Origin of the sequence: Glaciibacter superstes DSM 21135, assembly GCF_000421145.1 — a bacterium.
In the GTDB taxonomy this organism is placed as follows: Bacteria; Actinomycetota; Actinomycetes; order Actinomycetales; family Microbacteriaceae; genus Cryobacterium; species Cryobacterium superstes.
The window spans coordinates 288,004-345,674 of record NZ_ATWH01000004.1 but is presented as its reverse complement, the minus strand read 5'-3'; the positions used below and the strand labels follow the sequence as shown (position 1 = coordinate 345,674).

Below are 57,671 nucleotides of genomic sequence, written 5' to 3'. Positions count from 1 at the left end.
GAAGCGGCACTGTTGCCGTTCGCGCTGGTGGTCGTCGGACTCTGCATGGTGCTGCTGACCATCGCCTTCCGCTCGATCGCGGTTCCGGTCACGGCGACGCTCGGCTTCCTGTTGTCGGTGGCAGCCGCATTCGGACTCACCACCGCCGTCTTCGAGTGGGGGTGGCTGGCCGGCCCGCTCGGGGTCGCCAAAGTCGGGCCCGTGATCAGCTTCATGCCCATCCTGGTCATGGCCGTGCTGTTCGGCCTCGCGATGGACTACCAGGTCTTCCTGGTCTCGCGAATGCGCGAGAGGTTCACAGCCACGAGGGATGCCGCAGCGGCCGTTCGCGACGGATTCACCGGTGGTGCGCGGGTCGTCACTGCTGCCGCGCTGATCATGTTCAGCGTGTTCGCGTCGTTCGTACCCGGTGGCGCAGCCACGATCCAACCGCTCGCCTTTGCGCTGGCCGTCGGGGTGGCGGTCGACGCCTTCCTGGTGCGGATGACGCTCATCCCGGCTCTGATGGCCATGCTCGGCGACCGCGCCTGGGCGCTGCCGCGCTGGCTGGAACGCCGGCTGCCCAACGTCGATATCGAGGGCGAAGCCGTGCACGAACGATTGGCCGTGTTGTCGTGGTACGCGGCGGCGCACGCACCTGCAGGGCAGCAGGAGGTGGTGCAACCGGAGCCACCCAAGCACCAGCCGGCGCAGCAGGATGCGGGAGAATCGCTCACCGAACCGCTCTGGGCAGGTGACGCGGGTGGAGCGATCGAGCCCACCCAACTGAGCCCTACCGAACTGAGCCCTACCGAACTGAGCCCGGCCGACCTGAATCCGACCGCACCGCTGCCCCCGAGCATCGCGGCCGACGACCTGCGCGTCGCCGGAATCGCGCCAGTCGACCTATGGGTCGCCCCCGGTGACATCGCCGTGTTGCTGGCACCGCCTGCCATACCGGCTGAACGGATGCTGCAGGCCGTCACCGGGCGGGGCGCCCTGGAGGGGGCGCTGGTGGTGGCGGGGCATCCGTTGCCATACGACGCCAGCCGGGTTCGCAGGCTGAGCGCCCTGGTCGGGCTCGGCAGCGCGGACGCAGACGAGCGCGGAACCGTCGATGCGCTGATCCGCAGGCAGCTTCGGCTCGATGGCGTGCGCCACCTGCGCGCGGCCAGGCGACTCGTGCAGGATGCCGTGCAGTACCTGGCTCCGCTGTTCGGAACGACCGCTGACGCGTTCGACGGGCGCCGGGGGAGCGCCGACCTGGGCAGTGACGAAGCCTGGCTGCTCGACCTGGCGCTGGGCCTGGCCGGGGCCCCGGCGGTGCTGGCCGTCGACGCGCGTGGACTCGAGCCTGCCGTGCTTCGGCCGGTCGTCGTCGGGCTGGCCGGCCTCGCCGCAGACACCACGACGATCGTCGTTGCCGCACAGGCATCCGCCACAGACCGAATGTCCGACCTGGAGACCTGGCGAGGCGTGCACCTGATTATGTTGAACGGTCCGGCCACGGCAGTGCCCGCGCCGGAGCCGAACGGTCCTGAAGAAGATGTCGCGCCGGATGCCAGTGAGCGGGTGTTCGCATGACGCGCAGCTCCGTCACGCGCAGCCGCGGGATGCTGGCGTTCGCTCTCCTGATTCCCCTGGTGCTCTCCATCGTCGCGATCACGGCCATCGAACGGCCCCAGGCAGAAGCCGGCACGACAGCGGCAGGCACGTCGGTAGTCGGCACATCCGAATCCACGCAGTCCGCGACGGCCGGGCAGCCATCCCTCCGCGCGGCGATCGTGAACCAGGACAAACTGGTGATGCAGAACGTCGACGGCAAAGACGTACCCGTGCCGGCCGGCCGCCTGCTGGTCGGCCAGCTCGTCGACAGCGCCGAGAGCGGGTTCGACTGGACAGTCACCGACGCCGCAACCGCCCAGGACGGCCTCGACTCCGGCGACTTCGCCGTCGTCATCACGATCCCACCGAGCTTCTCTGCCGACTACATCTCCAGCGCAGGGCCCGACCCAGTGCAGGCCGAACTGCAGGTGGCGACCAACGGCTCTCACAGCTACCTGGCCGCTGTGCTCGCCAGGGCGTTGTCCCTCACCGTCGACGATGCGCTGGCCACCCAGCTGACCCAGGGCTACCTGACCGGCATGATCGACGGCTTCACCGATGTGGGGGTTGCACTCGGGCAGGCGGGAGAGGGTGCAGGGTCGCTGGCGAGCGGCATTGCCCAGATTCATGAGGGAGCTGCCGTTCTTCCCGGTGCGACGGCCGACCTGGCCGAGGGCATGCGGATGCTGGACAGCGGCGTGGCGTCGCTCTCCAGTGGTCTCGGTGAGCTCGAGCAGCTTTCGACCGCGACGTCGGACACCTCGGTCGCGCTGGCCCTGGAGCTCGCGGCGCTCGCCGTCATCGTGGCCGGCGACGAGACCGTGCCGCAGTATGTCAAGGACAGCATCGTGGCGTTGCAGCTGCACTCAGACATTGCGGCGCTGGCGGCAGCGGGAACGAACTACGGCGTCGGCATCGCCGGTGAAGCGGCCGGCATGATCGAGAGCGGGGCGTCGGCGCTCGCCGATGGGTCAGACCAGCTGGCGGCGGGCCTGCCCCTCCTGGTCGACGGGCTGGCCGTGGCGACCGACGGTTCCCAGACGCTGGCCGAGGGACTCGACCAGGCCGCAGCGGCAATCCCGCAGCACACACCTGACCAGTCGGCGGCTCTTGCCCGGGTCGTCGCGACTCCGATCGTCACGACCTCCTCGATGTCGCCGGCGCTGCCCAATCCTGTCGGAGCACTGGCAGCGGTGATCGTGCCGCTCGCCCTGTGGCTCGGCGCGCTGGCGCTCAGCCTGGTTCGCGGCGCATTCGATCCGCGCGCGGTACGGTCGAGGGCGGGGAACGGCAAGATCGTGCGCAACGCGGTTCTGCCCTGGTTCGGGTGGTCGCTGGTGCAGGCCGCACTGGTGCTGGTGGGCGCCTGGATCGCCGGCATCGCTCCGGTGCACCATTTGGGGCTCGTCGGACTGGTGTGTGCGGCATCCGTCGCCTTTGCACTATTGCACCAGGGACTGCATGCCGTTGTCGGCCGCTACGCCTGGCTGGTTTCGCTCGCGCTCCTGTCGGTGCAGCTGGTCGCAGCCGGAGTTGTCTTCCCGGCGGTACTCGCTCCTCCTGCTGTGCAGCAGCTCGGTGACGTGCTGCCGTTGTCGCAGGCGATCTCGGGCGCGCAGGCGCTCATCGCCGGTGGATCTGTCGATGTGGCGGTCTCCGCTGTCGTGGCACTCGGGTTCACGGCGCTGCTCGGCCTGGTGCTGACCATGGTGGCAGTGTCGAGGGCGCGGATGGCGCGGCCCGTCACCGTATTCCCCGTCACCGCCTGAGCTGGCGAACGCGCTGCGGGTGCCGCCGCGAGAGGACGGTCGCTCAGCCGGCCAGCAGCGCGTGGGTTCGGGCCAGGCGGGCAAGCCACCAGTCGCGCCGGTCGACGGATGCTGCGTGCGCGCCCCCGAGCACGGCATCCGGAACCACGCGGCGCACCGTGATGCTCCCGTCAGAAGGCACCAGCGGGTCGGTCGTGACGTCAGCCGCGAGGAGGGATGCGGTGCCGAGGCCGCAGTCGAATTCCAGCTCGGGAACGGCCGCGGCCAGGTACGCACCCATCGACAGGCCGACCGAGGTGTCCAGTGCGCTGGAGACGACGACGGGCAACCCCGCCTCTGCGATGATTCCGAGCGCCGCACGGATGCCGCCGAGCGGTTGGGCCTTGATCACCAGGATGTCGGCAGCTCCGGCTCTCGCAACGGCCAGTGGGTCTTCGGCCTTTCGCACGCTCTCGTCTGCGGCGATCGGCAGGTCGAGGTAGTGCGTGCGCTCACGAATCTGCGCGAGTTCATCGATCGAGCCGCAGGGCTGCTCGACGTACTCCAGGTCGAACTCCACAAGGGCGTGAATGGCGTGTTCGGCCTCGTCGACATTCCACAGCCCGTTTGCATCGATACGGATGCGACCCTCAGCCCCGATTGCGTCACGGACGGCGCGCACCCTGGCCACGTCATCCGTCAGCGTCTGACCGGGCTCTGCGACCTTCACCTTCGCCGTTCGGCAGCCAGGAAAGCGTGCGAGCACACCGGCCACTTCGTGCGGGTCGACAGCAGGAACCGTCGCGTTGACGTCGATGCGCGTGCGCAGGATGCCGGGGGCAGGCTCCCAGCCGAAATCGATCGCGGCGCGGAGCCACGCTGCGGCCTCTGCGTCGTCGTATTCGGTGAACGGACTGAACTCGCTCCAGCCCTGTGGCCCCTCGAACAGTAATGCCTCTCGAGTGTCGACCCCGCGGAACCGCGTGACCATCGGTAGCGTGACCACATGCACGGTGGCCAGGAGGTCGTCCAGCGTGGGAAGCATGCGTTCAGTCTGTCAGGTGGATGCGTCGTGGGTTGGGGTTTCAGGCGTTGTTGGCCTGGTCGATGGTGGCGGCGGCGAGGCGGCGTGCCGCCTCACCTGGCTTGTCCGGCGAGCCGCGCAGGATGCTCGCCAGTGCGCCGTTATAGAGGAGCTGGATGTCATCCGCGAGTCGTTGTGGTGTGTCTGCCAGAGGTGAAGCGAGTTCGGTGAGTCGGCGCTTCAGCAGCTCGGTCTCTTCTCGAAGCAGGATTGCCACTGTCTCGTCCAGTTGCGGCCCGGTGGAACTGGTGGACAGGAAAGCGCACCATCGGGAACGCCGCCCGTCAGAGCGGAATTCGTCGAGCGCGTCGAAGATCGCCAACAGACGTCCCTGATCGGTGGTGGCGGCATCCACCCGTTCGGTCCAGATCCGGCTCCAGTTGTCGAGGCGCCGTTCGAGTGCTGCGGCGAGCAGCCCGTTCTTGCTGCCGAAATGCGCGTAAAGCGTGGGTGGCGACGCCGCGGCTCGTTGCAGGACGGCGTCGACGGAGGCATTCGGGATCCCGTCGCAGAAGAACAGTGACTCGGCTGCGTCGAGCAGTCGGTCTCGGGCGGTCGCTTGCAGTCTCACGCCATCGACTATAGCGTTCGTTATCATGAAACGCTCGTTGTACCTCTGGTGGATCGGTGCCACAGCGATTGCGGCCACGTCATCGTTGATCGCCTCCACCTACGGGCTCGCCCGGTTCGGTTTCGGGTTGTTCCTTCCCGAGTTCGACGAGGAGTTCGACATCCCCGACGCGGCCAGCGGAGCGATATTCGGCGGCGCCTTCGTGAGCTATTGCCTCGCGGCGGCCGTCGCTATCCGCTACCCGAGCAGAGCCGCGATGCTCGTCGTCCTGGCCGGTGCGTCGGCCGCGATCGGAAGTCTCGGGGTGGCGACGGCCTCCTCGGCTGCGGCCCTCGCTGTCGGAGTCGTGCTCGCGGGCGCCGGGGCGGGATTCGCATCGCCCGGTGTCGTTGCCATCCTCGACCGCACGCTGACGCCACGCAGAGCCTCACTTGGGCAATCGATCGCCAACGCGGGCATGGGCCCAGGGCTCGTCATCGCCGGCGTGCTGGCGCTCGTTTTCGCTGAGTCCTGGAGGGCAGCGTGGTACGTCATTGCTGCCGTCGTCGTTCTGACGACTGCAGCAACCCTCCTGGTGCAATACAGACGACATCCGGTCCGGTCTGATTCACAGGGAACGACAGGCGGCCGAAGTGCAGGAGCGTCGTGGCGTTCAGCGCAGGTGCCCATCGTTGCGGCCGTCGTACTGGGATGCGGGAGTGCGGCTGTCTGGACGTTCGGCAGGGCGACTATTGAACGTCTCCCGGAGGTGGGGGCGGCTGAGTCTGTGCTCTCATGGATTGCTTTGGGGGTCGGAGCGATTGCCGGCTCAGTAGCCGGCCCGGCCGTGGGTCGGTTTGGAATTCGAGCGAGCTGGTCGACCGCGGCCATCGGCATGGCACTCGCAACGGCCAGCATCCCACTGGCAGGCAACGCCGTGATCGCTATCGTCTGCTGCGTCATCTTCGGTGCCGCATACACTGCGCTCAGCGGCGTCTTGATCGAGTGGGCGAGGGTGACCGGGCTGGCGTCGGCCGGCACGGCCGCACTCTTCATCGCGCTCGCCGCAGGGCAGGCGCTCGGCGCACCACTGCTCGGCATACTCCTCGAAACGATGTCCGCGGGAATCGTATTTGCGCTTGCCGGCGCATTGTCAATCGCCAGCATCGCCGTCGTCGCCCGATTTCAGAACTGACGTCACGAATCTTCGGGCGGCGGGTAAGCGGGAACGGGGGATCGCGGGAGGACCGAGGTGTCAGTCGAGCAGATAGCGTTCCAGGCAGGGCACCCGCAACAGCGCCAGCGCCCGCTTCTCGAGTTGACGAACCCGTTCCCTGGTCACGCCCTCGAGCGAAGCGATGGTCTCGAGCGATTGCGGGTCACCGCCGTCGAGCCCGAAGCGCACGCGGAGGATCATCCGTTCGCGTGGTGGCAGCTGGTCGAGGTAGCGGGAGATGTCTGCGCTGCGCATGGCCTGGATGGCGTATTCGTCTGGTTGGGGCAGGTCTCCGTCGACGATCATCTCGGCGATATCCCCGTCGCCGTCGCCGACGGGTGTCTGGAGCGAGATCGGCTCATTGTCATAGCGGAGGAGGCGAGAGACGTCGCGGAGCGGCAGCTGGCACTCATCGGCCACTTCCTGGTCGGTTGGTTCGTGGTCGAGTGTGCCGACGAGATCCTGCCGCATCCGCTTGATCTTGTTGAGCTTCTCGACCGTGTGCACCGGGATGCGGATCATGCGCGACTTGTCGGCCATGCCGCGGTGAATTGATTGCCTGATCCACCAGGTGGCGTAAGTCGAGAACTTGTAGCCGGTGCAGAAGTCGTACTTCTCGACGGCGCGGATCAGGCCGAGGTTGCCGTCTTGCACCAAGTCCATGATCGGAACGCCGCGGCCCGAATAGCGCTTGGCGATGCTGACAACCAGCCGCAGGTTCGCCTCCACGAAGCGGCATTTGGCGCGCGAACCGTCGTGGGCGAGCCAAGCCAGCTCGCGTTTCAGCTCGAGGTTCGGGACGCCCGCATCCAGCTTCTCCTGGGCGAAGACGCCGACCTCGATGCGGCGGGCGAGATCCACCTCGTCTTCTGCGGAGAGGAGTGCAACGTGGCCGATCTGCCTGAGGTAGTCCCCAAAAGCATCGGTGGACGCCCTTGCGAATGTGTCCCGCGATTCTCGAACGATCCCTGGCTTCTGCGCGAGTCTGATCGCGGTCTTGCGGATGGGAGCGGCTGAAGTACTGACTGCATTGTTCATGTCATCCTCCACGTCGTTGCAGTGGTTGCGTTGCCTGATTTCAGTACACAGCGGGGCCTACGCCCCGGCAAGGGGGTTGACTTCGGCACCCGTTCGGGGGTAACAACGAAGGAGCAGGCTGCGGATGCCGACCCCGAAAAGCAGCCCTCGGAATGAGAGACGAACGGGGTTGCCATGGCAAAACAGTCAGTTCTATGAGAAAGGCAGGTAACCACTATGGGTGGCGACGACAAGATCAGGAATGCAGCTGAAAAGGCAATGGGGAAGGGCAAGGAGGCCGTCGGAGACGCAACCGATGACAAGGATCTCCAGGCCGAGGGCAAGGGCGAACAGGCCAATGCCAGCCTGAAGCAGGCCGGGGAGAACATCAAGGACGTCTTCAAGGGCTGAGCCCGCTTCGCACGATCTGGCCCCGTCCGCCTCCGCGCGGCGGGGCTTCGTCGTTGGCGGGCGGGCCGGGCCGTTGGCAGGCCGGGTGGTTGGCAGAGCATAGTCGCGGCGGGTTCCGGTCGTGCAGTCGTAGGCTGGGTGCATGACTGACCAGGCGCCGGATGCCCCCGTTTCTGAGAACTTCGTGTCTGAAATCTTCGTGTCTGAAATCTTCGACGCGAGCCAGTGGCGTTCTGTCGACGGCTTCACGGCCCTCACCGACGTGACCTATCACCACGACGTCAGCGGCCGCATCGCGCGGGTGGCCTTCAATCGACCAGAGGTGCGGAACGCATTCAGGCCGCACACTGTCGACGAACTGTATGCGGTGCTCGAAGACGCCCGCCTGAACTTGCACATCGGCGTGGTGCTGTTGACCGGGAACGGACCCAGCCCCAAAGACGGCGGCTGGGCCTTCTGCTCCGGGGGCGACCAGCGCATCCGTGGCCGTGACGGCTATAAGTACGCAGAAGGCGAGACGGCGGCAGGTATTGACCCGGCACGGGGCGGGCGCCTGCACATTCTCGAAGTGCAGCGGCTGATCAGGTTCATGCCCAAGGTCGTGATTGCCGTGATTCCCGGCTGGGCGGCCGGCGGCGGGCACTCGCTGCATGTGGTGTGCGACCTGAGCATCGCCAGCGCAGAGCACGGCAAATTCAAGCAGACGGATGCCGACGTCGGGTCGTTCGACGCCGGTTACGGGAGCGCGTACTTCGCCAGGCAGATCGGGCAGAAGAACGCCAGGGAGGTGTTCTTCCTCGCCCGCGAATACTCCGCCCAGCGCGCCTATGAAATGGGTGCAGTGAACGCCGTGGTGCCGCATGCCGAGCTGGAGACGACGGCGCTGGATTGGGCTCGCGAGGTGCTCACCAAGTCGCCCACCGCCATCCGGATGCTGAAGTTCGCCTTCAACGCGGTCGACGACGGTCTGGTCGGGCAGCAAGTTTTTGCGGGGGAGGCGACGCGTCTCGCGTACGGCACCGATGAAGCGGTAGAGGGCCGTGATGCGTTCCTCGAGAAGCGCGAGCCGGACTGGGGTCCGTACCCCTGGCAATACTGAGATGCGGCTGTACTGAGATGCGGTGTCATGCCGGGCGTGTGGGCAGGTACTGAGGTGCGTTGCGGTACCGACCTGCGCCGCGAATCGCCCCTTGCGCCGAGCGTCGCCGTTGTAGCGGCGATTGTGGGCGCCTACGGCGATTGTGGGCGTCGGGTGGAAGCGGGCGCAGCGGTGAACCTGGGCCCGGCGGGGATCGGCGTGGTGTCGCCGTGTGCGCTGTCGCCGTGCATCGAGGATCGCCATTTGCGCCGGACATCGCCGGTGCTGCGGCGATTGTGGGCGCATATGGCGATTGTGGGCGAGGGCGGCAGCGGTGAGTAGACAGCTGCGGACGATCAGCGCCGACAACCCGGCCGAGGTGCTCGCCGCGCTCAGGAGCGCGCTTGTCGGCGACGGGCCGGCCATCCTTCCGTTGCCCGAGGTGCTGGCCGCGACTGATCCGTTCGCCGCGACAGATCCGTTCGCCGCGACAGACGCACCGGATGCGCCGAACACAACGGATGCGCGCACGCGCGTGCTCGGCGGCGTACCGCTGCCGGTGGCGGTGGTGATCGAGACGTCGGGGTCGACGGATGCGCCCAAGCGCGTGATGCTCTCCACCGATGCCCTTCTCTCGGGTGCTGCCGCGACCACTGTTGCCCTGGGCGGGCCCGGCCAGTGGCTGCTCGCGCTGCCTACGCACTACGTCGCTGGAGTACAGGTTCTGGTGCGTTCCATAGCGGCAGACACGTCGCCGGTGATTCTGCCGCCCGGTCGCTTCGATCCGCTGGTCTTCGCCGAATGTGCTGAGCAGCTCACCGAGCCGCTGCGGTACACGTCGCTGGTTCCGGTGCAGCTTGCGCGGCTTGTTGACGCTGCCGACGATCCGCGGGTGCTCGACGTTTTGCGCCGGTTCACGGCGATTCTGGTGGGAGGTCAGGCGATGCCGCCCGAGCTGATCCTGCGCGCCCGCGAGCTCGGGGTGAGGGTGGTTCGCACCTACGGATCCTCGGAGACCTCGGGAGGATGCGTCTATGACGGACTGCCGATCGGCAACACCGCGGTGCGTGTGGCCAGCATGGGTGAATCGAGCGGGGAACTCGAGATCTCGGGTTCGGTGCTGGCCGAGGGATATCTCAATGACCCCGTGCGCACCGCCGACCGGTTCATCGATGATCATGGGGTTCGCTGGTATCGCACCGGGGACCTTGGCGAGGTGGATGCGGAATCAGGCGCCGTGCGGGTGCTCGGCCGCGCCGACAACGTCATCATCTCTGGTGGTGTGAAGGTGTCGCTCGACGCGGTGGAGCGGGTCGTGCGAACGGTCGCCGGATTCGTCGATGCGGTCGTCGTGCCTGCGGCCGACGCCGAATGGGGCCAGGTGCCCGTTGTTGTTGTTGCCGACCACGATGCCAGCGGTATCGACGGCCGGTCGGCGTCAGATCGCGTGGCAGTGCCGGCGGAACTCGCCGGCGCCGTCGCATCCGTTCTCGGCAAGGCGGCCAGGCCGGCGCGCGTCGTGACGGTGGCTTCGATTCCGATGCTGGCGTCTGGCAAGCCGGACCGGCAGGCGCTGCGGTCTCTGGTCTCGCGGGGCAACCCCGCCAAACCGTGAGAGATCGACCTTCAATCGCGAACGAAGGTCGATTTGCCACGGCTCACCGCGTGTGAACGCGTGGTGGTCGATGGGTAACATGTAGGCGTGCCCCAAGGATCACGGCCGACACGGCCGAAACAGCAACGATTGAACCCCGCCGAGCAGCTCGGCAAAGCCCGTGCGAACGGGGTGTCCGGGCATCCGGCGAAGAAGAACGGGCCGACTCGGCGCGGCCCGGGCAAGGTGAAGCCGGCCACGGCGCGCGACTGGGTCGCCGGTGCAAGACTTCGCACCCTGCCACTGGCGATCGCGCCGGTTGCGCTCGGAACCGGTGCGGCCGTCGTCGCAGAGGGTGCCGGTGTCTATCACCCCGTGCGGGCGCTGTTGGCGCTCGCGGTCGCGTTGCTGCTGCAGATCGGCGTGAACTTCGCCAATGACTACTCAGACGGTGTGCGGGGGACGGATGCGCACCGGGTCGGTCCCGCGCGGCTGACCGCCTCGGGGAAGGCTCAGTCTCGAACGGTTCTTACGGTGGCCCTGGTCTTCTTTGGGCTGGCTGCGGTTGTCGGCCTGGTGCTGGTCATCCTCACGCAGCAGTGGTGGTTGCTCATCGTCGGGGCTGTGGCGATCGTTGCCGCCTGGTTCTATACCGGGGGCAAGAAACCGTATGGCTACCTCGGGCTCGGCGAGCTGTTCGTGTTTGTGTTCTTCGGGCTAGTTGCCACGCTCGGCACGACGTATGTGCAGGCTGACACGGTGAACATCGAGAGTTGGTTCGGCGCTGTCGGCGTCGGGCTCCTCGCCTGTGCGGTGCTGATGGTGAACAACCTGAGAGATCTCGTGCCAGACAAGGCCGCCGGCAAGAAGACGCTGGCGGTGCTGATCGGGAGCACGGCATCCCGCGTCGTCTTCTGCGTGCTTGTCTTGGTGCCGTTTGCCGCGGTGTGGTTCTTCACGCTGTTCTATCCGCTCGCGTTCCTCGGCTGGTTCGTGCTGCTGCTGGCGTTGCCGGCCTGCGCAATCGTGGTGACCGCGCGCACGTCGCGGGAGCTGGTGCTCGCCCTCCAGCTCACTATTTTCACGGCGCTCGCTTACGGAGTGCTGCTCGGCGTTGCCTTCGCCTTCTGAGCCGCCGGAGGGTCGGCGTCATGTCGCTGAGCCGCCGGATTCGGCTCTTAAACGGCGCAGTGAAGAGCCGGTTCGGGCCGTTCGGTGCAGAAGAGGGTTACGGCAGTGCGTCGGTCGCTCTGACGGGAACGATCTCGATCTGTGTTCGATCCCAACAAGGTCGGCCGCGTTACGCGTGTACAGGCCGTCAGCTATTCGTGAGCGGCGTCTCTCAATGCATCAGTGCTGCAACCGCCTCGATTTCCACGAGTTGGTCGTCGTACCCCAGCACGGTCACACCTGTTAGCGTGCTCGGAGCATCATGGTCGCCAAAGGCAGCGCGAATGACCTCCCACGCCTCGACGAGGTCCTCCCGGCGAGTCGTTGCGACGAGCACACGCGTGCTGATCAGATCAGTCAGCGACGCTCCAGCTTCGGCGAGTGCAGTCTCCATATTCTCGAAAGACTTCGCAGCTTGGGCCGAGTAGTCTCCGATGCCGACGGTGGATCCATCACCGTCCAGGGGACAGGCTCCTGCGAGAAAGACGAACCGGGCACCTGCGGGCGCGGTCGCCGAATAGGCGTACTCAGCAACGTTGGAGAGCGTTGACGAACGGATGAGCGTGATGGCGGATGGCATCTGTACTCCTTCGGGCGGACGAGTTGATACCGCCCCAGTCTCTCGTGCTCTGCACGGAAGCGACCGACGTGGGTGCTTCCCAGCTTGCGTACCGGGATAATTGCCGGGTGAGCACCGAGAATAGCGGCACCGACAGTAACGGTAGCGACGACAACACCATCAGTGAGAACAGCCGACTGTCCACGACAGCGCCACGCAGGAACGGCCAGCGACTGGCGTGGTTCACGCTCGCTATCGCCGTCGTCGTCGTTCTAGCCGACCAGGGCAGCAAATGGTGGGCGGAGTCCGCACTCGGCGACGGCCAAACGATCCCGGTCATCGGCGACCTCATCCGTTTTGTGCTGGTCTACAACCCGGGCGCCGCGTTTTCGATCGGAACCGAGTTCACCTGGGTGTTCACCATCCTTGCCGCCGTTGCCGTCAGTGTGCTCGTCTGGTTCGCCTGGCGCGTGACTTCCCGCGCGTGGATGATCGCCATCGGCCTCCTGCTCGGCGGCGCCGTGACCCACCTCGGCGATCGACTCTTCCGGGAGCCCGGGTTCGGCATCGGCCACGTCGTCGATTTCATCGGCTACGCGGACTTCTTCATCGGCAATGTCGCCGACATCGCGATCTTTGCGGGCGTCGTCATGATTCTCGTGCTGAGCCTGGTTGGCGATCGCACGGAACGGAAGGCCACGGAGGCTCCCTGACCCCGAGTGCCGCACCGACTAGGAATGCCGCCCTGACCCGGAGTGCCGCACTGACCCGGAATCAGCGCCCACGCACGAGCTCGCGAAGAATGTGGAGCGATTTCGCCTGCTCGTGCCGACATCACTCACGAGCACATTGCCCGGCAGCATGTCGCAATGCGCCCACATCGGCGGACCGCCCCACGCCCGCGCCGCCAGGGCTTCGTCCCAGATCGAGACCAACTATGCCACGTCCACCAGATCGTGCACCTGCTCCGCGCATTCCCGAACGGATGCGTCGAGCTCGACGAGTGGTCCCGTGCGATAGCCGGGCTGGGCATCCGTCGTATCGACGTCCCTCAGCGACAACAGGAAGCCGGCCAGGTCACGGGCGAGCGCATCCGGATTCTGGGTCGATCCAGGAACCGCGGGGTCCCCCGGCAGCCAGCTCACGACGAGCCAGGAGCTTGGATACGCCTCGTCGGGTTCACCCACGCCGAGCAACTCGGGAATCGGAGCGTTCAGCCGGCCGGCAAGTCGCGGCAACCAGGCGGCCTCGAGGTCAATTCCCTCCCCGCCCCCAGCAATGAACGGCAGCCGAACGAGCATGTTGTCACCGAGCCGGAACATGGCATTGACGGTGCCGCGCGCGACGAACTCCAGCGGCAGTTGCGCCCATTTGGGGAACTGGCGCGACAACAGACCACGCACCAGCTCAGCGTCGAGCGGAATTTCTTCTCGACCCATTCGCCGGGTTTCAGCCCTGGGGGGAGTCGCGACGGTCGACCGCGGCGTCTTCAGTCTCGGCGTCCGTTACAGGAATTGCAGGCATTGCACGCGTTGCATCCGTCGCCGCTGATGCACCCGATGCGGGCTCTGCCGCGCCGCGGTGCCTGGTCTCATACAGGTCGCGGGCAACACCGTTGCGCGAGTTGCGCAAAAAGATCACCGACAGGCTCAGACCGATCACCGCGGCGAGAACCGCTGCCAGCCACCACTCGACTCCCAGCGCCAGCAGGATCACCAGCGGCACCGCGAACATCACAACCCGCAGCACCGAGTAGTACACCAAAACCGGAACAGCCTTCATGCACTCAGCTTAGACAAACTGACTGAACAACTACTCACCGCACTCTCGGCTGGTCGGCCTACAATCAGAGCATGGCTCGTGTTTGGGTGGTCCTCGCTGTAGTGGTCGTCGTGCTGACGGTCTACTCGGCGCTCGACGCCGCCTTCTTCGATCGAAACCGCATTCGCGGTCTCCCCAAGTGGGTCTGGATCTTCGTGGTCATTCTGGTTCCGGTGATCGGCCCGCTGCTCTGGCTGATCGTCGGACGCGGCCGCCGACCGGCCGCTGGCACGCGGTCCCCTCGCACGATGGCCCCGGATGACGACCCGGAGTTCTTGAAGGGCCTCGGCAAACAGCAGAACCAGCAGGAACGCATCCGTCGTCTTGAGCAGGAACTCGCCGACCTCGACGAACCTGACACCAAGGGTTCGACCGGTTCGACCGGTGCCACCGGTTCCGCAGACACAGCCGGCACCCCGCCGAAGAAGTCCGACCCCGGCGAGAGCGACGCGCCTGGCCGACGGGATGCCTGAGACCGGCGAAAGCCCGGCCACGGATTTCACCGTCGCACTGCTCCAGGAGTTCGTGCGCCTCGGCATCCGTCACGTGGTGCTCGCCCCGGGTTCGCGATCGCAGGCCCTCGCCCTGGCCTGCGCCGAACTCGAGCGCGCCGGCGCGATCGACCTGCACGTGCGTCTCGATGAGCGCGGCGCGGCCTTCCTCGCGCTCGGCATCGCCGTCGAGACCGGCACACCCGCACTCGTCGTCACCACCTCTGGCACGGCCGTCGCCAACCTGCACCCCGCCGTACTCGAGGCCCATCACTCCGGCGTTCCCCTGATTCTTCTCACGGCCGACCGGCCTGCCGAGCTGCGTGGCATCCGTTCGAACCAGACCACCGACCAGCCCGGCATCTTCGGCACGGCGGCGCGACTGGCTGCAGACGTGTCGGCACCGGTGGGCGACCCAGGCGAATACGCGCAGGCCAGGGCGCTGGCAAAGCAGGCGACGGATGCCGCGACCGGCACAGTCACGCAGAACCCGGGCCCCGTGCACCTGAACCTGGCGTTCCGTGAACCGTTGTCTGCGGCGACCAGCGGCGCGTGGGAGGCCGCAGGGGCGCCCGCCGACGAAGCTATTGGCGCGGAAGTCTCGGAGGCCACGATTCCGGAATCACCCGATTCCCGCGAACCGTACCTGGTCACGCCGGGCCTGCGCACCATCGTCATCGCCGGACACGGCGCTGGCCCTGCCGCAGAAGAATTCGCCCGAACCGGCGGCTGGCCGTTGCTCGCCGAGGTGTCGAGCGGGTCGCACTTCGGCCCGAATCTTGTCGTCGCCTACCGCGAGCTGCTGCGCGAAGACGACTGGGGCGGCCAAGTGGAACGCGTAATCGTCTTCGGGCATCCGACGCTCAGTCGCGAGGTGTCCGCGCTGATCCAGCGAGACGGCCAGGGCGACACCAGTGTCGAGACCATTGTCATCGCCCCCACGGGCGCCGAATTGTACAACCCTGGCCACCGCGTGCAGACGTTCGCCAGGCACGCTGCGCCCGACGCGGCATCCGTCGCCCTCGCGGCAGACCGAGAGACCCGGGCCTGGACTGGTCGCTGGGTGATGGCCAGCAGGAAACTGCGCGACGCGCTGGATGCCGAAGAGTCCGGCCCGGATGTCGCGGCCTCCGTTTCGGCTGACTACCGGGTGCGCGGCGGGTTCGCCAAGGCCGAGCTGGCAGCGCTGCGTGCGCCGGTGACCAGAGAACTGCTCGTTGACGCGGTCTGGCGGGCCAGCTGGCCGCACGACCGGCTCGTCTTCGGTGCATCGAGGCTGATTCGAGAGGCCGACCGGCGGGTGCCTGGAAAGAAGATCAGTGTGCATTCCAACCGCGGCCTGGCCGGCATCGACGGTACCATCGCCACGGCCGCGGGGATCGCGCTGGCGAGCCAGGGCGGCCCCGAACCGCGATCGACCGGTGTCACCCGTGTGCTGCTCGGCGACCTCACCCTGCTGCACGATGTCGGGTCGTTGCTCCAGACGCCCGGCGAGGTGCGCCCGCGACTGCAGGTCATCGTCGGAAACGACGGCGGGGGCACCATCTTCGACAGCCTCGAAGTTGCGACATCCGCACCCGCAGCAGCGATGGACCGCGTGCTGTACACCCCGCAGCAGGTCGATCTGGCCGCCCTGGCCACCGCGTATGGCTGGGAATACACTCTCGCCGCAAAACGCAGCGAGCTTGAGAAGGCACTGACCGCTCCCGTGCAGGGACCGGCCATCGTGGAGGTGCCGCTTCGCCGATAGACCGGCCGGAAGCAGCGGCCCCCAGATTGGAGCCGCACGCGACCGGGGTTAGTATGGCGTTCCGAGGGCTGTTCGAAAGAAGTGAATGTTCTGATCCGGATTATCAGCTATAACCTGCGTAAGAACCACGCCAGTGGTGAACTCATCGACCTTGCCGAGAGCTTCGACCTCGACGTACTGTGCCTGCAGGAGTGCGACACGACGGAGCTTCCGGCCGAAGTGGGTGATCTCCATTTGGCTGACGCGACGACGCGCAATCGCCTTGGCCTCGCGGTGTACTACCGCAAGGAACGGTTCGCCTCCCTGGAGACCCAGGCATACATGCTGAAGAAGTCGCTGCATGACATCGTCCTCGCTCCGGCGCACGAGCGGCTCGTCGGCGTTCGGCTTGTCGATCATGAAACGGACCGGCAGGTTGTGGTCGCGTCCTTCCACGCTGCACCGCTGACCGCACTCAACTCGCTGCGCCGTCACCAGATACACGCCGCGCACGCGGAGCTCGCCACGCTCGGCGAGGGGTTGCCCACCCTCATGACCGGCGACTACAACTACCCATTCTTCACGAAGAACCTCACCGAGAAGGTGAACGACCGCGGGTATGACCTCTCGCTGAGTGACCGCCGAACTTATACAAGGTACAAAGTCTTCCGCGGTCATTTCGACTTTGTGACCTCGGCCGGGCTCGACATCGACGGCGTCGCCACGTTGCCAAGAGGCAAGTCAGACCACATGCCGATCCTCATCACGGCTGACTATTCCGCCGAGGAGGCCGAGCAGGGCCCGACCCGGCTGACTGCCTGACCGATGTCCGGCAGGAGGAACGCCCCGGCAGTTCGACTGCGTTGCCGCTCCGCGCTCCTCGGAGCGGCCGTCGGCGGACGCGCCTCCCTTTCAGTTGCCGGCCCTGTGCTCACCCGGCTGCTGGCCAGTCGGTCCGCCGCCGGGATCGAGCCGCCAAGCCGGGTGGCTGTCGTCACCTCTGCCCTGGCCTTGGGCGGCGAACTCATCGGCGACAAGCTGCCATTGACCGCAGGCCGCCTCGCCGGCCCTGGCCTCGCGGTGCGGGTCGGTGCCACCTTTCTGGGCACACTCATACTCGCGCGTCGGGAACGCACCGGCATCGGAACGTTCGCGGTAGTGGGTGCGCTCGCCGCAGCCGGAATCAGTGCCGCACTGTCCGCGATGGCGGGTGTGCGCTGGCGCGCAGCCACCGCCGATCGGGGCCTGGGTCTGCCAGGGGCCATGGCCGAAGACGCCATCGACATCGGCGTGGCCGTCGCCGGATCCTGGCCGCGTCGCATTCGGGCAGAATAGCCATCAAAGGAAGGTGCATCGTGGGCAAGAAGACGAAGAAGTCGGGAAAGCCAAAGAAGTCGGGCAAGCCGGAAAGGAAGCTCAACGCGCAGACGAAGGCCGCCATCCAGGAAGGCGTCGAGAGCTTCTGGGTCGACGACCCGATCGACGCGCTTCGGGTGCATCAGGGGTTCAGCCTCGCCAGCATCGATACCTCCGCAACGCCCGGCTTCGAAGGCGGCAAGTCCGAGGCCGTCGACGCGCTCGCCGAAGGAGCTGCGATCCTCTCCGAACTCCAGGAGAGGTTCTTCGCAAACAGTCGAAGCGGTGACGCCCGCAAGGTTCTGCTGGTGCTGCAGGCCATGGACACCGCCGGCAAGGGCGGAATCGTGCGACACGTGGTCGGCGCCGTCGACCCACAGGGCATCGACCACGTCGCCTTCAAGGCTCCGACGAAGGAAGAGTTGAGTCACAACTTTCTCTGGCGCATCCGTCGTCGTGTTCCGAAGGCCGGCTACATCGGCGTCTTCGACCGCTCGCACTATGAAGACGTACTCATCGCCCGGGTGCGTTCGCTCGCCCCGGCCGAGGAGATCGAGAAGCGCTATGGCGCCATCACGAAGTTCGAACAGGGGCTCGCCGACGACGACACCACGATCATCAAGGTGATGTTGCAGATCAGCCCGGACGAACAGAAAGAACGCCTGGCCGAACGCCTGGATCGCCCCGACAAGTACTGGAAGTACAACCCAAGTGACGTCGACGAACGGATGCTGTGGCCCGATTACCAGGCGGCGTATCAGATCGCCATCGACCGCACTGCGACGGACGACGCACCGTGGTACGTCGTACCTGCTGACCACAAGTGGTACGCCCGTCTTGCGGTACAGCACCTGTTGATCGATGCGCTGCGGCGCATGGACCTGCAGTGGCCGCCCGCCGACTTCGACGTCGAGGTGGAGAAGGCGCGGTTGGCTGCCTCCTGAACCGTCCATGCGAATCTGACCGTCGAATTGCCCGCGAGGCACCTCGTCGTGAATTTGTGGGCAGACCGACGCGCATAGCGGTCAACGGATGCCCGGGCTCGGCTCCAGCATGCGCCTGACGGTTGCGAGTTGCGCACCAACGAGGTGGGGAATGTTGTCAGCGGAACGCGCCCGGTCGATGGTCAGGGTCCACTCATCCATGGCGCGCAGCACGGCGAAGACCAGGCGGCTCTGCAGCGAGACCGGAAGGTCGTCTCGCACCGCACCCGACTCTCTGCCGACCACCAGCACATCGCGTACCCAGTCCTGTACAGAGCTCAGCGCTTTGCCCACCGCGCGATTGGCCTCAGCTGGCGTACCGGAGAGATAGAACATGCGGCCGAGGGCCACGAACGACTCGCCGCTCTCTGTCGCACGCATCATCTCGTCGAACAGTCGCTCCGTCGCCGGCCAGAACCGCCCATCAGAGAACTCACCGGGATCGGGAATCACCAGCGTTTCGACCAGGTCGCCGATGAGGTCGCGCAGCACCAGATCGAACAACTCCTGCTTCGACGCGATCACGTGGTAGAACGAGCTCTTGCTGAGCAGCCGAAGATGACCTGCGCGTACTCATCGTCGGCGCAGGCATCGCCGGGGTGACGGCCGCCCAACTGCTTCGTCGTGACGGCCGTCACCCGGTGCTCATCGAGCGGGCCGCAGACGACAGCCACCCCGGCTACATGCTCGCGCTCATGCCGATGGTCGACCAGGCGCTTGAGGAACTCGGCGTTCGAGAGCAGTACCGCGAGAACAGCGTTCCGCTCAGCCGGTATGCGGCGCACTCGCACACCGGGCACATGCGCCGCGAAGACTCCATGTCGAGCATCTTCGACCAATACGGCGACTACCGGGGCATCGGCCGCGGCGAACTCATCGAGGTGTTGACGACGGATGACTGCGCCGTCACGTTCGATTCGGCGGTGACCACGCTCATGGACACCGCCAGCGGTGTCGTCGCCACCCTCGCTGTGGGTGACCAGACCCATGAGCTCGAGTTCGACCTGGTCGTCGTGGCCGACGGCATCCATTCGGCCACCCGCGCAGTGGTCCTCGGGGCTCGACCAGTGGAAATCGTCGACACCGAGTGGGGCGGCTGGGTCGTCTGGGCGCCCGAAGACGCGGAGTCCGATCTCGGCGAAGAACTCTGGGGTGCGGGATTCTTCCTCGGCACCTACCCCGTCAAGGGCAGTATCGGGGTCTTCCTCGGCGGCCCGAGCGCCGATACACGAGGCGGTGCCGCACCGTTCATCGACCGCGTGCGCCGTTCGTTGAAGGAGTCCTCACCGCGAATCGAGAGCGCACTTCGCGCTGTGGCCGACGACCCCGACCCGTACTACTGGCCCCTGACCGACTGCCGCTCTCCCCGGTGGGCCTTTTTGCGCACCGCGCTGCTCGGAGATGCCGCGGCCGGCTTCCTGCCGACGGCCGGAATCGGCGCCGGCATGGCAATGGAGTCGGCCTGGGTGCTCACACGGATGCTGCGGGGCGCCGCTCCCGCTGCCATCCCCGCGGTTCTCGCCGCTTACGAGCAGGCGCAACGACCCCGCGTCGAATCAGCGCAGAGTAACTCGCGTGCACTGGCCGGTGCCATATTCCGCCGCAGTCGCATTCTCGCCGTGCTCCGCGACCTCGCCATAAGGATGGTGAGCGTCACGTTCGCGTTGAAGCCCATCCAGAATCTGCTCGCGAACAGCCCGAATCCCGAACCTGCCGTTGCCGAGGCAGAGCGCGGTCGCTGACCGGTTCCCCTGCCGAGTCGCCCGTTTCGGTCCTTCCCGAGCTCGATCCTTCCCAAGCTCAGCGAAAGTGCTCTTCGGGCCACTCGACGCGTGGGATCCGTCAGCCGAAGGCCTCCACGACCGGGCGGAACTTCATCTTTGTCTCCGCCAGCTCCCGCTCCGGCTCTGAGTCGAGCACGATACCGCAGCCTGCGTATGCCGTGATGCCGCCGTCGGCATCCACCTGCGCGCATCGCAGCGCGATCGCCCACTCACCGTCACCGTCGGCGCCGATCCAACCGACCGGACCCGCATAGCGGCCCCTGTCGAACGGCTCGAGCTCGCGAATCAGCGCGAGAGCGTCATCGGTCGGTGTACCGGCGACCGCGGCTGTCGGGTGCAACGCCGCGATCAGGTCGAGGGAGTTCGACCCGTCGCTGAGGGTGCCCTCGAGGTCGGTCGCGAGGTGCCAGAGGTTCGGCAGCTTCACGGTGAAGGGAACTTCACTCACGGTGATGTGCGAGGTGTGCGGCCGAAGAGAGTTAAGCACGCTCTGCACGGCGAACTCGTGCTCGTCGCCGTCTTTGGCCGAGGTCGCCAGCGTGAGCGCTGCCTCGTGGTCTGCCGCGGCATCCGCACCCCGTGAAATCGTGCCGGCGAGTACTCGGGCGTTCACCTCGCCGTGGTCGGCGCGGATCAGCGTCTCCGGGCTCGAGCCGACCAGGCCGTCGACGGCGTAGGTCCAGCAGTCTGGGTAGCCGAGAGCGAGCTCGGTGATCGCGCGGCGCAGGTCGGATTCGGCCGGCAGGTGCCCGACCAGGTCGCGAGCCAACACCACCTTGCTGAGATCACGATTCGCGATGTGCTCGACGGCGTCGCCGACCGCTCGCCGGAAGCCGTCTGGCGGCAGCGCACCAGGCAGCAGCGAGATGCGATACTCGTCGCCGAGCGGCCGGAGGGCGAGGGGGATGTCGGGTGCCGGGGTGCCGGTGCCAGTGCCGGTCGGACCGGCTTCTGTCAGGTGCGTGCGGGTGACCCAACACTCGCCGTTCTCCCGCCCGACCACCACCTCCGGCACGATCAGCACGCTGGTCTCTGACGACGACTCGTCGAAGGCGAACGCTCCGAACGCGATCAGGCCGGTGCCGCTGCGTGCGAGCGGATCGTTCACCGTCGCTGCGGCGACGACCTCGCGCCACGCTGCCGCGGCATCCGTCATGCGGGTCGGCCCGGAGAATTCAAGCCGCAGGGCGACGCCGATGCCGGCCAGGCCCTGGTTACGTCGCATCCAGAGCAGCGGCTTCCGCTGGTCGAGAAGGAGGATGAGTTGCCGGATGTCGCTGATCGGCGTGGTCTCGACGGTCAATGCCTGCGCTGTCACGTATCGAGCCTACCCGCGGCGATGTCGGGGTGCGGTCATGGGGCCGAGGCACTGAGGCGGGGTCCTGGGCGCGTCTTGAAAAGGGGACCTGGGCGCGGCCCTGGGCCGCCGGGCGCACCTGCGTCGGCGTCGGCTGTTGAACGACCTTTCTGCCGAAGTCTTGACGGAAAAATGATCGTTCCGTTAGATGGTCGGACGGGGAACACGCAGAGGCCCGGTGGCGGTCGAAGTCGATCGTCGCCTGCTCTCAGACGTCGCGCAAAGAGGCATGCCCGCGCGCCCGAAAACGCTGCGCACACGCGGAGACGTGGACAACGAGGGAGAACACTTCTGATGCGATGGGGAACATTCACGCTGAGGTCGGCAGCACCGAGGTCGGCAACACTGCGGGCGGCAGCAGTATTGGCCGCCGCCACCATGATCGGAGGCGGCCTGCTGCCGTCGGCCGACGCGAATCACGCTGCCGCCGCCGCAGTGGAAACCGCAGAGGAAACACCGGCAGCGTCCGGCACGTACACCAATCCGGTGAGTGCGGGCGTCGTCGACACGTTCCCCGACCCCGCGATGATTCGCGGCAAGGACGGCGCCTGGTACGCCTACGGCACCACGAACCCCATCTTCAACAGCGCAGGCGAGACCGGCGAGCACATCCTTCCGATGATGCGGTCGACCGACCTCGTCAGCTGGGAGTACATCGGCGACGTCTACCCTACGGATGCCGAACGGCCAGGCTACTGGGCCGCCGGCACGCGCCCGTGGGCCCCGGACATCCGTTACATCGACGGTGAATATCACCTCACATACTCGCTCTCGAACGGCGGGGTGGCGATGCTCACGGCGCAGGCGCCGACCGGCCCGTGGGTCGACCACGGCCTCATCATTCCAGGAGCAGGGGTCGCCGGCTGCCCGACGGGAAATATCGATCAGGCGTTGTTCACCGACAGCGACGGCACCCACTACGTGTACTGGGGCAGCTACGACGTGCTCTGCGTGTCGGAGCTGAACGCCGACGCCACGGCGCTCGCCGGCGAGGTCACCCAGGTTGCGCAGGGTCGCCGCATGGAGGGCGGCATCGTCATGCAGCGTGACGGCTGGTACTACCTCATGTACTCAGACGCAGGATGCTGCGACGGCGAGTTCAGCGGTTACACCGTGAAGGTCGGGCGCGCCGACAACCCGCGCGGCCCGTTCCTCGATGACGACGGCGTCGACCTGATGGCCCCGAGCAGCAAGGGCGGCTTCGTGCTGACCTCGAACGGCAACGGATTTGCGGGCACCGGCCACAACACGATCCAGACCGACCTCGCCGGGCAGGACTGGCTCATCTACCACGCCATCCCCACCGCCGACCCCGACTTCCCACCCGTCGACGGGCGCACCCTGTCGAAGCGACCGCTCATGATCGACCGCCTCGACTGGATCGACGGCTGGCCCGTCGTGCGCGCGGGTGCCGGCCCGTCGAACGGTGAGGAGACCGCTCCGGTGACCACCCCTCTCGTCGGCACGGACTTCACCAATACCTCACTCGATGACTGGAAAGTGAAGGGCGACGGTGAGGCAACGATCGCGAGCGACCCAGACGCGGGCGAGCACCTCCGCCTCGCGGCAGAGGGCACTGCAAAGGGAAATGCCAAGAAGTCTGGCTCCGCTGCCATCACGAGTCACGACACGGTGTCTGGCGATCTGCGGGTACAGGCTGACGTGCGTTTGAGCACAACGGATGCCGCGTCCGCGACGTCCGGTGCGGTCGGTCTTGTGGTCGGTCAGCGTGGTCAGAACGGTGCAACCGCGTGGATCGATCGTGCGGCGGGGGAGCTGCGTGTCGAGGTCGTTCACGGGAGCAAGGTCGCCGCTCAGTCGTCACCGCTGCCTGCGTCGTTCGACTACGGTTCGTGGCACGTTGTCACGCTCGAGTGGCGCGGTTCCAGTGTCACGGCAGAGGTCTCGGCCGACGGTCTGCGTGATCCACTCGCGACAGTAGAGGTCACGGCTCCGAAGCAGGCACAGACGAACGGAACGATCGGAATCGCCGCGACCGCGGCATCCGTCGATGCTGACAACCTCAGCGCCGCCGAAATCTACACACCCGTGACCGAGCGTGTTGCAGACCCCGCGGTTGGTGAACTTCTGCCGGAGTATTCAGATGAGTTCGACGCAGCGGGTGCGCCTGAGGCCGGCGACGACGCCTGGAACTGGGTGCGTCGACCCGCGTCTAGACCGAACGTCTCCGACGGTTCGCTCGTCTGGCCGACGCAGGGAGCCGAACTGTATCAGGCGACGAACTCGGCGCCGGTGCTGCTGCGCGATGCGCCGAACGGCGATTACGTCGTTGAAACGAAGCTCATCTTCGACGGGACCAAGGGCGCTCAGCAAGCAGGGCTGGTGCTGTACGAGCACGATGATCGCTACCTGAAACTCACGCATTCTGTGCTGCCATTGAACCGGAAGGGCGAGTTCCTTCACCAGACCGAGTTCGGCAAAGAGGCGGAACGGCCGACCACGACACCACCCACTGCCGTCGCCAATGGCCCGATGTTCGGGGCAGCCCCAGCGGAGACGACGTGGCTGCGGCTCTACGCGCAGCTGGACGAGGAGAACGGCGAGTACGACGTGCGAATGGCGTCGAGCACCGACGGCGAATCGTGGCAGTGGGGCGGGGTCTGGTCGATTCCGGCGCTGGGCAACCTGCGCATCGGTATCGTCTCGATGAACGCCGAGGGCGCGACGGCCGAGTTCGACTATGTGCACACCTACGCGATGGACGGCGAGAGTTCGGCGTTCCCAGCGAGCTGGCCGCTGCCGATGCCGTACGGCACCGCTGATGGTCGCTCCGAAATCACTCCGCGACCCGACAACTCGATGGTGCTTGACCTCGAGACGCGACCCCAGGATGCGGAGCTCGGGCGGGTCTGGATGCGTGACACCTACGTCAACCGCTTCGAGGTCGACGGCGAGACGCTGTACGTCGCCACCGGAACGACAAAACCGGCCGAGCTCGACAAGGCTGCCCCGTGGAACGACGGCATCTACGTGTGGACGGCGCCATCGCTCGAGGGGCCGTGGACCCTCGTCGACACGACGTCGATTCGGCCAGACGAGACGAAGGGCAAGGTGTGGTCGCCGGAGTTCGTCGGTGAGAACACCGATGATCGAGTGGTGGTCGCCGACTGGCAGACGTACAAGAATCCGGACGACCCGGCGACGCGCGCAGGAGATGTGTGGGCGCCCGAGGTGCACTACGTCGACGGAAAGTGGTACATCGTCGCGTGCATGGGTGACCACTCGAAGCTGACCGGCTCGTTCATGCTGGTCAGTGACGGCGGGCCGGAGGGGCCGTATCGCAACATCGAGGGAAGCGTTGAGAATCCGCTCGGCGACCCCGTCCGCGCCTCGAATCCGCAGTATTACCACATCGACGGTGGGCTCTTCGATGACGGGGATGAGACGTACCTCGTGTTGCACAACGATCTGTACTCCAGGATGACGGCCGATATGGAGGATCTCGAAGCGCCCCACGACCTGCCGCGTTTCGAGCAGGCGAAGTTCTCCCCTGAGCCGTATCTCGAGGGGGCGACGGTCACCAAGGTCGGCGACAAGTACTACCTGATGCACGCGGTGTGGGCGAACAAATCGGGCACCGCTCTGGATCCGACCTGGTCGTACCTGCCGAACAGCGGTGTGAAAGACCAGTACGACGCCATGGTCGCGGTGTCCGACTCGTTCGAAGGACCGTACTCCGCTCGGTACACGGCCGCTGTCGGGGCCGGGCACAACAACATGTTCATCGACGAAGACGGAACGCCGTGGATGACATTCTTCCGCAACCCGGCCCACGGGTACTGGGCCTCGCCTGGCCGCTCCGACGAGGCGGCGGTAGCGGGAGTCGTGCGCCTGGAGCAGGCGGGTCCGCAGGGCGCCATGCTCTACGCCGAGCGACCGTCGACGGATGCCGCGTCTGACTGATTGAGGACGGCAGTTGGCAGGGTGCTCACCTTTGGGTCGGCACCCTGCCGGTTTCTTCGCCCGGTGTCACATGGCTGGGTTCTGACCTTGATCGGGCGAATCTTCAAAGTTTTTCTGCCGGGTTGTTGACGGAAAAATTACCGGCCGCTTAGCCTGTCTCTCATGTCAACGACGATCGGAATCCACGCCCTCGTGCGGAGGACCCACGAAGAGCGGGTACTCGGCACGTTGCGCGCTCAGGGATCGCTGAGCCGCGGCGAACTCGCCAAGCGCGTCGGCCTCTCGCGCACGACCCTCTCCGAAATCACCGTGAGCCTCCTGCGGCGCGGTGCCATCATCGTCGCCGACACGGATGCCACGCTGCGTGCCGGCAGTGGTCGCCCCGCCGAGCGGCTCGCCCTCGACCCCGATTCCGGCCAGTTCCTCGGCGTCGACTTCGGTCACCGCCGCGTGCACGTCGTCGTGGCGGATGCTTCCCATGAGGTCATCGCCTCCGGCCTCGAACGGTATGTCGACGATACGCCATGGACGGAGCGGGTCGAGATCGCCTTTGACCTGATCGAACGTCTGAGCCGCGAGACCGGCGTGCACTACGGTGCGCTGCAGGCGGTCGGCATCGGCGTCCCCGGTCCATACCGCGGTGGGCGTACAGGCACGCCGGCCGTGAGCTGGAAGACGCAGCTCGCCCCAGACGGGGTCGACCTCGCGTTCGCCACGCGGTTCCACGCACCAGTTTTCGTGGACAACAACACCCGACTCGCCGCGCTCGCCGAGGCGATCACCCGGCCAGACGCGGTCGACAACCTCCTCTACCTTCGGCTCTCAGACGGCGTCGGCGGTGGTCTCGTCGTCTCTGGCCGCCTGGTCTCCGGCGCACGGGGTTTCGCCGGCGAACTCGGCCATGTGATGGCGGACCCGCTCGGAAGAACCTGCCGCTGCGGCAAGCGCGGATGCCTCGAGACGATCGCCTCTGTGCCGGCAATCCTGGCCAGCTGCCGGGAAAGCGGTGTGGAGGTCCAGACACTCGACGACCTCGCCGCGGCGGTGGAGAAGGGCGATCCGGCGGTTGACGTCGTGCTCCGCGAAGTCGGATCGACGATCGGCCGCGTCCTCGGGGCCGCCGCGATGACCCTGGACCCGCGCGAGGTCGTCATCGGCGGTGAGATCGTGCGCATCGCGCCCGTGTTGGTTGAGCAGGCTGCGGCCACGCTGCGCTACGAGCTCTATCCGATCCCCTCCGACCAGCCCGTTGTGGTGCGAGCCGCCGGGCTCGAAGACAGCGACGGTGCGCTCGGCGCCATCGCTGCCATCTTTCATCAGTCCCCACTCCTCGCCGGATACCCAGAGTCCGCGGCATCCGGCGAACCCGTGCAGCAGCAAAGGAGCGCACAGTGACCTTTTCCAGTTCCGTCAATCCGCACCGAGGCCCGTCATGGAGCGAGTGATCGAAATGACCGATGAATCAGAACGTGACAAATCAGAACAAGCTGCTGCCCGCGCAGTCGCCGCCGGCAGCACGGCGACCACCGCCCTGGCTGTCGCCGCGCCTCGGTCAGGTGGCAAGCCACCGCGCCGCAGTCGCGTGAGCAAGCGCACGAAACTCATCGTGTTGAATTGCATCTCCGTCGTTGCAGGTATCGCGATCTGGTGGATCCTGGCGCTGAACGGTTTCCAGTTCCCCACACCGCCTGAGGTGGTGGAGAAGGCAATTCAGCTCTGGAACGCCGGGATCCTGCAGCAGGACATCCTCGCGAGCCTCGGCCGCGTGCTCACGGGTTTCCTCCTCGGCTCCGCCGCTGCCGTCCCTGTGGGCTTCCTGATGGGGTGGTACACGGTCGGTCGAGGCCTCTTCGAACCGTGGATCCAGTTCTTCCGTACCATTCCGCCGCTCGCCCTGTTGCCCCTTGTGCTGGTTCTCCTCGGCATCGGCGAAGTGCCGAAGGTGTTCGTCATCTTCCTTGCGGCGTTCCTCGCCTGTGTCATCTCGACGTACCAGGGCGTCGTCAACGTCGACCGCACGCTCATCAATGCCGCCCGCGTGCTCGGTGCGAAAGACGGTGCGATCTTCGTGCGGGTCGTCGTTCCGGCTTCGACGCCGTTCATCCTCGTTGGCATGCGCGTCGGCCTCGGCTCGGCCTGGGCCACTCTCGTCGCGGCCGAGCTGCTCGCCGCACCGGCTGGACTCGGGTACCGGATGCAGCAGGCCCAGCTTTATTACGACCTCGCGACGATCTTCGTCAGCATCGTCGTCATCGGCATTCTCGGCCTGGTGATGGACCGACTGCTGCTCCTCGCAGAAACCAAACTCACCGGATGGCAGGAACGGCGATGACGATGACGACCAACACCACCACGACAAACACGGCCACAGCGAAGATCTCCGTTCAGGGGGTGCGAAAGACCTTCCAGTTGAAGAATGAGGAGTTCGTGGCCCTCGACCACGTCGACCTCGACATCGCCGACAACGAGTTCGTCACCGTTGTCGGCCCGTCTGGATGCGGCAAATCGACACTCATGAACATTCTCGCCGGGCTGGAGGAGCCTTCAAGCGGCCACGCACTCGTCGACGGCGAGGAGGTCTCTGGCCCCGGGCCGGAGCGAGGCGTGATCTTCCAGCAGTACGCGCTCTTTCCGTGGCTGACTGTGCGCAAGAACGTCGAGTTCGGTCTCAAAGTCGGGGGAGTGCCGAAGGCCGCCCGCCGGGAGCGCGCCGAGTACTTCATCCGCATGGTCGGGCTCGAGCAGTTCGCCGACGCCCTTCCGAAGATGCTGTCCGGCGGCATGAAGCAGCGCTGCGCAATCGCCCGTGCCTACGCCGTGAACCCGTCGATCCTTCTGATGGACGAGCCGTTCGGAGCCCTCGACGCCCTCACTCGCGTGAAGCTGCAGGAACAGCTGCTCGAGACCTGGAACCGCGAGAAGCGCACAGTCATGTTCATCACCCACGACGTCGATGAGGCCGTGTTCCTCGCGAACCGGGTCATCGTGATGGCGGCCCGTCCAGGTCGCATCTACGAGACCGTCGAGGTCGACCTCCCATACCCCCGCACCGAAGACGTGCGGCTCAGTCCGGAATTCGGCGAGCTGCGCAATCGTGTGTGGCACGCGGTGTACCACCAAGAGCCCGGCACCAACGCCGGAACCACGTCGTCTTCACCGACGGCCTGAACCCCCGAGAAAGGGACTGCACACTATGTCATACACCAGGAAGATGCTCGGCACAGCCGCCGTTGGCATCGTATTGGCGCTCACCATGAGCGGATGCGCCGGAGACGGCAACGCTGCCGAACAGACCGACGCATCCGGAGAGGCGGTCGAGGCCATCGATGTCAACTTCGGCTACATCGCGGACTTCAACGGCACGAGCCTGCTCGCGATCGCAGAAGACCAGGGATTGTGGGAGAAGCACGCCGTGAACATCACGACGACGCCATTCACGAACGGACCGCTCCAGATTCAGGCACTCGGCACTGGTGACCTCGATTTCGGGTACATCGGGCCTGGCGCGTTCTGGCTGCCAGCCTCCGGCCAGGCGAAGATCGTCGCCATGAACACGCTCGGCCAGGCCGACCGCGTTGTTGCGCAGCCCGGTATCGACTCGATCGAAGACCTGCGTGGCAAGAACGTCGCGGTGCCGGAGGGCACCTCAGGCGACATGATCCTCACGCTCGCACTCGAAGCGGCCGGCATGACGAAGGAGGACATCAAGCTGGTGCCGATGGAGCCCGCGTCGATCGTCGCAGCCCTCTCCTCCGGTCAGGTCGACGGCGCAGGGTTCTGGTACCCGGCGCTCGCCACGGTCAAGCAGCAGGTTCCGGGTCTCGTCGAACTTGCCGAGAACAAGGACTTCGAGGAGACCGTCGCCTTCCCAACGGCGTTCGTGGCCGGTAACGACCTCGTTGCCGATGAGCCGGAGAAACTCGATCGAGTGCTGAAGGTGCTGCGCGAGGCCACTGAGTTCCGCGCTGAGAACACCGACAAGGCGATCGAGCTCACCGCGGCGTTCAACGCACTCGACCCGGCTCAGGTCAAGGCCGATGCCGGCAACGTGGAGATCCTCTCTCTCACGGAGCTCGACGAGCTCACCGAAGACGGCACCGTGAACAAGTGGCTCACGAGCATGGTCGACTACTTCGTCGCCGCCGGGAAGCTCACCGAACCCGTCGAGCCGACGGAGTTCTATACCGGCGACCTCTTCCTGAAGGCTGGCGAGTAACCACTCAATGAATCCGAGCAACATCCTCTTCCTTATGACCGATCAGCATCGAGCGGACACGCTCGGGGCGTACGGCAACGAGCTGGCGGCGACGCCGGTGCTCGACGAGCTGGCCCGAACGGGCACGCGGTTCGATCGCTGGTACACCCCGACAGCCATCTGCACGCCGGCTCGTGCGAGCCTGCTGACCGGTCAGGCCCCCTTCCGCCATCGCGTACTCGCGAACCATGAACGCAACGTTGGGTACCTCGAAGACCTCGCAGAGGGTTCATTCACGTTTGTCGAAGCGCTGCGCGATAAGGGCTACAACACGGGACTCGTTGGAAAGTGGCATGCGGGAACAGAGAAGAAGGCCGCCGACTTCGGTTTCGACGGTCCAGATCTCCCCGGGTGGCATAACCCAGTTGAGAACGAGGACTACCTCGGCTATCTGCGCGAGCACGACCTGCCGCCGTATGCGATCAGTGATCGTATCCGCGGCACGCTCCCCAACGGTGGGCCGGGCAACCTGTTGGCTGCCCGGCTCCACCAGCCCGCCACGGCGACGTTCGAGTATTACCTCGCAACGCGCACCATCGAGCTGCTCGAACGCTACGCGGCAGACGGGCAGCAAGACGGCACGCCGTTCTTCCTCGAGCTGAACTTCTTCGGGCCGCACCTGCCGTACATCGTGCCCGACGAGTACTTCGACATGTTCGACCCGGCCGACATCGCGCTTCCGAAGTCGATCTCCGAAACCTTCGAGGGCAAGCCGCCTGTACAGCGAAACTACAGCGCCCACTGGACCTTCGACACGATGCCCATCGAGGTCACACGCAAGCTGATCGCCGTCTACTGGGGTTACGTCGCCCTCATCGACGAGCAGATCGGCCGTGTCATGTCTGCCCTAGAGCGACTCGGTCTCGTCGATGAGACGGCCGTGTTCTTCACCTGCGACCACGGCGAGTTCACCGGTTCTCACCGCCTGCACGACAAGGGTCCGGCGATGTACGAAGACATCTACCGAACGCCCGGCATCCTTCGCATTCCCGGCAGCCCGGCCGGCCAGGTGCGCACCGAGTTCGTGAGCCTGCTCGACTGCACGGCTACGATTCTCGAGCTTGCCGGCATCGATCCGGCGCCTGCCGTCGATTCCCGCAGCCTCGTGCGGCTCGCGGCGGGTGAAGACGTCGAATGGGACGACGACATCGTCTGCGAGTTTCACGGGCACCACTTCCCGTATCCGCAACGGATGCTGCGGAACGACCGCTACAAGCTCATCGTGAACCCCGACTCGGTGAATGAGCTCTACGATCTGCACATCGACCCAGATGAACTTCAGAACGTCTACGAGCACCCGGAGATGGGCGGCATCCGTGGCAGCATGATGCAGCGTCTGTACCGCGTTCTACGCGATCGCGGCGACAACTTCTACCACTGGATGACGACCATGTACGACGTCGGCGAGGTCGACTACGACCCCACACAGAGTGGGCTCGACGAGACGACCTACCAGGCCATTGAGCGTGGTGCCGCGGCATCCGCTGGGCCTGATGTCGAGATGAATACCGCTGAAACGGATGCTTCGGAAACGGATGTCGCGGTGGTGGCGCCAGATCCGCGTTCAGAGCCGTCGCAGCGGAGCGCATAGTGCCGTCGCAGCGGAGCGCATAGTGCCGTCGCAAAGGAGCGCATAGTGCCCTCGAAGCGCCGGCCGAACATCGTCATGATCCTCACCGACGACCATGCCGCGCACGCCATCGGCGCTTACGGCTCGGTCGTGAACACGACGCCGCGCATCGACGAGATCGCGGCGGAGGGCTGGCGCTTCGAGAACTGCTTCGCGACGAACTCGCTGTGCTCACCGAGCAGGGCGTCCATCCTCACCGGCACCCACAGCCATGTGAATGGCGTGACGACGCTGGAGACGCCGATCGACGCCGGCCAGCCGACGTTCATCTCGCAGTTGCGTGAGGCCGGGTACCGCACGGCGATCGTCGGCAAGTGGCACCTGGGCGACGGCGATGGGCACGACCCGCAGGGCTTCGACTACTGGGACGTTCTCCTCGAGCAGGGGGAGTACCACGATCCGACGTTCCTCTCGGTCGACGGTCTGCGCACGGAACGCGGCTACGCGACCGACCTCATCACCGATCTTGCCCTGGCGTGGGTCGAGCGCATTGAATCGGATGCCCCCTGGTGCGTGTTGATCTTTCATAAGGCGCCGCATCGGCCCTGGCAGCCAGACGCGAAGCATGCCGAACTGTATTCGGAGCCGATCCCCGTGCCGGCGACGTTCACCGACGATCACACCACCCGCACGTCTTCGGCCAGGCGGGCGGCAATGCGCATCGCCGAACACCTGAACACCGACGACCTGAAGATCGACCCGCCGACCGGGCTCGATTACGAGGCAGAGGCGCTCTGGAAGTACCAGAGGTACATGGAGGACTACCTGCGCTGCGTGGCATCCGTCGACGACAATGTCGGCCGGGTCATCGACTGGCTGCGTGATCGGGGAGACTTCGAAGACACGCTCCTCATGTACTCGTCTGACCAGGGTTTTTTTCTCGGTGACCACGGCTGGTTCGACAAGCGCTTCATGTATGAGGAGTCGATTCGGATGCCGCTCGTCATGAGCTACCCACGGGTGCTCAGCGCAAAAGGCGTGGCAGATGGCATCGTCACGAACGTCGACTTCGCGCGCACGATTCTCGATGCGGCCGGTGTGGAGCCGCACCCGCGGATGCAGGGGCGCAGCTTCTGGCCAGACCTCGCCGGTGGCGCCGGTGAGCCGCCTGTTGACGGCTTCTATTACCGGTACTGGGAACACGATGACGTGTTCCACAACGCGCCGGCCCACTACGGTTACCGCTCAGCGCGGTACAAACTGATCTACTTCTACAACGATGGGCTCGGTCTCCCCGGCACTGGGGCGTTCACGTACCCCGGTGAGTGGGAGTTGTACGACCTCGAACGCGATCCAGACGAGCTGTACAACGTCTATTTCGCCCCGGACTACCTGGACCGGCGCGAAGACCTGAAGGTCAGCCTGTGGAAGTTGCAGACCGAGCTGGGTGACAGTGCGCACGTCTCCCAGCCGCGGCCGGAGCGGCTTGGCCAGACGGCGTAGGCGTGCTTTCGCCATCGACCGCTCTCCCAGTGGGCGCAACCTAGACTGATGGGGTGAACAGAGCAGACCTCAGCAAGCAGCCCGCCCAGGTGGCAGCGATGTTCGACGAGGTCTCCACACACTACGACCGCACGAACGGGCTGCTCGCCCTCGGCAATGACGCGCTGTGGCGCATCGCAACCACCCGTGCCGTGAATCCGAAGGCCGGCGAGCGCATCCTCGACATCGCCGCCGGAACCGGAACGTCGAGTGTGGCGCTGACCAAGACCGGCGCATACGTCGTCGCCGCCGATTTCTCGGCCGGCATGATCGACGTCGCTCGCGCTCGCCACCAGGACAATCCGCTGATCGAGTTCGTGCAGGCGGATGCGACTGCCCTTCCGTTCGATGACGACTCCTTCGATGCCGTCACGATCTCCTTCGGGTTGCGCAACGTTGTCGAACCGAAGAACGCGCTCGCCGAGTTCTTCCGCGTCCTGAAGCCCGGCGGCCGTGTTGTCATCTCCGAGTTCTCGCGGCCCCCGCTGGCGATCATGCGCGCCGGCTATTCCGTCTACCGCAATATCGTGATGCCGGTCATCGTCAGACTGTCGTCGTCGAACTCGGAGGCGTACGACTACCTCGACGAGTCGATCGCCGCGTGGCCGGCCCAGAGGGAACTCAGCGGCTGGCTGCGAGACGCGGGCTTCACCGCCGTGGCCTACCGCAATCTGACCTTCGGCGTCGTGGCGCTGCATCGCGGGCTGAAGCCCGCTTCGCGGTCTCGCTGACCCCCTCCCCTTTCAATCGCTAGGCTGACAGAGTGAAACCGAGCTCCCCTGTGGTCCGTCGCAGCTCGTCGATGACGTCGCAACTCGGCCTGACCGATCGCATCTTCTCGACAGCCGCAGACCGCGGCCTCGCCTCAGACATCGAAACCGGGCTCGATTCCGTCGAGGCCGGACTGCTTGCCGAGGTCAGATTCGCCGACCAGATCGCCGACGCGACCGGCCGTTATCTCCTGAATGCCGGCGGCAAGCGGGTACGACCGATGCTCGCCCTGCTCACCGCACACCTCGGTGACGGGGCGGTCTCCGACGTCGTCACAGCCGCCACCGCGATCGAGATCACCCACCTCGCCTCTCTCTACCACGATGACGTCATGGACGATTCCGACCGGCGCCGCGGGGTGCCGAGCGCCCAGACGGTCTGGGGCAACTCCGTCGCCATCCTCACCGGCGACCTGCTGTTCGCCAGGGCAAGCCAGCTGATGGCCAGGCTCGGCGAGCGCGCCATCCGCCTGCAGGCGAGCACCTTCGAACGCCTGGTTCTCGGCCAGTTGCACGAGACAATCGGGCCACAAGACGGCGAAGACCCTGTACAGCACTACATCCAGGTGCTCGCAGACAAGACCGGGTCGCTCATAGCGGCCGCTGCACAGGCCGGCATCGTGTTCTCCGGAGCTCCCGCAGAATACGAGACCCCACTGGTCGAGTTCGGTGAGAAGATCGGCGTGGCATTCCAGCTCATCGACGACGTCATCGACCTCTCCCCGCAGCCGGAGGAGACCGGCAAGGTCCCTGGCACCGATCTCCGCGCCGGCGTCGCGACCCTTCCATTGCTTCGGCTGCGCGAGCGAGCGAAGACGGATGCCTCAGACGCCCAGTTGCTTGCGCATCTGGAGGGCGAGGTGCTGGGTAGCGCATTCGGTCTGAACGGTATGCAGGCGACCGGGCCGCTGCCGGTCACTTCCGCCCACGGGCCTACCGGGCCCACGACATCCGTTGCCGACCAGGCCGGGCTCGGCCAGGCCGCTGCAGGGCAGCCGGCGCGCGAACCGGCTCCGAGCGAAGAGACCATCAACGCGGCCGTCGTCGCATTGCGCGAGCATAAGGTCACCGCGCAGACGCTGGCCGAGGCCCACAGTTGGGCGCGCGCCGCGGTCGCCGCGCTCGCTCCGCTTCCTGCCGGCTCGGTGAAGAAGGCTTTGACGAAGTTTGCGGACACGATCGTCGAACGGTCGAGTTAGTCCGTGCGAGAAAGGCTCATATGACGAAACTACGACTGGCCATCGTCGGCGCAGGACCGGCCGGCATCTATGCAGCAGACATCCTGCTGAAGGCTGAACGCAACTTCGAGGTCTCCATCGACCTCTTCGACCACCTGCCGGCGCCCTACGGACTGGTGCGCTACGGGGTTGCTCCAGACCACCCGCGTATAAAGGGCATCATCAACGCGCTGCGAGACGTGCTCGACCGCGGCGACATCCGTCTGTTCGGCAACGTGCAATTCGGAACCGACATCACACTCGACGACCTGAAGAAGCACTACAACGCGGTGATCTTCTCAACCGGGGCGGTGCGCGACGCGAGCCTGAACATTCCCGGAATCGAGCTCGAGGGGTCGTACGGAGCGGCGGAGTTCGTCAGCTGGTTCGACGGCCACCCCGATTTTCCGCGCACCTGGCCGCTTGAGGCCAGGGAGGTTGCCGTCATCGGCAACGGCAACGTGGCGCTCGACGTCTCACGAATCCTCGCCAAGCACGCCGATGACCTGCTGCCGACCGAGATTCCGGCGAACGTCTATGACGGGCTCAAAGCCTCGCCGGTGACCGACGTGCACGTGTTCGGCCGGCGTGGCCCGACATCCGTCAAATTCACACCGCTGGAACTGCGCGAGCTCGGCGAACTGCGCGATGTGGACATGATCCTCCACGAAGAGGATTTCGACTACGACGATGCCGCCCGCGCCGCGGTCGCCAGCAACAAGCAGGTCTTCGTGATCGACAAGGTGATGAACCAGTGGCGGCAGCGGCCGGTCGGCGAGGCCAGCCGGCGTCTGCACCTGCACTTCTTCGCGAAGCCGCTGGAGATCGTCGATGACGGCTCGGGGCGCGTCGGTGCGATTCGGTACGAGCGCACGGCACCGGATGGCGAGGGTGGCGTGGCGGGGACAGGAGAGATCCGCGAGGTGCCGATCCAGGCCGTGTACCGGGCCGTCGGGTATTTCGGCACGCAGTTGCCCGGCATTCCGTTCGACAAGCGGCGCGGGATCATCCCGAACCGTGAGGGCCAGGTGCTGCGGAAGGCCGACCCGACGTCGGGTTCAGCCGGCTGGACAGAGCAGATGTACGGCGTCTACGCCACCGGGTGGATCAAGCGCGGGCCGGTCGGACTCATCGGCCACACCAAGTCAGACGCCATGGAGACCATCCGGCACGTGATCAACGATCTCGGCAACTGGTGGCGGCCCGAGTCGCCTTCTGAGCAGAGCGTGAGCGACCTGCTCGATTCGCGCGGGATCAAGTACACCGACCTCGACGGCTGGCACAACCTCGACCAGCACGAGATCGGGCTCGGGTCTGGCGAGGGCCGGGCGCGGGTCAAGGTTGTGCCGCGCGACGACATGGTGCGCATCTCCCGCGCCGAGTAGCGCGCGCTCGTCAGTTTTGCGCTCGCGAACCGTGAGTTGAGCACCTTCCCAGCGCTGGGAACGTGCATAAGCCTCGATCCACCGATGTCGCGCGTGGGTATGGTTTGCACTGGTTTTGCGGGCGCGGCCGAGGGAGGGCGTGGGTGATGTTCCGGCCTCGCTGTCGGTAGTGTTCCACATGTGTCGTGATCGGGCCCCGGTGGGGCTGTTGGTCAGGTGGCGGTCTTCGTGGGAGGCCCGCAAACGCTGGTGAAGAGAGTGGACCAGTTGGTTGCCCATGGCCAGTTTTCGGGTAGGTGTAGGCGAGATTTCCGTGCCGAGGTCGCGATCCGTGCGGGCACGCTGATCAGCTTCCGGCGTGTTGTCTGGGTTGTTGCTTTGATGAAAGTGCCGTTGGCGAGGGTGGCGGCTGCGCGGGTGAGGTTGAAAGCGATGCAGGCCAGGACCAGCCAAGCGGCGTTCGCGTTGAACTTGCCTGAGGGCAGATGTGCCAGGGCGCTGTTCTTCACGTCCGCGTTGACTTGCTCGATGATCGCGTGAGCGCGGTGGGTCTTATCCGCGGTGATCGTGTCGAGGGTGCTGTTGGTGAAGAACGCATGGAACCGGTAGGTATCGAACAGGGTGGCCTGGCCGGTAACGGCTTTCGGGTTCCCTTCCGGAACACGCCGCACGATCAGTCGACCCGCGATGGCGTGGCCCTTGTGCTTTGATGCGAACGCGGTGTAGTCGATCTCTGCGACCTCGGCGGAGGAGATCCACCGTCGGGTGTCCTCGTCATAGATCGCGTCGGAGTATTCGATGCCGTGCCAGGCGTCGTCGCTGATCTTGCCGATCGCGGTCTTGACCGATGGGTTCAACCGGGCGGTGACGGAAACCTCCGCCCCGGCCTTTAGCGCCGCGGACACGGACGGGTGGCCGAAGAAAGCGGAATCCATGCGGAGCAGGATCGGCGTGTTCGTGCCGTGCAGCCGCCTGACAGCGGCGAGGGTGTCCGCGATGAATTTCGACGCCCCGCGAGATGAGCTCGCCGCTCCTCTGCGGAGCCGGTGGGAGGCGATCACCGGTGCCCGATCGGGTGTGGACACCGTCGCGAGGCACACATTCAACCCCTTGACGCCGGAATACCCGTAGCTTGAGCTTTGCTTCTGGTGCCCGTGGACCTCGACGATGGTGTCGTCGATATCGACCAGCACGTGAGATTCCGCTGTCCCCAACAGCGGCGTGTGCTCGGCCAAGCCGGTCAGGAACCGGGATGCGACCGCATCGAGTTGGCGGACATGACCAAACCGGAACGTGCGCAGGAACTGCCCCAATGTCGACGGGGCGCAGCAGGACGAGAACAGTTTCCCCATCCCGCCGTGTCGAAGCAACGCCATATCGTCGATGGAATCGGCGCCGGCGACCATGCCCGCCACCAACGACGTCACTTTCAATCCCGCGTTGGCGCCCTTGTCCGTCGGGACGGACAACCACCGACTGGCCAACGCACCCAGCCCGGCTTTCTGAGCCAGAGCCATTACCGGCACCAGCCCGGCAAAGGACACCAAGTTCGGGTCATCGAACGACGCTGACACCGTTCGGGAAGTATGAGAAAGTTGCATCTACGAGGTGCCTTCCTTTTCCGTGAAAACCCGGTTCTAGACAAACCAATTTTCCCAGATCAGAAAGGCATTCTCGGTTTAAACCGCCGCACCCTCACAACTCACATCGGTGGATCGAGGATAAGTCACGGTTCGGCGAGGATCAGGGCAGTGCCGGGGTGACGGATGCCGCGGCTTCGGCAGGTCGCGTCAGCGGAAGTTCGTGTACTGCAGGGCGACGTCGAGGTCCTTGCCCTTGAGCAGCGCCATGGTCGCCTGCAGGTCGTCACGGCTCTTCGAGCTGACGCGCAGTTCATCACCCTGGATCTGGGTCTTGACGCTCTTGGGCGCCTCGTCGCGGATGATCTTGTTGATCTTCTTCGCGTTCTCCTGGTCGATGCCGGCCTTCATCGATGCCTCGAGACGGAACTCCTTGCCTGAGGCGTACGGTTCGCCGGCGTCGAGGCTGCGCAGGGAGATGCCGCGCTTGATGAGCTTGGCCTCGAATACCTCGAGGATCGCCTTGACGCGCTCCTCACTGTTTGCCTTGAGCAGCACCTTCTCGCCGCTCTGCTCGATGGACGCGCCCACGTTCTTGAAGTCGTAACGCTGGGCGATTTCCTTCTGCGCCTGGTGGAGGGCGTTGTCCGCCTCCATCTGGTCGACCTTGCTCACGATGTCAAACGTTGAATCAGCCATGTCTGCCATGGTACCCAGACCGCGCGCCGAGCGTGCGCTCGCTGGTGCCGCCGGCATCCACCCGTGAGCGACGTCGACGGATGCCGCGGGCTACTCCGGTGGGCGGGCGGTGCTCGAGCGCACGATCAGCTCGAACGGCATGGGGGTGTTCAGGCCCTCCTGGTCGCGCTTGCCAGGGTGCAGCTGGTCCATCAGGATCTCGACCGCCTTCTCACCGAGCCCGCGTGGGAACTGCGCCACCGTGCTCAGGCCGAAGAAATCGGCGAGGTCGTGGTCGTCGATGCCGATCACGGAGACGTCGCGTGGAACGGAGAGTCCCAGGTCGCGGGCGGCTAGGATGCTGCCGATCGCCATTTCGTCGGAGGCCGCGAAGATGGCGGTGGGCCGGTCGTGGGGCCGACCGAGCAGCTGCTTGGCCGCCTGGTAGCCGCCGCGGATCGTGAAGTCAGCCGGCTGGAAGTTCTCGGGTGAGACGGTGATTCCGGCCGCCTCCAGCGCTGCTTCGTAGCCGACGCGGCGGTTCGTCGGAAGGTGGAAGTCGACGTCGAAGGCGTTGTTGCCGCCGATGTGCGCGATGCGACTGTGGCCAAGGGCCAGCAGGTGCTCGGTCGCGAGACGGGCGACCGCCACGTCGTCGATGGTGAGGGTGCGCACGCCTTCGATGGGGCCGCCGACGCCCACGAGTGGCTTTCCGAGCGCGTGCAGGCGGGCCACCTCGCTTTCGGTCAGTTCCAGCGAGATCGCGATCACGGCATCCACTCGCTGGCGAAGCAGGAAGTGCTCGAAGACGCTACGTCGCTCCTCGCCGCCGCCGGTGAGGTTGTAGAGGGTGAGGTCGTAGCCCTGCCGCAGCAGCGATTGCTGGGCGCCCTCCACGACGCTGGAGAAGTACCAGCGTCCGAGGAAGGGGACAACGACGCCGACGTTCTTCATGCGACCGGATGCGAGGCTCGAGGCGCTCGAGGAGACCACGTAGCCGAGTTCGCCCGCTGCCGCCTCGACCTTGACCCTGGTCGTCGGGGAGACGTGGCCGTTGCCGCTCAGGGCGCGCGAGACCGTGGCGGTGGAGACGCCGGCCAGGCGGGCGACCTCGTCGATGCCGACCATGGGCTTCCTTTGACAGCGAGTTGGTGCGGGGGAGAGGGGTGTTCAGATCATACCGAGAGAGGCGGGTGAGCGGGCTCGGTGGTGCGGCCTGACCGGCTGATTTCTCGCTGGGGGCATGTGCCTTGTATTCTTGTTCAGCGTCTTCGGTCAGGTGTTCTGCATATGGTCGGGTGCGCATGGCGAGTTACCCAAGCGGCCAAAGGGATCTGACTGTAAATCAGACTGCTCAGCATTCGGGGGTTCGAATCCCTCACTCGCCACCCTCTCGGAGAACGTCCAGCCAGCCCACCCGATTCCTCATTTACGCGCGTCTTAGCGGACAAGCCCGCCAAAGAGAAGCGACACGACCATGGCCACTATCACCGAGTTGAACGTGAAAGCGAACAGCACGTGTGTTCTCACCAGGGACCACGCCTTGCGCGTGCGGATCTTCGCTGAGACGGTCGCCGCCATCGTGGAGAGAAGGACGGCGAGAGTCAGGTAGTCGCTGAACCGCGGGTCCCCTTCGAGGTCCATCGTGATGTGCTCGATTTCTCCGTCGCTGCCGCTGGATTCGAGTCGAAGGTACTGAAGCGCAAACGAGTAGACCATCAGAGCCCAGGATGTGGCCACGCTGAGCAGTCCCAACGCGACATACAGCGGGTCGCTCCGATAGAGGGCATTCTGGGCGATGAGGACAGTCACAAGAACGGCGACGAACGCAGCCGCCAGCGTCCAACCCGATGCGCCACCGTAACCGGCGAGCCATGACCACCAGCGTCGTTGGAGCTCCCTCTCTCGCCTGGCGTGCGAACCGAGGGACCGTGGACCTTGGTTGGAGTAAACAACGTGCGTCCAGATGAGGTAAATGCCGCCGAAAGTGGGCCACATCAGCAGATAGATGTCGATCGTGAACGAAAGGGGCTCGATGTTCGCGAGGTCACCTCGCGTTGCTGCGAGCCACACGGCCACGGCGATGCCGATGATCCCCGCGAACAGCGAACTCCAGTTCGCTCTGGCCGTATCAGTCACGTATCGCGTTGCCATCATCGGATCAGTGTACGTAGCCACTTCATCCGATCTGTCGACAATTCGGCGGCAAATTTACGGATCGCACAAACGTGTCACGTCGCTCTGCGTGTCTTGACGTAGGTTGCGCGCTCGCCGCTGTGGTCGTCACCCCAGTTGGGTAGCGTGGGAGCATGACGACACCTTCCCCAGCAGAACTGCTCGATCTGGCCCGCACGATCGCGATCGAGGCCGGCGAGCTGGCCGCCCGCCGCCGCTCTGAAGGCGTGGAAGTCGCCGAAACGAAGTCGGCACCAGAAGACATCGTGACGCACGCCGACCGCGAGACCGAGGTCCTCATCCGCCGCCTGATTGCCGAAGCGCGACCGGACGATGGCTTCTACGGTGAAGAGTCAGAGGCCACACCAGGTACATCCGGTCTCACCTGGGTCGTCGATCCCATCGACGGCACCGTCAACTTCCTCTACGGCATCCCGGCCTACGCGGTCAGCATCGCCGTCGTCGAAGGCGACCCAGAACCGACCACCTGGACCGCACTTGCCGGCGTCGTATTCAACCCGGCGACCGGCGAACTGTTCACGGCATCGGCCGGGGGCGGCGCCTACCTCGGTGACCGGCGACTCCAGGCGAACACCGGAGTGCCGCTGCCGCTCGCCCTGGTCGGCACCGGCTTCTCCTACAGTGCAGCCCGCCGAGTGCGGCAGGCGAAGGTCATCGGCGGTCTCGTCGAAACGGTCAGGGACATCCGTCGCATCGGTTCGGCCGCGCTCGACCTGTGCTCCGTCGCCTCCGGCAGAATCGACCTCTACTACGAACGCGGCCTGAACCCCTGGGACCACGCCGCCGGCGCCCTCATTGCACGAGAGGCCGGCGCCAAGGTCGGCGCCTTCGGCACGGACCGCGAAAGCAGCGACCTGCTGATCGCCGGCGCACCCGACCTCTACGACACGCTCGAGCCGATTCTCAGCAAACTCTTCGTTTCGCATATGAACGAGCGGTGAACGGACTGCCTTCGACGTTGACAACCCGTCAGGATCCGCGTCGTGATGCGCAACACCCCGGAATGCGGTTGCTGGGCCAGCCAGAGGGCCTGTCAAGGCTGCCCTCTTTTTTGGGGGCAACAGGGCGTTTTCGGTTGGATATCCGGCGCCAGCCGCGTTAGTGTTTACCGATTCGTTATTTTGGCCGTAGGTCAATTTCAACGTCAGAGCCTACCGTCAGCCCTCATCGAAAGACCCGCCGCTTTGTCACGTCACTCCCGCGCATCGGACGCCCCTGTGTCCGATGCGAGTGACCCCAGTGGCGCGTCGAACAGGCAACTCACTCGCCGTGAGATCCGTGAACGCGAACGGATGTCGGCAGGCGCCACACCGATTTCCGCGGCGGTAGCAGGAGAGCTGGCAGCTCCCGTCGAGCTGAAGCCCGCTGGGGTTGTACGCGTTGACATCGTTAGTGCTGAGATTGTTCCTGCTGAGGTCGTTCTTGCTGAGGTCGTGAACGCCGAGATCGTTCCGGCCGACACCGTTGCCGCCGAAGTAGTTAACGCCGAACTCGTTCCTGCGGTTATCAGCGCCGAGATCGCTCCCGCCGAGATCGTCCCTGCCGAGTTCCTGTCTGCCGTGGTCGTGCCTGCAGTGGCCACTGACGCTGAGATCGTCCCCGCGCTGGTGCCCGCTGCAGGAGTGGGGCAGGGACTCACCGCACCAGCCGCCAACACCATCGTCGCCGAGTTGAGGCTGCCAGATCTCGAGCCCGTTCTGCTCGAGCCCGCTGCTAGTGAGCCACGCGAAGCCGTGCTCCGCGATGTTGTGGCACGCACATCCGTGCCTGAGGCATCCGTCTCCGACTTCGACCAGCTGCTCACCGGGCTCGGTGGGCCCACAACTTCAGCCGAGATTCCGCTTCCCACGCGGGCAAGCCTGCGCGGCAACCGCACGGCCGCGGATTCGACTGCCGACGCGCCGCTCACCGAACCAGGCGAGCGCGATCTCTTCACATCGCCCGAGATCCCGCTCGCACCAGCCGGCACGGACTCTGCCTCGTCGTGGGCCGATGACGCGAAGCAGTCCTCTAACTCTCAGCCGCCCCGTAAGCCGTTTGTGCCGACGACCTCCGCTCGCGTTCCAACGCAGCCGGCCGCCGCCAAGTCCGGTGCAACCAAGAAAGGCGCCCGCAGGCTTGCTGCCAAGGGCGTCACCCTGGCAGCAATGTCATTCGCCCTGCTGATGGCTGTCGCCACGTCACTTCCGGCTGAAGCGCTGCTGTCGTCATCTGACGTCGAGGCCGCTGCCCACGAGGCACTGCAGCCGGTGGACTCCGAACCGGCCCAGTCGCTCGACATTGCCGGAGGAACCGACACTATCTCCGTACAGCGCGATGGGTACGAGTCGAAGTCCATCGCAGAGGTCGCTGCAGCCAGCGGCATCCGCCTGGAAGGCACCTTCACCAACAACCCCAACGGCACGATCCAGTGGCCATTCGCCGTGGGCGTGCACATCGGTGACCACTTCGGCTTTCGCGACTGCTCCGGCTGCTCATCAGACCACGGCGGGCAGGACTTCAACCCCGGTCTCGGCGCTCCCATCCAGGCCATTTCAGACGGAGTCGTCAGCCTTGCCGATGACGGCGAAGGCAGCCTCGGCGTGCACATGATCATCGATCACATGATCGACGGCAAGCCCGTCTCGAGTGTCTACGCTCACATGCAGCACGGCTCGATGAAGTTCAAGACCGGCGACGTCGTCAAGGTCGGCCAGGTCATCGGATCGACCGGCACAACCGGCATGTCGACCGGGCCGCACCTGCACTTCGAGATCCGCATCGGTGGCAAGGCCGGCAACAAGGTCGACCCGCTCGAGTGGCTGTACGCCAACGTCAACTGAGCATCAGCTCGCCGCACCCGCACAAACCGCCTCAGGCGCGGCCGGCACCGCCACGTGCGAAAGCGGCAAGCAGCTCGCTGCTGAGCGGCAGGTGGGGCAGGCCACGGATGCGTTGGGCCTCGTCGTCTGTTGTGCGCTCGGCCCCGAGGGCGACGACCTGGTCGTGCAGCCGTTCCATCTGCACGTCGAGCCGGCCGGCGGCATCCGCTGCCTGCTTGAGGTCGATCAGCAGCTCAGGCGGAACCGTGCCGTCGTACTTGTAGTAGATCTTGTGCTCGAGGCTGGCCCAGAAGTCCATCGCGATGGTGGGGATCTGCACTTCGACCGTGACCTTTTGCACCCGGTCTGACATGAACACCGGAACCGCAACGATGAGGTGCAGGCTTTGGTACCCGTTCTCCTTCGGCTCCGCGATATAGTCCTTCACCTCGAGCACCGTGATGTCGGTCTGGTTCATCAGCATGTCGCGGATGCGATAGGTGTCGGTGATGAAGCTGCAGGTGATGCGCACCCCGGCGATGTCCTGAATCTGCTCCCGGATGTCGTCGAGGTCCAGTCGGCATCCCTTGCGCCCCGCCTTCGCCAGAATGTTCTCCGGTGACTTCAGGCGAGAGTTGACGTGCTCGATCGGGCTGTACTCGTGGATCGACGCGAACTCCTCCTTGAGAATGTTGACCTTGGTCATCACCTCGTCGATCGCGAACTTGTACGACATCATGAACCGCGTGATCTCGTTCCTGAGGTCGCGCAGGTCACCCTGATTGTCGGTCTCCGTCTCGCGCACGGACTCGCTCACATCATCACCTTCGGCATGAAATTGATGGTAGCGAGCGTCGCTGTGAGGATAGGTGCTGTGAGGATAGGTGCTGTGCGGTTACGCGCGCAGCCAGACCGTGGTGTCGCCGGGCAGGCTGCGCCCGTCGAGTGGCCCGCTGGCCAGCAGCACGTCGCCATCCGGCAGGTCGACGGGTGCCGCACCGGCGTTCGCGATCACGGTCACGTCGCCGTTCCGGAGCGCAACGACCTCGTCGCCGAAGCCGTCCAGCCAGTCAACGGCGCCGAGCCCGAGCGCGTGCTCACGGCGCAGCCGCAGGGCGAGCTTGTACAGCTCGAGCGTTGACCCGTCAGCACCCTCCTGCACGTCGCGGGCGAGAGCTGCCCACTCGGCAGGCTGGGGGAGCCAGCTGGCCGTAGTCGGACCGAAGCCGTACGACGGAGCGGCGGCTTCCCATGGGATCGGCACGCGGCATCCGTCACGGCCGTATCGTTCGCCGTTGGTGCGGAACCAGGTCGGATCCTGACGTGCGGAGTCCGGAAGGTCGACGACCTCTGGCAGCCCGAGTTCTTCGCCCTGGTAGATGTAGCTCGATCCGGGCAACGACAGCATGAGCATGCTCGCGGCGCGTGCACGGCGCAGACCGACGACCGGGTCTGGAAGGCCGACGGTCTTCGGGCCGATGCCATGACCCTGCAGATTCTCTGCGGTGAGGGCGAGGCGCGAGGCGTGGCGCACAACGTCGTGGTTGGAGAGCACCCACGTGCTCGGGGCGCCGACCGAGCTGAACGCGTCAAGCGAGTCGTCGATGACGCTGCGCAGCGCCGGTGCAGACCATGGCGTCTCGAGATAGGCGAAGTTGAACGCCTGGTGCATCTCGTCTGGTCGCACCCACTTGGCCACGCGGGCGAGCGGGTCGACCCACGCCTCAGCCGCCAGGATGCGGTCGCCAGGGTATTCGTCGAGGAGCAGGCGCCAGTCGCGGTAGATGTCGTGCACACCCTCCTGCGCCCAATACGGTGCGGGCTCCGGGGGCTCAACACTGATACCGGGTTCCAGGGTTGCTGAGCCGCCGCCCATGCTTCCGCCCTCGACTGCGGGGGTGTAGTCGGGGAGCCCGTCTGCTTTGACCATGCCGTGCGCGACATCCACCCGGAAACCATCAACGCCGCGGTCGAGCCAGAACCGCAGCACGTCGCGGAACTGCTCCCGCACCCACGGGTTAGACCAGTCGAAGTCGGGCTGGGTGCTGTCGAAGAGGTGCAGGTACCACTGGCCGGGAGCTCCATCTGCCTCGGTGACGCGGGTCCAGGCGAGGCCGCCGAACACCGACTCCCAGTTGTTCGGCGGCAGCTCGCCGTTGTCGCCCCTGCCGTCACGGAATACGTACCGGCCGCGTTCCTCGCTGCCCGGCGCGGCGGCCAGGGCCGCCTGGAACCAGCGGTGATCGCTCGACGAATGGTTGGGAACCAGGTCGACGATGACCCGGATGCCGAGATCATGCGCAGCGCCCTGCATCAGGTCGAAGTCGGCCAGCGTTCCGAATCGGGGGTCGACGTCGCAGTAGTCGGCGACGTCGTAGCCGGCATCGCGCTGCGGCGAGGTGTAGAAGGGGGACAACCAGATGGCATCGACGCCCAGTTCGCGGAGCGCGGGCAGCCGGTGCGTGATGCCGGGGAGGTCGCCCATGCCGTCGCCGTCAGCGTCGGCGAACGACCGGGGATAGATCTGGTAGATCACGGCGGTGCGCCACCACTCGGTGCCGGCCGCGGTGCCGGTAGCCGTGCCGGTCGCGTCGGCCTCTGTCGCGCGTTCGGTGCCGGCCAGGGTCTGGGTGTCAATGTCGGGGCTCGTCATGCCTCACACATTACGGCATTCGGACCGAAGTGGAAGCGGTTGCATTTGTCCCTCCCTCTTTCGAGGGGTCACGAACTGTTCTCGATTGCCGTTCCGCGAGTTGTCAATCGAGAATTGAGCAGCTATACATGTAATCGCTTGCAATTCTGTTGGCGCTCCCACGAAAGGCTCACACCAATGCTGGTGAAGAAGAAGAAAGGCCTCCTCGCTGCCGGTGCAGTGATGGCCGTCGCATCCGTTGCCCTGGCCGGTTGCTCAGCCGGCGGTTCAACCGGCGGGAGCGGCGATTCCGACTCCGCCTCCAGCGCACTGACAGTGTGGGTCGACGCCGACCGCGCCGCCGTGCTCAAGGATGCCGCCGCCGCGTTCACCGAAGAATCCGGCGTGAAGGTCAAGCTCGTGCAGAAGGACTTCGGCAAGATCCAGGAAGAACTCATCGCGCAGGTGCCGACCGGCAAGGGGCCCGATATCTCCATCGCGGCACACGACTGGCTTGGCAACTTCGTCACCAACGGAGTTGTGCAGCCGGTTGAACTCGGTGACACCGCCGCGGACTACGAGCCGGTCGCCGTCACTGCCATGAGCTACGAAGGCAAGACCTACGGTGTTCCGTACTCCATCGAGAACATCGCCCTGCTGCGCAACACGGCGCTCGCACCGAACGCACCGGCCAGCTACGACGAGATGATCGCGGCCGGCACGGCAGCCGGCACGGAGTTCCCGTTCCTCGTGCAGGTCGGGCCGGAGTCCGACCCGTTCCACCTCTACCCGTTCCAGACGTCGTTCGGCGCCCCGGTCTTCGGCACCAACGCCGATGGAAGCTACAACCCCGAAGACCTCATCGTCGGCAACGCCGGCGGCGAAGCGTTCGCCGCCTGGCTCGCCCAGGAGGGTGCCGCAGGACACCTCAGCGTCAACGTCACCGGTGATATTGCCAAGGAGAAGTTCAACGCGGGCGCTTCGCCCTTCTTCATCACCGGGCCGTGGAACGTGCCGGATGCCCAGAAGGCCGGCATCGACGTCGCGGTCGACCCAATTCCGTCTGCGGGCGGCGCCGCTGCGCAACCGTTCGTCGGCGTTCAGGGCTTCGTGGTCAGTGCCAAGACCAAGAACGCGCTTGCGGCCAACGAGTTCCTCGTGAACTACATCGGCTCAGAAGACGTGCAGACCGCCCTCTATGAGGTCGGCGGCCGCGCCCCGGCGCTCACCTCGGCATTCGAGGCGGCGAGCTCCGACCCGATCACCGCGGGATTCGGTGCCGTTGCAGCTGACGCCGTTCCAATGCCGAACATTCCGCAGATGGGCAAGGTCTGGCAGTTCTGGGGTGTCACCGAAGCCGCGATCATCTCCGGCGAGGGCGACCCGGCGCAGCTCTGGCAGAAGATGACCGGCGACATCCAGGCCGCCATCAAGTAGTAACGGCCGAACCGCCCGGACTCCAGCGCGAGGCCGGGCGGTTCACCACGACCACGACCACAAACGCGACACAGGGACGACAACGATGACGACACCGGTGCCCAGACAAACGAGCGACGCTGAGCCAGTCAGGCAGTCGAAGCGCTTGAGGCAGGCCGCGCGCATGGCCGAGGCGGCATCAGTCGGGGTGAAGACCCTGCTGCTCAAGATCCTCCTGCTGGGCATCGTCGACGCGATCAGCGTGTATGCGCTGTTCGTACTGTTCCTGAAGCAGGACTGGGTGGTGTTCGGCCTGGTGCTCTTCGTCACCGCCGTCGTCAACTGGATCTACTTCAGCAGGCAGAAACTGCCGGCGAAGTACCTGACTCCCGGGCTGATCTTCCTGCTGATCTTCCAGATCTTCGTGGTCGGCTACTCCGGCTACATCGCGTTCACGAACTACGGCACCGGCCACAACAGCACGAAGGAAGACGCTGTCAACGCGCTGATCGTGGGCTCGCAGCAGCGGGTGCCCGACTCTGCGACCTACGACCTCACCGTGCTTGACCAGTTGGGCGCGTACAGCTTCCTGGTCACCGACCCCGACGGCGACATCAGCGTCGGCAACGCCGAGACGCCGCTGCACCGGGTGAACGATGCTGAAACGGATGCCGCAGGCACTGGCATCGGCTTGCCCGGCTATACGACGTTGAACTTCAACGACATCGTGAACAACCAGGAGGCGATCGCCGCTCTCTCTGTGCCGCTCTCCGACGACCCGAACGACGGCACCCTCCGCACGCCAGACGGCTCGAGCGCGTACCTTTACCTGTCAGATCTCGTCTACGATGCATCCGCCGACACCATGACCAACGCGACAACGGATGTCGTCTACACGGCCGACCCCCGAAGTGGAGCGTTCACCGCCGAGAACGGCGAAGAACTGCGGCCGGGTTGGAAGGTCGAGGTCGGCTTCGACAACTTCGTGACCGCGTTCGGAACCGAGGCCATCCGTGGACCGCTGATCAGCGTGACCCTGTGGACCTTCGCCTTCGCCTTCCTCGCCGTCGCCACCACGTTTGCACTCGGCATGGCCCTTGCGCTGGTCTTCAACAACATGCGCATGCGCGGTCGCAATGTCTACCGCGTGATCATGATCCTGCCGTACGCGTTCCCGGCCTTCCTCTCAGCGCTGGTGTGGGCCGGCATGCTGAACCCGCAGTTCGGCTTCGTCAACCAGGTGCTGTTCGGCGGGGCGGAGATTCCGTGGCTGACCAACGAGTGGCTGGCCAAGTTCAGCATCCTGTTCGTGAACCTGTGGCTGGGCTTCCCCTATATGTTCCTGGTGACCACGGGCGCGCTGCAGTCCATTCCAGACGAACTGCAGGAAGCGGCCACTGTCGACGGTGCGAAGCCGTGGCAGGTGTTCCGGCTGATCAAGCTGCCGCTGCTCCTGGTGTCGGTCGCGCCGCTTCTGATCGCGTCGTTCGCTTTCAACTTCAACAACTTCAACCTCATCTACTTTTTGACCAACGGCGGGCCGAGGGATGCCACGGCCGGGGTCAACGTTGGCGCAACCGACATCCTGATCTCGATGGTCTACAAGGTGGCCTTTGTCGGCGCGAACCGCGACTACGGTCTCGCCAGCGCGTTCTCGATCATCATCTTCATCCTGGTGGCGGTCATCTCGATCATCAGTTTCAGACAGACCAAGGCGCTAGAGGAGTTGAACTGACATGCAGAGTGCAGCCCCCGCCAACCGCGACGACGTGACCAGCGCCCGATTCATCCCGACGAAGCGGCCATTCAGCTTCTCCCGGTGGTTCCGCGACACCGGTTGGCGCCACCTCGTCGGCATCGTCATGATCGTGTTCTCCGCCTTCCCACTGCTCTACGTGCTGTCGGCGTCGCTGCATCCGGGTGGCACGCTGATCACCGCGAACGGCCTGTTCAGCCAGATCGACCTCGGCAGCTTCATCACCCTATTCAACCTGCCGCAGCAGCCGTACGCGGCCTGGTACGGCAACACCGTCATGATCGGGGCGATCACGTCGGCCGGCACGGTGTTCCTCGGTGCACTCGCCGCATACTCGTTCTCCCGCATGCGGTTCTACGGACGCCGGGCTGGACTGCTCATGCTGGTCCTGGTGCAGATGTTTCCGCAGCTGCTGGCCGTCGTCGCGATCTTCCTGCTGCTGAACGGCATCTCCGACATCTTCCCGCTGATCGGGCTCGACTCCCAGATCGGCCTGATCATGGTCTACCTGGGCGGCGCCCTCGGCGTGAACACCTACCTGATGTACGGGTTCTTCAACACCGTTCCCGCCTCGATCGACGAGGCGGCCAAACTCGACGGCGCCGGCCATGCCCGCATCTTCTTCACCATCATCCTGCGGCTGGTCGCCCCCATCCTCGCCGTCGTCGCGCTGCTCTCCTTCGTCGCCACCACCAACGAGTTCGTGATCGCCAGCATCGTGCTCATCTCGCCGGAAAAACAGACGCTCGCCGTCGGCCTGTACCAGTTCGTCTCGCAGGAGTTCTCGAGTAACTACTCGGTGTTCGCGGCGGGTGCAGTGCTGGCGGCGTTGCCGGTCATGGCGCTGTTCCTGTTCTTGCAGAAGTACATCGTGGGAGGGCTCACAGCCGGCGCCGTCAAGTAGCCACTGAACGCGGCGATCTTGCAGCGGACCTCGGGCGGACGAACAGTTCGCTTCTGAATGAGAGACTGAGGCGCCACTTCTGCGGGAAAAAGGGGAGTGGGGAGAGAAGAGTGAGAGTGATGTTGCTGCCGCACCACGATGGGTCAGAGCTATACGTGTCGGATCTGGCACCTGCGCTGGGGGACTGGGTGCGGGTGCGTGTTCGGATTCCGGAGGCGTTCGGGTCGGTGAATGCCGTGCGGGTTCGCTCCAACCCCGACCACGAGCCTCGATTCGACCTTGGCCGGTTGGTGGGCTCCGGCGACGGGTGGAACTGGTGGGAGGCGCAGGTCGAGGTCTCCAACCCGGTGCACGGGTACCGGTTCCTGATCTCGATGGCAGACGGCACGCAGTGGTGGCTGAACCAGGGCGGCCTCGGCGAGATCGAAGCCCTCGACAGCGAAGACTTCAAGCTGCTCAGTTACCCGGCGCCGCCGGAGTGGGCCGCATCGAGCGTGATGTACCAGATCTTCCCCGACCGGTTCGGACGCTCGTCGTCCGCCGATGAGCGCGAACTGCCCGACTGGGCGATTCCCGCGAAGTGGGACGACGAGGTCGACCAGGTGCCGCCAGGTCGCTCGCACCAGTTCTACGGCGGAGACCTCGACGGAATCGTGGAGCACCTCGACCACCTGCAGCGCCTCGGTGTGACCCTGATCTACCTCACCCCGGTGTTTCCTGGCGGCTCCAACCACCGCTACGACGCGTCAAGTTTTGCCCAGGTCGATCCGCTGCTCGGCGGTGATGAAGCGCTGGCGCGCCTCGTCGAAACGGCACACGAACGCGGGTTCAAGGTCATCGGCGATCTGACCTCCAACCACTCTGGCGATCGGCACGAGTGGTTCACCGCAGCCCACGGGCATCCGGACGCCGTCGAAAGCGACTTCTATTACTGGCGAGACGACGCGCACACCGAGTACGAGTCGTGGCTGGGCGTGCCCAGCCTGCCCAAGTTCAACTGGAACTCCGGCGAGCTGCGCCGCCGTTTCATCGAGGGGCCGGACTCGGTGGTCGCGAAGTGGCTGAAGGCGCCGTACAACTTCGACGGCTGGCGCATCGATGTCGCGAACATGACCGGTCGCCTTCGTGACGAAGACCTGAATGCCGAGGTGAGGCAGACCATCCGGCGCACCATGCTGGAGATCAACCCGGACACCATCCTGCTCGGGGAGTCGACGAATGACGCGTCGAGCGACTTTCAGGGGGATGCCTGGCACGGGGCCATGACGTATGCGAACTTCACCCGCCCGCTGTGGGGCTGGTTGAGCGAGCCGGGGAGCGCGTCGTCGTTCTTCGGGCTGCCGTACGGAGAGATTCCGCAGTACACCGGTCGGCAGTTCCATGAAGCGCACCGTCGGTTCACGGCGGGGTTCCCGTGGCGCACGCGGCTGGCCACCATGAACGCGCTCGACACGCACGACACGCCGCGGTTCGCGACGCACGCCATGCCGGGTGCTGCCGCGGTGGCGTTCGGCCTATCGGTGACGCTGCCTGGCATCCCGGTGATCTTCGCGGGCGACGAGTTCGGGCTGGTCGGTGTCGACGGCGAGCACTCGCGCACACCGATGCCGTGGTCGACTGCTGACTCGCCTGACGTTGCCCGTACCATCGGCCTCTACGCCGATCTGATTCATCTGCGCACGACGCATCCGTCGGTGCGGGCGGCGCTGAACGGCGGCGGGATGCGCTGGCTGCACGTCGGCGACGACGTGCTGGTGTTCGTTCGCGAGACGGCCGAGGGCTCTGCGCTGGTGATGGCCGCCAGGGCGGCTGGGGCCGTGACGCTGGCGGCTTCGGCGGTGGCCGGCGTGGCACACGCTGAAGTGCTCTTCGGCGGCGGCCGGCTGACGGCATCCGTTGACGGTGTCGGCCTCGCGGCCGATGGTATGTCGTTCACCGTTTGGGGGTTGCCGGGCGTGCGGTTCAGTGGCGAAACAGGGGTCGACGTGCAGTCTGGCGTCGCGGGGTGACCGGCGGTCACAGACGCTGCCCAGTGATGATATTCTGTAGCGGTTGCCGAAAACGGCGGCATAGCTTCTGCAGGTGAGAAGCGCTGCCCCCTTAGCTCATTGGTAGAGCACTTCCTTGGTAAGGAAGAGGTAGTGGGTCCGATTCCCACAGGGGGCTCAGACAGTCGTTCAGTGAACGGATGTCGGGGCTGAGTAGCTCAGTTGGTGAGAGCGCACGACTCATAATCGTGAGGTCGCGGGTTCGAATCCCGCCTCAGCTACACTCGTTCCTACGCCCGGCGGGGTAGCTCAGGTGGTTAGAGCACACGGCTCATAATCGTGGTGTCGCGGGTTCAAGTCCCGCCCCCGCTACACCAGACGCAGCGCAGAGCGACGCTTCAGCTCCCTGGGCGTTGACGCAGCGCGGCATTCAAGCTGATCGGAACTGATCGAAGAATTCGGCCGGCTGATCGATATCGATCAGTTCGTCGACCGAATCGATCATGCGTTGCTAGCCTTGCGATGGCCCCCCTCTGAGGGGCATCACTGCCGTCGAAGGAGACCTGGTGCACCGATTGGCCCACCGCACGCGAAGCGCCGCTGCGACCGTTGTCGTCGGAACCCTGATCGGCGGTGTCTTCGTCGCTACTTCAGCTACGCCGGCATTCGCTGACGTGCCCATCGGTGACGCATACGTCTCCGACCTGGCCTGGCTGAGCGAATCGAACGGCTGGGGACCGATCGAGCGCGACCTGTCGAATGGCGAGTCGGCCGCCGGTGACGGCGTGCCGATCACCATCGGAGGCACGGTTTACGCGAAGGGCATCGGCATGCACGCCACTGGCGCCCTTTCGGTCGAGCTCGGCGAGAATTGCACGGGGTTCAGGGCCATGGTCGGACTGGACGATGAAGTCACCGCCGGGATCGGTACGGTGACGTTCCAGGTGTTCGGCGACGGCGCACTGCTGGCAGAGACCGGTGTGGTCTCCGGCAACGAACCGTCGGTCGAACTGGCTGCGGATGTCACGGACATCGACGTGTTGCGTCTCGTCGCGAACGAGGCGACCAACGGCAAGAACTACGACCACGCAGACTGGGGTGACGCAAAGCTCACGTGCAACGATCACGCTCCCGAAGAGCCGGTCATCGTTGAGGAGTGGGCAATCGACGGGCCAGAGGATGCTGCGGTGGACGCCGTACTGAAGCTGGACTCCGCCGGGCGCGTGGCGCTCGACGTCGTGAACGGTGAGACGGTTGTCGTACAGGCGACCCGCCTCGGGATCACGGGCGGCGACGGCGACTTCCGTGATGGCCTCACCTTTGTCGGTCGCACCGACGGTGTTGTCGCCGACGACTACACGATGGTGACCGGCAAGAAAGAGGAGCGTGCGTACAGCTTCGAAGAATCGATCTTCGAGTTCGCCAACGCAGATGGCGCCCACTTCTCCATCGCAGTGCGACTTTCCGACGATGGTGCCGCGTACCGCTACCTCGTGGCGGGTGATGGGGAACACCGCGTCGACGACGAGTCCGGCGCCTGGGAATTGCCGGCCGACGGCGCAGCGTGGATGCAGAAGTCCTACGCCGTGAACTACGAGGCCGAGTGGATGGAAACCACGGCTACGGCCTCGAACGGCACCGGGAGTGTGGGCTTCCCCGCCCTGTTCCAACAAGGCGAGCACTACGTGATGCTGACCGAAGCCGACCTGCACGGTGATTACTCCGGTTCGCACCTCACCCACGCGAATGGCACGTTGCGTTATGGCATCGACCTTTTCCAGGGAGCGCCGGTCACGGCAACGGGGGACCTCTCCACGCCATGGCGCGTCGCCATTGTGGGCGGCCTCGACACCATCGTCGAGTCCACGATCGTCGACGACCTCGCTACGCCGAACCAACTCGCTGACGATGACGCGTCCTGGATCAAACCCGGCGTCTCGAGCTGGAGTTGGCTCACCGACTGGAATAGTCCGAAAGACGAGGCTCGCCAGCGCGATTTCATCGACCTCTCAGCGCGCAACGGGTGGGAGTACACACTCCTCGACGAGGGCTGGGACGCGAGCTGGGTGCCGCGTACCGTGCGGTACGCCGAGACCAAGGGCGTCGACATCATCATCTGGTTCCACAGCCGGGACCTCCGCACGCAGGAGCAGCGCGACGAATGGTTGCCCAAAATCGCCTCCTGGGGTGTGAAGGGCATCAAGGTCGACTTCATGGACACCGACAGCCAGGAGATTCACCAGTGGTATGACCAGATCGCCGCCGACACTGCGGCCAACCACCTCATGATCAACTTCCATGGCTCATCGCTTCCCACCGGCATGCAGCGCACCTGGCCGCACATCATGAGCTACGAGGCCGTTCGCGGAGCAGAGAACGGTATCAGTCCGGCGCGGAGCCTGATGGTTCCCTTCACGCGAAACGTCGTCGGCTCCATGGACTGGACGCCCGGTACCTTCTCGCGCGGCAACGACAGTTCGTCGAAGGCGCACGAGGTGGCGATGAGCATCGTCTACGAGTCTGGCTGGCAGCACCTCTCCGACAAACCGGAGTCCTATGCCGCCGAGCCGAACGCCGAGCGCTTCCTCCAGAATCTCCCGGCCCACTGGGACGAGACGCAGCTTGTGAGCGGCACGCCCGCGAGTGACGTCGTGCTCGCACGCCGGGCGGGGGACCGCTGGTACATCGGCGGGATGCGCGCCGGATCCGGCGATCCACTGCAGCTGCCCCTTGAGCAGTTCGGTGGCAAGCACCTCATCGTCGACCTGCTGACGGATGACGGGACCAACGGTTCCGCAACCGTGCTCACGACTACGCACACGACGAAGGATCAGACACTCACGATTCCCACGGCGACGAACGGCGGATTCGCCGCGGTCGTCTGCCTCGACAAACCGAAGCGGGAGAGCTGTCTCACTCCAGCCGAGCCGTGGGCCGACGTTGACCTTGCGGTCGCGCCGTCATCCGCCGAGGTCGCTTCAGGAGGAACGATCGAAGTGACGGCAACGTTCGCCGCCCGGGCCGATGCGAAAAAGGTTGCCATCACTCCAACGGTTCCCGAAGGATGGGAACTTGCAGGCAAGACCGCAACGGCAAAGAAGCTCCCCGAGGGGGAGGTGCTCGAGGCATCATGGACCCTCACCGTCCCAGAGGACGACGTGAGCGGCACCGTAGAGATACCGGTTGAGGTCTCGTATCGAATCGGCAATGAGGTGCGAACTGCGGCGAGCCAATCGACGCTGTGGGTCGCCCCTGACCCACTCGACGGAGTGAACTTCATCTCCGACCTCGAATGGCTCGAGCAGTCAAACGGCTACGGCCCGGTCGAGCGCGACCTCTCCAATGGAGAGGCGGTGGCGAACGACGGTCGCCCGATCGAGATCGATGACGTCACCTACGCAAAGGGGGTTGGCATGCACGCCACTGGCGCGATCACCGCATGGCTCGGCGGCACCTGCTCTACGTTCGATGTGATCGTCGGTATCGACGATGAGTTGCTTGACGTACCAGGTGAGATCGGTATCGGCTCAGTGAAGTTCCTGGTTTACGGAGACGACGTGCTGCTCAGCGAAACACCCGTCCTCACGAACGACGATGCAGCGTTGTCCCTCGCGATCGACGTGACCGGGGTGAGGCAACTGCGACTGGTGGCGGACGAGGCGACGAACGGGAAGAACTTCGACCACGCTGACTGGGCTGACGCGAAGGTCACCTGTAGCGCCGGCTGATGGGGATCCTGCCGCCTCCTGGCACCTGCCTCTTGCCACCTGCTGTGGGGGTGAACCAGGGATATCCGTGAGGCCACCTCGCTGGATAGGCTGACCACGACCGCGGAGCCCTGCGCGAGCATCACCGATGAGATCGGCCCTACCCATGGCACAGACAGCGATTCGCGGAACATTCTTCGACTTCATCGACGACCCCTGGAAGCACGTCGGTGAAGAGCATCTCGCCGCCCGATTCGTGCGTGACGGCTTGCTCGTGGCCGACGATGGTGTGATCGTGGCGTTCGGCGACTACGACGACGTCGTCGCCGACTATCCCGATGTTGACGTCACTCACATCCTCGACCGGTTGATCACTCCCGGATTCATCGACGGCCACATTCACTTCCCGCAGACGCGCATGCTCGGCGCGTACGGCGAGCAGCTTCTGCCGTGGCTGCAGAAGTCGGTGTTCCCCGAAGAGATGCGGTACGGCGACCGGGAATACGCAGAAGAGGGCGCCACTCGCTTCTTCGATACCCTTCTGGCGTCGGGCACGACCACGTGCCAGGCCTTCACCAGCAGCTATCCGGTGACCACCGAGGTGTTCTTCGACGAAGCTGCCAGGCGGAACATGCGCGTCATCGGTGGTCTCACCGGTATCGACCGATTCGCCCCTGACGAGTACCTCGTCACTCCGGAGAGCTTCTATGACGACAGCACAGACCTCATCGAACGGTATTCGGGTGCGGGTCGCAATCTCTACGCCATCACTCCTCGATTCGGTCTTGGTGCCAGTAACGAACTACTCGAACAGTGCAGGCGCCTCAAGGCCGAACACCCAGACCTGTGGGTGAACACGCACATCTCGGAGAACCCGACGGAATGCCGAGATCTGCTCGCTGCTCACCCGGATTGTGACGACTATCTCGGTGTGTACGAGAAGTACGACCTGGTCGGTCCGAAGTTCTCCGGCGGCCACGGAATTTGGCTGAGCGACGACGAGTTCCGGCGTATCGCGGCATCCGGGGCATCCGTCACCTTCTGCCCGTCGTCGAACCTGTTCCTCGGGAGCGGCCTGTTCCGCCTCGGCCGCGCCACGGACCCAGAGCACCGCGTGAAGCTGTCGTTCGGAACCGACATGGGTGGCGGGAACCGGTTCAGCATGCTCAATGCGCTGGAAGACGCGTACAAGGTGGGCATGCTCAACAACACTCTCCTTGACGGCAGCGTGAACCCCCGCAACCAGGACCTTGCCGAAGCCGAGCGCAACAAGCTCTCGCCGTACCGTGCTTTCTACTCGCTCACCCTCGGAGCCGCAGAAGCACTCTATATCGACGAATGGGTCGGCAACTTCGAGGTCGGCAAGGAAGCCGATTTCGTGGCGCTCGACTGGACGGCTGGCCCCCCTGCCCTTGAATGGCACCAGAGCCTGCTCGTCGATGAGGACGGCCCCGCCACGGTGGAAGATGCCGCCACCCTGCTGTTCGGCGTAATGATGGTCGGTGACGAGCGGAGCGTCGACGAGACCTGGATCATGGGCGCGCGAGCGTACAAGAAGGGTTGACGGATGCCGGCGACCCTGGTCATCCATCGCCGCGTGGTCGACGGCCATAACTCTGAGTACGCGCAGTGGCAAGAGCGGATGGGCACCGCGTTGGCGGCCTGGCCGGGATTTCTCGACCGCTGGGTCTTGCCGCCGACTCCTCCCGGGCAGTTGGACTGGATCGCGGCTCAACGCTTCTCGACCGACGATGCCGCCCGCGCGTGGTTGCACAGCACAGAGCGTGAGTCTCTGCTGCAGGAAGCTGGCACGATCTT

The 57,671-nt window shown here is 65.4% G+C and carries 47 protein-coding genes and 4 tRNA genes (2 of these 51 only partly in view); 37 read left to right on the top strand and 14 right to left on the bottom strand.

Going from position 1 to position 57,671, the window contains the following annotated elements; genetic code table 11:
* Together K323_RS24875 and K323_RS0107530 are read left to right on the top strand one after the other, a co-directional pair.
* Window positions 1–1,563, top strand: partial view of an MMPL family transporter gene (locus K323_RS24875; protein WP_022884674.1) — the 3' portion only. The gene continues 1,557 nt to the left of window position 1, outside the view; the window shows 1,563 of its 3,120 coding nt (coding positions 1,558–3,120); its start codon lies beyond the left edge, outside the window; its stop codon occupies window positions 1,561–1,563.
* Window positions 1,560–3,353, top strand: coding sequence for a YhgE/Pip domain-containing protein (locus K323_RS0107530; RefSeq protein ID WP_022884673.1), 1,794 nt, complete (start codon window positions 1,560–1,562; stop codon window positions 3,351–3,353). Before K323_RS24875 ends, K323_RS0107530 begins: the two co-directional genes overlap by 4 nt.
* A gap of 43 nt (window positions 3,354–3,396) precedes the next feature.
* On the opposite strand, the gene K323_RS0107525 is transcribed toward K323_RS0107530, so the two are convergent.
* The gene (locus K323_RS0107525) at window positions 3,397–4,377 is read right to left on the bottom strand and encodes an o-succinylbenzoate synthase (RefSeq protein WP_022884672.1); all 981 of its coding nucleotides are present in this window, start codon (window positions 4,375–4,377) and stop codon (window positions 3,397–3,399) included.
* Between the two features lie 40 nt (window positions 4,378–4,417).
* Complete coding sequence (locus K323_RS0107520) at window positions 4,418–4,987, bottom strand: TetR/AcrR family transcriptional regulator (RefSeq protein WP_022884671.1); 570 nt, start codon at window positions 4,985–4,987, stop codon at window positions 4,418–4,420.
* A 25-nt stretch (window positions 4,988–5,012) separates the two neighbouring features.
* Between K323_RS0107520 and K323_RS24870 the strand changes: the two genes are divergently transcribed.
* Window positions 5,013–6,161, top strand: a complete 1,149-nt coding sequence (locus K323_RS24870) for an MFS transporter (protein ID WP_022884670.1) — start codon at window positions 5,013–5,015, stop codon at window positions 6,159–6,161.
* A gap of 60 nt (window positions 6,162–6,221) precedes the next feature.
* On the opposite strand, the gene K323_RS24865 is transcribed toward K323_RS24870, so the two are convergent.
* Complete coding sequence (locus K323_RS24865) at window positions 6,222–7,220, bottom strand: sigma-70 family RNA polymerase sigma factor (protein ID WP_084697095.1); 999 nt, start codon at window positions 7,218–7,220, stop codon at window positions 6,222–6,224.
* A 216-nt stretch (window positions 7,221–7,436) separates the two neighbouring features.
* Here K323_RS24865 and K323_RS29350 point away from each other — a divergent pair, with 216 nt between their 5' ends.
* The 4 genes from K323_RS29350 (at window position 7,437) to K323_RS0107490 (ending at window position 11,413) form a co-directional block, all read left to right on the top strand.
* The gene (locus tag K323_RS29350) at window positions 7,437–7,610 is read left to right on the top strand and encodes a CsbD family protein (RefSeq protein WP_022884668.1); all 174 of its coding nucleotides are present in this window, start codon (window positions 7,437–7,439) and stop codon (window positions 7,608–7,610) included.
* A 142-nt stretch (window positions 7,611–7,752) separates the two neighbouring features.
* Complete coding sequence (locus tag K323_RS0107500) at window positions 7,753–8,709, top strand: 1,4-dihydroxy-2-naphthoyl-CoA synthase (RefSeq protein WP_022884667.1); 957 nt, start codon at window positions 7,753–7,755, stop codon at window positions 8,707–8,709.
* Between the two features lie 313 nt (window positions 8,710–9,022).
* Window positions 9,023–10,303 (top strand): AMP-binding protein, encoded by a 1,281-nt coding sequence (locus K323_RS0107495; protein WP_022884666.1) that lies wholly within the window; start codon window positions 9,023–9,025, stop codon window positions 10,301–10,303.
* A 171-nt stretch (window positions 10,304–10,474) separates the two neighbouring features.
* Window positions 10,475–11,413 (top strand): 1,4-dihydroxy-2-naphthoate polyprenyltransferase, encoded by a 939-nt coding sequence (locus K323_RS0107490; RefSeq protein WP_051147270.1) that lies wholly within the window; start codon window positions 10,475–10,477, stop codon window positions 11,411–11,413.
* A 211-nt stretch (window positions 11,414–11,624) separates the two neighbouring features.
* On the opposite strand, the gene K323_RS0107485 is transcribed toward K323_RS0107490, so the two are convergent.
* Window positions 11,625–12,032, bottom strand: a complete 408-nt coding sequence (locus tag K323_RS0107485; RefSeq protein WP_022884664.1) for a RidA family protein — start codon at window positions 12,030–12,032, stop codon at window positions 11,625–11,627.
* A gap of 107 nt (window positions 12,033–12,139) precedes the next feature.
* On the opposite strand from K323_RS0107485, the gene lspA reads away from it, so the two are divergent.
* On the top strand, window positions 12,140–12,724 hold the full coding sequence (gene lspA, locus K323_RS0107480; RefSeq protein WP_022884663.1) for a signal peptidase II: 585 nt from the start codon (window positions 12,140–12,142) through the stop codon (window positions 12,722–12,724).
* 222 nt (window positions 12,725–12,946) lie between these two features.
* Here lspA and K323_RS28435 read toward each other — a convergent pair whose 3' ends face one another.
* Window positions 12,947–13,450, bottom strand: a complete 504-nt coding sequence (locus tag K323_RS28435) for a phosphotransferase (RefSeq protein WP_051147245.1) — start codon at window positions 13,448–13,450, stop codon at window positions 12,947–12,949.
* A 10-nt stretch (window positions 13,451–13,460) separates the two neighbouring features.
* A complete protein-coding gene (locus K323_RS0107470) occupies window positions 13,461–13,793 on the bottom strand; it encodes a DUF4229 domain-containing protein (RefSeq protein ID WP_022884662.1) in 333 nt (110 codons plus the stop codon).
* Between the two features lie 71 nt (window positions 13,794–13,864).
* Here K323_RS0107470 and K323_RS0107465 point away from each other — a divergent pair, with 71 nt between their 5' ends.
* The 5 genes from K323_RS0107465 to K323_RS0107445 all read left to right on the top strand — a co-directional run bounded on the left by K323_RS0107465 (window position 13,865) and on the right by K323_RS0107445 (window position 18,352).
* Window positions 13,865–14,305, top strand: a complete 441-nt coding sequence (locus tag K323_RS0107465; RefSeq protein WP_022884661.1) for a PLD nuclease N-terminal domain-containing protein — start codon at window positions 13,865–13,867, stop codon at window positions 14,303–14,305.
* Window positions 14,298–16,073: a 2-succinyl-5-enolpyruvyl-6-hydroxy-3-cyclohexene-1-carboxylic-acid synthase gene (gene menD, locus K323_RS0107460; protein ID WP_022884660.1), complete on the top strand. Its 1,776-nt coding sequence runs from the start codon at window positions 14,298–14,300 to the stop codon at window positions 16,071–16,073. Before K323_RS0107465 ends, menD begins: the two co-directional genes overlap by 8 nt.
* A 93-nt stretch (window positions 16,074–16,166) precedes the next feature.
* Window positions 16,167–16,874 carry an endonuclease/exonuclease/phosphatase family protein gene (locus tag K323_RS0107455; RefSeq protein ID WP_033372632.1) on the top strand — a complete coding sequence of 236 codons (708 nt, stop codon included), beginning with the start codon at window positions 16,167–16,169 and terminating at the stop codon, window positions 16,872–16,874.
* A gap of 3 nt (window positions 16,875–16,877) precedes the next feature.
* Entirely contained in the window at window positions 16,878–17,387 is a 510-nt protein-coding gene (locus K323_RS0107450) for a hypothetical protein (RefSeq protein ID WP_022884658.1), read from the top strand.
* Window positions 17,388–17,530: 143 nt separating this feature from the next.
* A complete protein-coding gene (locus K323_RS0107445; RefSeq protein WP_026851372.1) occupies window positions 17,531–18,352 on the top strand; it encodes a polyphosphate kinase 2 family protein in 822 nt (273 codons plus the stop codon).
* An 81-nt stretch (window positions 18,353–18,433) separates the two neighbouring features.
* Here the strand turns inward: K323_RS0107445 and K323_RS24855 are convergent, their stop codons facing one another.
* Window positions 18,434–18,916, bottom strand: coding sequence for a hypothetical protein (locus K323_RS24855; RefSeq protein WP_022884656.1), 483 nt, complete (start codon window positions 18,914–18,916; stop codon window positions 18,434–18,436).
* 38 nt (window positions 18,917–18,954) lie between these two features.
* On the opposite strand from K323_RS24855, the gene K323_RS24850 reads away from it, so the two are divergent.
* The gene (locus tag K323_RS24850) at window positions 18,955–20,133 is read left to right on the top strand and encodes an FAD-dependent oxidoreductase (RefSeq protein WP_051147244.1); all 1,179 of its coding nucleotides are present in this window, start codon (window positions 18,955–18,957) and stop codon (window positions 20,131–20,133) included.
* Between the two features lie 100 nt (window positions 20,134–20,233).
* On the opposite strand, the gene K323_RS0107430 is transcribed toward K323_RS24850, so the two are convergent.
* Window positions 20,234–21,493, bottom strand: a complete 1,260-nt coding sequence (locus K323_RS0107430) for an isochorismate synthase (protein ID WP_026851371.1) — start codon at window positions 21,491–21,493, stop codon at window positions 20,234–20,236.
* Between the two features lie 333 nt (window positions 21,494–21,826).
* On the opposite strand from K323_RS0107430, the gene K323_RS30205 reads away from it, so the two are divergent.
* From K323_RS30205 to K323_RS0107375, 10 genes are all read left to right on the top strand, one after another.
* Window positions 21,827–25,456, top strand: coding sequence for a family 43 glycosylhydrolase (locus K323_RS30205; protein ID WP_211219825.1), 3,630 nt, complete (start codon window positions 21,827–21,829; stop codon window positions 25,454–25,456).
* A gap of 162 nt (window positions 25,457–25,618) precedes the next feature.
* On the top strand, window positions 25,619–26,851 hold the full coding sequence (locus K323_RS0107415) for an ROK family transcriptional regulator (protein WP_022884652.1): 1,233 nt from the start codon (window positions 25,619–25,621) through the stop codon (window positions 26,849–26,851).
* A 55-nt stretch (window positions 26,852–26,906) separates the two neighbouring features.
* Complete coding sequence (locus tag K323_RS0107410; protein ID WP_084697091.1) at window positions 26,907–27,788, top strand: ABC transporter permease; 882 nt, start codon at window positions 26,907–26,909, stop codon at window positions 27,786–27,788.
* Entirely contained in the window at window positions 27,785–28,624 is an 840-nt protein-coding gene (locus tag K323_RS0107405; RefSeq protein WP_245570940.1) for an ABC transporter ATP-binding protein, read from the top strand. Before K323_RS0107410 ends, K323_RS0107405 begins: the two co-directional genes overlap by 4 nt.
* Before the next feature lie 25 nt (window positions 28,625–28,649).
* On the top strand, window positions 28,650–29,672 hold the full coding sequence (locus tag K323_RS0107400) for an aliphatic sulfonate ABC transporter substrate-binding protein (protein ID WP_022884649.1): 1,023 nt from the start codon (window positions 28,650–28,652) through the stop codon (window positions 29,670–29,672).
* Between the two features lie 7 nt (window positions 29,673–29,679).
* Window positions 29,680–31,302: a sulfatase family protein gene (locus K323_RS24840; RefSeq protein WP_022884648.1), complete on the top strand. Its 1,623-nt coding sequence runs from the start codon at window positions 29,680–29,682 to the stop codon at window positions 31,300–31,302.
* A gap of 45 nt (window positions 31,303–31,347) precedes the next feature.
* Window positions 31,348–32,784 carry a sulfatase family protein gene (locus K323_RS0107390; protein WP_022884647.1) on the top strand — a complete coding sequence of 479 codons (1,437 nt, stop codon included), beginning with the start codon at window positions 31,348–31,350 and terminating at the stop codon, window positions 32,782–32,784.
* A 53-nt stretch (window positions 32,785–32,837) separates the two neighbouring features.
* Entirely contained in the window at window positions 32,838–33,554 is a 717-nt protein-coding gene (gene ubiE / locus K323_RS0107385; protein WP_022884646.1) for a bifunctional demethylmenaquinone methyltransferase/2-methoxy-6-polyprenyl-1,4-benzoquinol methylase UbiE, read from the top strand.
* Between the two features lie 32 nt (window positions 33,555–33,586).
* Window positions 33,587–34,792 (top strand): polyprenyl synthetase family protein, encoded by a 1,206-nt coding sequence (locus tag K323_RS0107380; protein ID WP_022884645.1) that lies wholly within the window; start codon window positions 33,587–33,589, stop codon window positions 34,790–34,792.
* Window positions 34,793–34,812: 20 nt separating this feature from the next.
* Window positions 34,813–36,195 (top strand): FAD-dependent oxidoreductase, encoded by a 1,383-nt coding sequence (locus K323_RS0107375; protein ID WP_022884644.1) that lies wholly within the window; start codon window positions 34,813–34,815, stop codon window positions 36,193–36,195.
* A 212-nt stretch (window positions 36,196–36,407) separates the two neighbouring features.
* Here the strand turns inward: K323_RS0107375 and K323_RS0107370 are convergent, their stop codons facing one another.
* The 3 genes from K323_RS0107370 to K323_RS0107360 all read right to left on the bottom strand — a co-directional run bounded on the left by K323_RS0107370 (window position 36,408) and on the right by K323_RS0107360 (window position 39,581).
* Window positions 36,408–37,796: an IS1380 family transposase gene (locus tag K323_RS0107370; protein WP_022884643.1), complete on the bottom strand. Its 1,389-nt coding sequence runs from the start codon at window positions 37,794–37,796 to the stop codon at window positions 36,408–36,410.
* A gap of 189 nt (window positions 37,797–37,985) precedes the next feature.
* Entirely contained in the window at window positions 37,986–38,474 is a 489-nt protein-coding gene (locus tag K323_RS0107365) for a YajQ family cyclic di-GMP-binding protein (protein WP_026851367.1), read from the bottom strand.
* Window positions 38,475–38,564: 90 nt separating this feature from the next.
* The gene (locus K323_RS0107360; RefSeq protein ID WP_022884641.1) at window positions 38,565–39,581 is read right to left on the bottom strand and encodes a LacI family DNA-binding transcriptional regulator; all 1,017 of its coding nucleotides are present in this window, start codon (window positions 39,579–39,581) and stop codon (window positions 38,565–38,567) included.
* A gap of 178 nt (window positions 39,582–39,759) precedes the next feature.
* Here K323_RS0107360 and K323_RS0107355 point away from each other — a divergent pair.
* A tRNA-Tyr gene (locus tag K323_RS0107355) sits at window positions 39,760–39,841 on the top strand.
* Between the two features lie 52 nt (window positions 39,842–39,893).
* Here the strand turns inward: K323_RS0107355 and K323_RS0107350 are convergent.
* On the bottom strand, window positions 39,894–40,610 hold the full coding sequence (locus K323_RS0107350) for a DUF1345 domain-containing protein (RefSeq protein WP_022884640.1): 717 nt from the start codon (window positions 40,608–40,610) through the stop codon (window positions 39,894–39,896).
* Window positions 40,611–40,762: 152 nt separating this feature from the next.
* Here K323_RS0107350 and K323_RS0107345 point away from each other — a divergent pair, with 152 nt between their 5' ends.
* Both K323_RS0107345 and K323_RS30675 read left to right on the top strand, forming a co-directional pair.
* Window positions 40,763–41,590 (top strand): inositol monophosphatase family protein, encoded by an 828-nt coding sequence (locus K323_RS0107345; RefSeq protein ID WP_022884639.1) that lies wholly within the window; start codon window positions 40,763–40,765, stop codon window positions 41,588–41,590.
* Window positions 41,591–41,866: 276 nt separating this feature from the next.
* The gene (locus K323_RS30675; RefSeq protein ID WP_169515617.1) at window positions 41,867–43,471 is read left to right on the top strand and encodes a peptidoglycan DD-metalloendopeptidase family protein; all 1,605 of its coding nucleotides are present in this window, start codon (window positions 41,867–41,869) and stop codon (window positions 43,469–43,471) included.
* Between the two features lie 31 nt (window positions 43,472–43,502).
* Here K323_RS30675 and K323_RS24830 read toward each other — a convergent pair whose 3' ends face one another.
* Together K323_RS24830 and K323_RS0107330 are read right to left on the bottom strand one after the other, a co-directional pair.
* Complete coding sequence (locus tag K323_RS24830) at window positions 43,503–44,267, bottom strand: GTP pyrophosphokinase (protein ID WP_022884637.1); 765 nt, start codon at window positions 44,265–44,267, stop codon at window positions 43,503–43,505.
* Window positions 44,268–44,345: 78 nt separating this feature from the next.
* Window positions 44,346–46,103 (bottom strand): glycoside hydrolase family 13 protein, encoded by a 1,758-nt coding sequence (locus K323_RS0107330; protein WP_022884636.1) that lies wholly within the window; start codon window positions 46,101–46,103, stop codon window positions 44,346–44,348.
* Between the two features lie 177 nt (window positions 46,104–46,280).
* Between K323_RS0107330 and K323_RS0107325 the strand changes: the two genes are divergently transcribed.
* From K323_RS0107325 to K323_RS0107280, 10 genes are all read left to right on the top strand, one after another.
* Window positions 46,281–47,519 carry a sugar ABC transporter substrate-binding protein gene (locus K323_RS0107325; RefSeq protein ID WP_022884635.1) on the top strand — a complete coding sequence of 413 codons (1,239 nt, stop codon included), beginning with the start codon at window positions 46,281–46,283 and terminating at the stop codon, window positions 47,517–47,519.
* Window positions 47,520–47,604: 85 nt separating this feature from the next.
* Complete coding sequence (locus K323_RS0107320) at window positions 47,605–49,233, top strand: ABC transporter permease subunit (protein ID WP_022884634.1); 1,629 nt, start codon at window positions 47,605–47,607, stop codon at window positions 49,231–49,233.
* A 1-nt stretch (window position 49,234) separates the two neighbouring features.
* The gene (locus K323_RS24825) at window positions 49,235–50,158 is read left to right on the top strand and encodes a sugar ABC transporter permease (protein WP_022884633.1); all 924 of its coding nucleotides are present in this window, start codon (window positions 49,235–49,237) and stop codon (window positions 50,156–50,158) included.
* A 119-nt stretch (window positions 50,159–50,277) separates the two neighbouring features.
* Window positions 50,278–52,167: a glycoside hydrolase family 13 protein gene (locus K323_RS24820; RefSeq protein ID WP_022884632.1), complete on the top strand. Its 1,890-nt coding sequence runs from the start codon at window positions 50,278–50,280 to the stop codon at window positions 52,165–52,167.
* Window positions 52,168–52,252: 85 nt separating this feature from the next.
* A tRNA-Thr gene (locus tag K323_RS0107305) sits at window positions 52,253–52,324 on the top strand.
* Window positions 52,325–52,353: 29 nt separating this feature from the next.
* A tRNA-Met gene (locus K323_RS0107300) sits at window positions 52,354–52,427 on the top strand.
* A gap of 17 nt (window positions 52,428–52,444) precedes the next feature.
* Window positions 52,445–52,518 (top strand) — tRNA-Met (locus K323_RS0107295).
* A 194-nt stretch (window positions 52,519–52,712) separates the two neighbouring features.
* The gene (locus tag K323_RS24815; RefSeq protein ID WP_022884631.1) at window positions 52,713–55,874 is read left to right on the top strand and encodes an NPCBM/NEW2 domain-containing protein; all 3,162 of its coding nucleotides are present in this window, start codon (window positions 52,713–52,715) and stop codon (window positions 55,872–55,874) included.
* Window positions 55,875–56,019: 145 nt separating this feature from the next.
* Window positions 56,020–57,417 (top strand): guanine deaminase, encoded by a 1,398-nt coding sequence (gene guaD / locus K323_RS0107285; protein WP_022884630.1) that lies wholly within the window; start codon window positions 56,020–56,022, stop codon window positions 57,415–57,417.
* A gap of 3 nt (window positions 57,418–57,420) precedes the next feature.
* On the top strand, window positions 57,421–57,671 hold the 5' portion of the coding sequence (locus K323_RS0107280; RefSeq protein WP_022884629.1) for a putative antibiotic biosynthesis monooxygenase. Its footprint extends 688 nt past the window's final position; 251 of the gene's 939 nt are visible here — the first part of the coding sequence; the start codon lies at window positions 57,421–57,423; the stop codon falls past the right edge of the window.

What these genes read in the sequence shown, in the direction of transcription:
- K323_RS0107530 (WP_022884673.1), top strand. Translation starts at nt 1,560, where the DNA reads ATGACGCGCAGCTCCGTCACGCGCAGCCGCGGGATGCTGGCGTTCGCT.
- K323_RS0107525 (WP_022884672.1), bottom strand. Translation starts at nt 4,377, where the DNA reads ATGCTTCCCACGCTGGACGACCTCCTGGCCACCGTGCATGTGGTCACG.
- K323_RS24870 (WP_022884670.1), top strand. Translation starts at nt 5,013, where the DNA reads ATGAAACGCTCGTTGTACCTCTGGTGGATCGGTGCCACAGCGATTGCG.
- K323_RS24865 (WP_084697095.1), bottom strand. Translation starts at nt 7,220, where the DNA reads ATGAACAATGCAGTCAGTACTTCAGCCGCTCCCATCCGCAAGACCGCG.
- K323_RS29350 (WP_022884668.1), top strand. Translation starts at nt 7,437, where the DNA reads ATGGGTGGCGACGACAAGATCAGGAATGCAGCTGAAAAGGCAATGGGG.
- K323_RS0107500 (WP_022884667.1), top strand. Translation starts at nt 7,753, where the DNA reads ATGACTGACCAGGCGCCGGATGCCCCCGTTTCTGAGAACTTCGTGTCT.
- K323_RS0107485 (WP_022884664.1), bottom strand. Translation starts at nt 12,032, where the DNA reads ATGCCATCCGCCATCACGCTCATCCGTTCGTCAACGCTCTCCAACGTT.
- K323_RS28435 (WP_051147245.1), bottom strand. Translation starts at nt 13,450, where the DNA reads ATGGGTCGAGAAGAAATTCCGCTCGACGCTGAGCTGGTGCGTGGTCTG.
- K323_RS0107470 (WP_022884662.1), bottom strand. Translation starts at nt 13,793, where the DNA reads ATGAAGGCTGTTCCGGTTTTGGTGTACTACTCGGTGCTGCGGGTTGTG.
- K323_RS0107465 (WP_022884661.1), top strand. Translation starts at nt 13,865, where the DNA reads ATGGCTCGTGTTTGGGTGGTCCTCGCTGTAGTGGTCGTCGTGCTGACG.
- menD (WP_022884660.1), top strand. Translation starts at nt 14,298, where the DNA reads ATGCCTGAGACCGGCGAAAGCCCGGCCACGGATTTCACCGTCGCACTG.
- K323_RS0107450 (WP_022884658.1), top strand. Translation starts at nt 16,878, where the DNA reads ATGTCCGGCAGGAGGAACGCCCCGGCAGTTCGACTGCGTTGCCGCTCC.
- K323_RS30205 (WP_211219825.1), top strand. Translation starts at nt 21,827, where the DNA reads ATGCGATGGGGAACATTCACGCTGAGGTCGGCAGCACCGAGGTCGGCA.
- K323_RS0107415 (WP_022884652.1), top strand. Translation starts at nt 25,619, where the DNA reads ATGTCAACGACGATCGGAATCCACGCCCTCGTGCGGAGGACCCACGAA.
- K323_RS0107410 (WP_084697091.1), top strand. Translation starts at nt 26,907, where the DNA reads ATGACCGATGAATCAGAACGTGACAAATCAGAACAAGCTGCTGCCCGC.
- K323_RS0107405 (WP_245570940.1), top strand. Translation starts at nt 27,785, where the DNA reads ATGACGATGACGACCAACACCACCACGACAAACACGGCCACAGCGAAG.
- K323_RS0107400 (WP_022884649.1), top strand. Translation starts at nt 28,650, where the DNA reads ATGTCATACACCAGGAAGATGCTCGGCACAGCCGCCGTTGGCATCGTA.
- K323_RS24840 (WP_022884648.1), top strand. Translation starts at nt 29,680, where the DNA reads ATGAATCCGAGCAACATCCTCTTCCTTATGACCGATCAGCATCGAGCG.
- K323_RS0107375 (WP_022884644.1), top strand. Translation starts at nt 34,813, where the DNA reads ATGACGAAACTACGACTGGCCATCGTCGGCGCAGGACCGGCCGGCATC.
- K323_RS0107370 (WP_022884643.1), bottom strand. Translation starts at nt 37,796, where the DNA reads ATGCAACTTTCTCATACTTCCCGAACGGTGTCAGCGTCGTTCGATGAC.
- K323_RS0107365 (WP_026851367.1), bottom strand. Translation starts at nt 38,474, where the DNA reads ATGGCTGATTCAACGTTTGACATCGTGAGCAAGGTCGACCAGATGGAG.
- K323_RS0107360 (WP_022884641.1), bottom strand. Translation starts at nt 39,581, where the DNA reads ATGGTCGGCATCGACGAGGTCGCCCGCCTGGCCGGCGTCTCCACCGCC.
- K323_RS0107350 (WP_022884640.1), bottom strand. Translation starts at nt 40,610, where the DNA reads ATGATGGCAACGCGATACGTGACTGATACGGCCAGAGCGAACTGGAGT.
- K323_RS0107345 (WP_022884639.1), top strand. Translation starts at nt 40,763, where the DNA reads ATGACGACACCTTCCCCAGCAGAACTGCTCGATCTGGCCCGCACGATC.
- K323_RS0107330 (WP_022884636.1), bottom strand. Translation starts at nt 46,103, where the DNA reads ATGACGAGCCCCGACATTGACACCCAGACCCTGGCCGGCACCGAACGC.
- K323_RS0107325 (WP_022884635.1), top strand. Translation starts at nt 46,281, where the DNA reads ATGCTGGTGAAGAAGAAGAAAGGCCTCCTCGCTGCCGGTGCAGTGATG.
- K323_RS0107320 (WP_022884634.1), top strand. Translation starts at nt 47,605, where the DNA reads ATGACGACACCGGTGCCCAGACAAACGAGCGACGCTGAGCCAGTCAGG.
- K323_RS24825 (WP_022884633.1), top strand. Translation starts at nt 49,235, where the DNA reads ATGCAGAGTGCAGCCCCCGCCAACCGCGACGACGTGACCAGCGCCCGA.
- K323_RS24820 (WP_022884632.1), top strand. Translation starts at nt 50,278, where the DNA reads ATGTTGCTGCCGCACCACGATGGGTCAGAGCTATACGTGTCGGATCTG.
- guaD (WP_022884630.1), top strand. Translation starts at nt 56,020, where the DNA reads ATGGCACAGACAGCGATTCGCGGAACATTCTTCGACTTCATCGACGAC.